Consider the following 52,455-nt stretch of genomic DNA (forward strand, 5'->3'; position numbering starts at 1 on the left):
CGCGTAAGCGTCGAGCTGATAAGGCCGCGAGCGCCACTTCGTCGTAGCGGCGGAGGATGATATAACTAGCACCCTGATCAAGCAGGCCACCCATGGGTGCCCTGTTACGCGTAAGTACTGCAAGTGCGAGTACTGACTAATCAGTGATCAGCGTTCATCAGGCAGGTCAGCTGCGCCTGCCTTGCTCTCGGCACGATTAGGCTGTGCAGCACGTGGGTCAATGTCCAGGTCCGGCACAATGACGGTCTCTTGGCCAATCTCGCCACTCGGGGTGATGGTAGACAGTGCATCGCCATCGAACGTCAGCGTCACACGCTTGTTGATGATGTCGCCGTCAGCTTTCTTGAGCCGATAGACGTAGTCCCAGCTACTCTCATTGAAGGGAGCGGTAAGCAACGGCGAGCCCATCACATAGATGACCTGCTCACGGCTCATGCCCGGCTTCAATTGTTCAACCATTTCCGGCTTTATCAGGTTGCCCTGAGGAAGATCGCGTTTGTAGACACTGAAGTAGCTGCACCCGGTGAGCAGCGACAGGGCGCTGCAAAAGGCGACTGTTTTGATCAAGTTTTGCATTTGCCCTGAAGATTCCCTATCGTTTTGCCTTGGCCGATCATACCTGATACATCAAGCGACTGCGAAGAGTACCCCAGCATGGCCGATCAGAACCATGAACTGCGCAAGGCGGGGCTCAAGGTAACCTTACCGCGAGTCAAGATCCTGCAGATCCTCGAGAAATCGATGGATCGACATTTGAGTGCCGAGGACGTGTATAAAGCGTTGCTGGAGGCTGGCGAAGATGTCGGCCTGGCGACGGTATATCGTGTGCTCACCCAGTTCGAAACTGCTGGACTGGTGATGCGCCACAACTTCGATGGCGGCCATGCTGTCTTCGAGTTGTCCCAGGAAGAACACCATGACCACATGGTATGTCTGGACAGCGGTGAGATCATAGAGTTCTGTGACCCTGAAATTGAGCGCCGTCAGCGTGAGATTGTCGAGGAGCACGGTTACGAATTGGTCGAGCATGCGTTGGTTCTCTATGTGCGCCCCAAGGGCACAAAGAGCGACAGCTAACGCGTATCGTGTCAGGGATGACGAGCGGTAGGTGTTTGACACGCCAGGCAGACACACAAACGGCCGCCCCAAAAGGGTGGCCGTTTGTGTGTCTGAAGGATAAGTGTCTGTGCGACGAATGGACTGCGCCGCTTGGCTCAATAGGTACCGATTGGCCGGGTTAATGGCGACTGTCGGTGGCACCTAGCATTTCGCGGGCATGAGCCAGGGTCTGCTCGGATAGGTGAATGCCCCCTAGCATGCGTGCCAGCTCACGCACTCGACCGCTCTCGTCCAGCAACTCCATGTGAGTACGAGTGTTGTTGTTCTCGGCCTGCTTCTCGATATGCAGATGCTGATGTGCCTGTGCAGCGACCTGCGGCAGGTGAGTAACGGTTAACACTTGCCCTTTGTCACCCAGGCGGCGTAGTAACTGGCCAACAATCTCCGCCGTGGCACCAGAGATACCGACATCCACCTCATCGAACACCAAGCTGGGAATCGTTGAGCGACTCGCCGCGACGACCTGAATCGCCAGGGAGACGCGTGACAGCTCGCCGCCAGAGGCCACTTTGGCCAGTGCGCGGGGTGGTTGCCCCGGATTGGCGCTAATGCGGAAGTGGATGCGCTCCATACCTTCTGGCTGCGGGCGCTCACGCGCCTCAATGGCGACTTCGAAGGTCGCCTTGGCCATGCCAAGAAAGGCCAGCTGACCTTGAATGTCACTGGCAAGGCTGGGAGCGGCGGCGGTACGTCGGGATCCTACCTCGGTGGCTAATGTCTTCCAGCTATCGCGGCGACTGGCGACTTCTTCGCGTAGTACTTCGATGGCGTCTTCGTCTCCACCGAGCCCTTCCAGTTCTTCGCTCAGGCGTTGATGCAGGCCATGCAGTTCGTCCGGCATGACATGATGCTTGCGGGCGATCTGGTGAATGCGCCCCAGGCGTTCATCGACAAAGGCGAGACGCTCGGGGTCGAGCTCAGTGACTTCGATGAAGCGATGCAATTCGCGTGCGGCTTCCTCAATCTGGATACGTGCTTCATCCAGCATGCCAAGGGCGCTGGCCAGTGCGCCTCGTTCGTTGCCCGGCAAGTGCGTCAGGCGAGTCACGGCCTGATTGATCCGCACCAGCGCGCCCTCGTCATCGTGATCACAGCAATCGACAGCGGCTTGTGCTTCTTCGAGAGTCTGCTCGGCATTGGCCAGAGTTTCCTGCTCCTGCTCCAGCGCCTCAAGCTCCCCCTCGCTCAGTGCGAGTTCGTCGAGTTCTTCTACCTGATATCTCAGCAGTTGCCGGCGCGCACGTATTTCGTCGCCGTCATTGCTCATGCGTTTGAGCCGCCGATGTGCGTCTTGCCATTGCCGGAATTCTTCGCGTAGCTGAGCTGTCTGAGGCTCGAGGCCGGCATACTCATCCAGCTGGCGCAGATGCGTCTCTTCCTTGAGTAGCGAGTGGTGGGCGTGCTGTGAGTGGATGTCGATCAGACACTCTCCCAGCTCGCGTAAGTCACTGATGGTGCAGGGCGTGCCGTTGATCCAGGCTTTGGAGCGGCCACTGGCCGTGATGACACGGCGCAGCAAGCAGTCGTCGCTGCCAAGCTCGCGCTCATCCAGCCATTGGCGAGCTTCGGCCAGTCCACTGATGTCAAAGCGTGCAATGATGTCGGCCCGCTCGGCGCCGTGGCGTACGCTACCGGCGTCGGCGCGCTCGCCCAGGCACAGGCCGAGCGCGCCGAGCAGGATGGACTTGCCGGCACCGGTCTCACCGGTGATGGCGGTCATGCCACGTCGGAAATCGAGTTCCAATGTCTCGACAATGGCAAAGTCGTGAATGGCGAGCTGGAGCAGCATGACTACCTCCGGGGGAAGCTGGGGCGCACCGTGCAAGGCAGGACCCGTGATTTAAATCGCGAGTAAGCGATGCCGTCGCTATACAGTATGTTTATACAGTGCGTATGGCTTTTTATACAGCAGACCTCGGTGTCCTTCAATCCACGCACGGCACCTGAAAGAGAAAAGCGGCCGTCAAGACTTGAGAAGCAAGGTGCTGTCCCCATATAGAAGCCCAGACAGCTTTTGGTTGGCAGCAATGGCTTTGCCTTGCTGCTCTTTCAGGCAACTCATGGCCTGCCTGTATGTCATTCGCCGCAGCATGTTTACGCGGCAGTATCAGCAGGCCGCGAACGAGGGCAATGGCGCACAGACGTCGGCCCGCAGGAGATCAGCATGGCTCAGGACCCGCAGACCCCGATGGATGAAGAGCTTCAGCGCGCCGATCGTGAAGCCGAGCCGCAGCCGGAAACACCGGCAGGTGAAGTGATCGACAATGTGCTGGATGCCGATGATGTCGCCTCCGAAAGTGAAGGTGCATTGGTCGACAACCCGGAAGCCGAAATGTTGGCCGCTCAGGTTGAAGAGCTGGAGCAGGCTGTACAGGAAGCGAAAGACCAGGCATTGCGTGCCGCAGCTGACGCCCAGAATTCGCGTCGCCGTGCGGAGCAGGAAGCCGAGAAGGCGCGCAAGTTCGCGCTGGAGAAGTTCATCAAGGAAATGCTGCCGGTGATCGACTCGCTTGAAAAGGCGCTCGAATCCATGAGCAGCGATGAGGCAGCCCAGACGCATATCGAGGGCATTGAGATGACCTTGAAAATGCAGCTGGATGCTCTGGTCAAGTCCGGCGTCGAGCAGCTTGACCCGCATGGCGAGCCCTTCGATCCGGAATACCATCAGGCGGTTGCAATGGTGCCGTCCCCGGATGCCGAGCCGAATAGCGTCATCGATGTGATGCAGAAGGGCTACACCCTGAACGGTCGTCTTGTTCGTCCGGCCATGGTGGCGGTCAGCAAGGCGCCTTAGAGCGCGGTGTGGGGAGGTGGGTCTATTTGGTTGAAGAAGGACCATATGCCCGCCCTACGGGGGCTGAGGGGTGATTATGCAGATAAAAAATGCAATCACGGCCCTTGAAACCCCAGCACGTGACCCCACCTATTGAAGCAAGTTCAGGTACCGAAACAAGGTACCGACATCCAGATTTATCTTTCAGGCTAGCAACAGATTCGAGGTATATGATTATGGGACGCATCATCGGTATTGACTTGGGTACTACCAACTCTTGTGTGGCAGTGCTCGACGGCGACAAGACCAAGGTCATCGAGAACGCTGAAGGCGGCCGTACAACGCCGTCCATCGTTGCCTACACCGACGACAACGAGATCCTCGTGGGTCAGTCGGCCAAGCGCCAGGCAGTGACCAATCCGGAGAACACTCTCTATGCGGTCAAGCGTCTGATCGGTCGCAAGTTCAAGGATGATGTGGTTCAGAAAGACATCAAGATGGTGCCGTACAAGATTGTCGAAGCTGACAATGGCGATGCTTGGGTCCAGGTAAAAGACAAGCGCATGGCACCGCCGCAGATCAGTGCGGAAATCCTCAAGAAGATGAAAAAGACCGCCGAAGACTACCTGGGCGAAGAAGTGACCGAAGCCGTCATCACCGTGCCGGCATACTTCAACGACTCCCAGCGTCAGGCGACCAAGGACGCCGGTCGTATCGCGGGCCTTGAAGTCAAGCGCATCATCAACGAGCCGACGGCAGCCGCACTCGCCTATGGCATGGACAAGTCTCGTGGTGACAAGACCATCGCTGTCTATGACTTGGGTGGCGGTACCTTCGATATCTCCATCATCGAAGTTGCTGATGTTGACGGCGAAACCCAATTTGAAGTGTTGGCCACCAATGGCGATACCTTCCTGGGTGGCGAAGATTTCGACATGTATCTGATCAACTTCCTCGTGGATCAGTTCAAAGCTGATAGTGGCATCGATCTGTCTGGCGACAACCTTGCCATGCAGCGCCTGAAGGAAGCTTCCGAGAAGGCCAAGATTGAGCTGTCCAGCGCCCAGCAGACTGACGTCAACCTGCCGTACATCACTGCAGACAACACCGGCCCGAAGCACCTGAACGTCAAGGTGACTCGTTCCAAGCTTGAGTCTCTGGTTGATGAGCTGGTCGCACGCTCGCTGAAGCCGTGCAAGACCGCTTTGGCTGATGCTGGCCTGACAGCTGCTGAAATCGACGACGTGATTCTGGTCGGTGGTCAGACGCGCATGCCGCTGGTCCAGTCCAAGGTGGCTGAGTTCTTCGGTAAAGAAGCTCGCAAGGACGTCAACCCGGATGAAGCGGTCGCTGTTGGCGCCGGCATCCAGGGCGGCGTGCTGGGTGGCGACGTCAAGGACGTGCTGCTGCTCGACGTGACTCCGCTGACGCTGGGCATCGAGACCATGGGTGGCGTGCTGACCCCGCTGATCGAGAAGAACACCACCATCCCGACCAAGAAGTCTCAGGTGTTCTCCACCGCTGACGACAATCAGGCGCGGTGACCATCCATGTCCTGCAGGGTGAGCGCAAGCAAGCCGCACAGAACAAGTCTCTGGGTCGCTTCGATCTGGCTGACATTCCGCCGGCACCGCGTGGCGTTCCGCAGATCGAAGTTGCCTTTGATCTGGATGCCAACGGTATCTTGAACGTGTCCGCCAAGGACAAGGCCACCGGTAAAGAGCAGTCCATCGTCATCAAATCTTCTAGCGGCTTGTCCGACGAAGAGATCGAACAGATGGTGCGCGACGCTGAGGCCAACGCGGACGAAGACAAGAAGTTCGAGGAAATGGTCCAGCTGCGCAATCAGGCCGACGGCATGATCCATGCGACCAAGAAGACACTGACCGAAGCCGGTGACAAGGCAGAAGCCAGCGAGAAGGAAGCTATCGAGACGGCCATCTCTGAGCTTGAAGAAGCGCTGAAGGGCGATGACAAGGATGCTATCCAGTCCAAGCTGGACGCGCTGACCGAAGCTTCCGGCAACCTGGCGCAGAAGCTTTACGCCGAGCAGAGTGCTCAGGGCGAGCAGGCAGCCGAAGGCGAGTCTGCTCAGAAGCAGGACGATGACGTGGTTGACGCCGAGTACGAGGAAGTCAACGACGACAAGAAGTCCTGAGTGATTTCTTGATAGACGTCTGACGACAGCGCGGGAGCCTTGCGAAGGTGTCCCGCGTTGTTGTTTGTATCGGTTGCGCATGGCGCCAGCCGCGAGTCACCGGTGCAAACCGGAATTCCAGAACAGATCGGCAGCCTGAGGCTGCCAGCAATCCAGGCGGACCTGATCCATGTCCAAGCGTGATTATTACGAAGTGCTTGGTGTCGAGCGTGGCGCCGACACCAAGGACATCAAAAAGGCGTACCGGCGCCTGGCTCAGAAGCATCATCCTGACCGTAACCCGGACGACGAAACCTCCTCGGACAAGTTCCGCGAGGTGTCAGAAGCCTATGAAGTTCTGTCCGATGCTGACAAGCGCGCTGCGTATGACCAGTTCGGTCATGCCGGTGTCGATGGTCAAGCGGGCGGTGGTGGCGGCGGCTTTGGCGGCGGTGCCGGTGGTTTCGGTGATGTGTTCGGCGATGTCTTTGGTGACATCTTCGGTGGCGGCGGTGGTCGTCGTAATCCGAATGCACCGCAGCGTGGTAGCGATCTGCGCTACAACCTCGATATCGATCTGGAGTCGGCTGTTGCTGGCACGACGGTCGATATCCGCGTGCCGCGTCTTGCAGCGTGTGGCCACTGTGACGGCGATGGTGCCGAGCCGGGTTCCAGCAAGGAAACCTGCCCGACCTGTCACGGCATGGGTAAGGTACGCATGCAGCAGGGCTTCTTTGCAGTTGAGCAGGCGTGTCCGACCTGTCACGGCCGTGGCGAGAAGATCAGCGTGCCATGCCGCAAGTGTCACGGTGAAGGCCGCGTGCAGGAATCCAAGACGCTATCCGTCAAGATTCCGCCGGGTGTCGATACCGGTGACCGCATTCGTCTGAATGGCGAAGGCGAAGGCGGTATCAATGGTGGCCCCGCGGGCGATCTCTACGTGCAGGTCAATCTGCGCGAACATGAGATCTTCAAGCGCGATGGCCGTCACTTGCAGTGCGAAGTGCCGATCAGCTTCGTCGATGCTGCGCTGGGTGGTGAGCTCAAGGTGCCGACCCTCGATGGGCGCGTTGTGCTCAAGATCCCGGCTGAGACCCAGACAGGCAAGTTGTTCCGCTTGCGTGGCAAGGGCGTCAAGCCAGTGCGTGGCGGTCCGGCAGGTGATCTGCTGTGCAAGGTGGTCATTGAGACTCCTGTTAGCCTCAACGAGGAACAGAAGGAGCTGCTACGTCAGTTCCAGCAGAGCCTCGGTGATACCGGCAAGAGCCACTCGCCGAAAGAGAATAGCTTCTTCGATGGCGTGAAGAAGTTCTTCGAAGACATGAAGCCGTAGGCCGCTGCCTTCAGGCTGCATGTAAAAGCCCCGCCTCTCGATTGCTCGGGAGGCGGGGCTTTTTTGTGTCTGCTCGATAGGATGTTGGTGAGCGATAAAAGCTGAGTGCTTACTTCTCGTCAGGGTGCGTAAAGGCCTCGGGTTCGATCACCGCGAAACAACTCAGCAGTGTGGTCTGGAAGGAGCTGAAGTTGTCGTCCGAGATCATCAGGAAGCGATTGCCATTGATGCGTGTCAATCCCTCGAAGTTATCCAGTGACCAGCCTTCACCAGTCGACAGGCGGGCGAGAGTGCGCACCTCGACCTGAGTGCCGGGGTCACCAAGATGCGCGCGGCGTAGACTGATAATGAGTGGGAAGGGCGGCGAGAAAGCCCGCTCCAGCATTAGCATGTCGCCATCCGGCAGCATTTCCATGGCCGTCAGGCTGGAGTTGCTATCGCTTGCTAGTGGATAGGTCCACTCGTATTTTCCATCAACGGTGAAGAGTCGCGTAGTGCCTTCACTCATATTTTCAGGCGTGGACTCCAGACCCGCTATCAGCCCGTACTGTGGATGAAGTGCCAATGCCTCCATTCCATGATTCGGGGCTGCTCCGCGTGCACCATTAGGCGAGATAGGTTCGTGGACTGCCAGGCCGCTGGGCAAGAACTGCTCGACGCGAGGCTGTTGCTCAAAGCTGATGGCCAGTCGTGTATCACCGCGGCGATCATTATCGCTATGTAGCAGCTGCATGCCTTCAGCGTCGCTCAGCGTACCTTGCAGAGAGATATCAGTTTCATCGCGTAGTGTGTAAGTCTTGAGCGCCTTGGCACCGATCAACTCACCATGACGGAAGGCGAGCCGCAGGCGGTGAAGCCAGCCACGGTCCGAGACGGCGTACAGCAAGGACTCATCCTGGTCCCACCCGATATCAGAGAGCCCGCCCACTGGAGTGCCGTCCAGCCACTTGCCGGGCAGCTTGAGGGTGCCGCACCACTGAATTTCGGGAATGTCGGCCATTTTTTCTGGTGCGGCCAGTGTATAAGGGCGCGGATGTACGCCGCAGGCACCAAGTAGGCTGGCGAGCGCAACGAGAATGCTGACGGCGATAATCTGGCGGCAGGAGACACGTGCAGTGCGATGAAGTGCAGGCATGCTGACTCCGAAGGCTGAGCGATGATAAAGAGAATGTCACAACACGATAATGAACCCCAGCATGGTGATACTCCAGCGCGTAATCGTCACCTATACATGACGTCAGCCAAGGAAGCAGGCGGCTGATATACTCGGTGCCAGAACATGCGACGCATCCAGCAGGTGCGTCCGTCATCATTGGCAATAATGTGCAGGAGTCAGCATGACCCGTATCGCAATCATGGGCGTCGCCGGACGCATGGGACGCACGCTGGTCGAGGCCGTTGGGGCTGTCGACGAGCTGACGTTGGCCGCGGGTGTGGTCGAAGCGGGCAGCTCGCTGACCGGTGTCGATATCGGTGAACTGGCTGGTCAAGGGCGCCTGGGTGTACTCGCCAGTGAGGGTCTCGCGACTGTCATCGACGAGTTCGATGTCGTGATCGATTTCACTGCACCGCAGGTGACGCTTGAGAATCTCGCACTGTGCGCTGAGCATGGTAAGCGCATGGTGATCGGCACGACAGGTTTCTCTCCTGAGCAACTGGTTCAGCTCGATAGCTATCGCGAGAGCGTGCCGTTCGTGTTTGCGGCCAATATGAGCTCTGGCGTGAACCTGACACTCAAGCTGCTGGAAACCGCCGCGCGTGCGCTGGGTGATGCCGGTTATGACATTGAGATCATCGAAGCGCATCACCGGCACAAGGTCGATGCGCCATCCGGCACGGCGTTGGCGATGGGGGAAGTCGTGGCGCATGCTATTGGGCGCGATCTCGAAACTCACGGTGTCTTTGCGCGTGAAGGCCAGTGTGGACCGCGTACTGACAAGGAGATCGGCTTTGCCACTGTGCGTGCTGGCGATATCGTGGGTGAGCATACCGTGATGTTCGCGACGGAAGGCGAGCGTATCGAAATTACTCACAAGGCGTCTAGTCGTATGACCTTTGCCAAGGGGGCCGTACGGGCGGCAGGCTGGCTAGCAGGTCGCGAGGTCGGCCGCTATGACATGCAGGACGTGCTGGGCCTGAAGTGAGATGTGTGGCCGTGCTTGTGAAGTGAGTTGCCGGGAGTCACAGGCGCCTCCGATAACGACGGCTATCCCTTCATGGCATTAACAAGCGCGGCTGACGACTTTTTGAAAGCTGTCGACTCCGTCAAGATGTGATCAGAAGGCATGCTTCTCATGGCCAGAGTCATCATCAAATGGCGTTATCAATGAGTCGTGTGGGCAGGTGAATGGAAATTCGTGATCCCGATAACCTGACTACAGTGACGAAACGTCCGTATAGTGGGCGCTGTCGCTTGTTTTCACTCCGTGCTCGGGGTGGCTAGAACCGCCAAATTCCGGTAATCTCTACCCAATTTGGCCGCATACGGGCCAGAGGCATTCCGAAGAATGATAATAAGCGGGATGAAACCTGATTTTTCGGTTTCGTCCCGCTTTTTTGCAACCTGAATTTGCCGCATCTGTCAGGTGTGTGACACATGACAGATGAGTGGCTGCGAGACACAGGCTCGGCGTAAGCCAGGCACGATAAACAAGCAGCATGTCCGGTGTTCGACCGCGGATTCCGGGCAGGAAAGTGGACACTATGGGGAGGACGTTGCGTTGATCAAACCCGCGATACTAGCCTTGGAAGACGGCAGTGTATTTCACGGCAGCGCCATCGGTGCTGATGGGCAGACCAGTGGCGAAGTGGTATTCAATACCGCCATGACGGGATATCAGGAAATCCTGACAGATCCCTCCTATACCCGACAGATCGTCACCCTGACCTACCCCCATATCGGTAATACCGGCATCAATGATGAGGACAATGAGTCCGATCACGTTGCTGTTGCTGGCCTGGTTATCCGCGACCTCCCGCTGATGGCTAGCAACTTCCGCTCTACTCGCTCTCTCGATCAATATCTGCGTGATGAGAACGTGATCGGGATCGCTGATATCGATACGCGTCGCCTGACGCGCATTCTGCGTGCAAAGGGTTCGCTGAATGGCGCCATTCTGGCGGGGGAGGCTGCTCAGGGCGAAGGTGCTGTTGAGCGCGCGCTGGAAGCGGCACGCGCCTTCCCGGGTCTGAAAGGTATGGATCTGGCCAAGGAAGTGTCATGCAGCGAGTCGTTTGAATGGCACGAAGGCGAGTGGACGCTGGGAGCCGGCTATGCTGATACCCGCGAGTCCGAGCGCCCCTTCCACGTAGTCGCTTATGACTACGGCGTGAAGCACAACATCCTGCGCATGCTGGCCTCACTTGGCTGTCGCCTGACGGTCGTGCCGGCCCAGACACCGGCCGCCGATGTGCTGGCACTCAACCCGGATGGTGTCTTCCTGTCCAATGGCCCGGGTGATCCGGAGCCTTGCGACTACGCCATCGAAGCTATCAGCGCGCTGCTTGAGACTGACACTCCGGTGTTCGGCATCTGTCTCGGCCATCAGCTGCTGGCACTGGCTTCTGGCGCGACGACCGTCAAGATGGGGCACGGCCACCACGGTGCCAACCATCCGGTGCAGGATCTCGACAGCGGCATCGTTATGATCACCAGCCAGAACCACGGCTTTGCGGTCGATGAAGCCAGTCTTCCAGCTAGTCTGCGTGCGACGCACAAGTCGCTGTTTGACGGTAGTCTGCAAGGTATCGAGCGTACGGATCGCCCGGCCTTCAGCTTCCAGGGTCACCCGGAAGCCAGCCCCGGCCCGCAAGACGTCGCCCCCTTGTTCGATCGCTTCATCGACATGATGCGTGCGCGACGCTGAGCCGATCACAGGCCCACATGGCCTGATTTACCGTTGAGTTCAGTCACCAGATCATTGCGGGAAGAGACATGCCGAAACGTACAGACTTGAAAAGCATTCTGATCATCGGCGCCGGCCCTATCGTCATCGGCCAGGCGTGCGAATTCGACTATTCCGGCGCTCAGGCCTGCAAGGCCCTGCGCGAAGAGGGTTACCGGGTCATTCTGGTCAACTCCAATCCGGCGACCATCATGACTGACCCAGCGATGGCCGATGCGACCTACATCGAGCCGATTACCTGGGAAACCGTGGCGCGCATCATCGAGAAAGAGCGTCCAGATGCCATTCTGCCGACCATGGGCGGCCAGACTGCACTGAACTGTGCGCTGGCGCTGGAAAGCGAGGGTGTGCTCGAGAAGTTTGGCGTCGAGATGATCGGTGCCAATGCCGACACCATCGACAAGGCCGAAGATCGTGATCGCTTCGACAAGGCGATGAAGAAAATCGGTCTGGCGTGCCCGAAAGCCAAGGTCGCTCACTCCATGGAAGAAGCCTGGGAAATTCAGGCTGAGCTAGGCTTCCCGTCCATCATTCGTCCCAGCTTCACCATGGGCGGTTCCGGTGGCGGCATTGCTTACAACCGTGAGGAGTTCGAGGAGATCTGTCACCGCGGCTTCGAGCTGTCGCCGACGCGCGAGTTGTTGATCGACGAATCGTTGCTGGGCTGGAAGGAATACGAGATGGAGGTCGTTCGTGACAAGAACGACAACTGCATCATCGTGTGTGCCATCGAGAACTTCGATCCGATGGGCGTGCACACCGGCGACTCCATCACCGTGGCACCCGCGCAGACGCTGACGGACAAGGAATACCAGTTGATGCGTGATGCATCGCTGGCTGTCCTGCGTGAGATCGGTGTCGAGACTGGTGGCTCCAACGTCCAGTTCGGCATCTGCCCGGATACTGGCCGTATGGTCGTCATCGAGATGAACCCGCGAGTGTCGCGCTCTTCTGCACTGGCGTCGAAAGCGACGGGCTTCCCGATCGCCAAGATTGCGGCCAAGCTGGCGGTCGGCTACACCCTGGACGAGCTGCAGAACGACATCACCGGTGGCAAGACGCCGGCGTCCTTCGAGCCGTCCATCGATTATGTCGTCACCAAGATTCCGCGTTTCACCTTCGAGAAATTCCCGCAGGCCAACGATCGTTTGACTACTCAGATGAAGTCGGTCGGCGAAGTCATGGCCATCGGTCGTACCTTCCAGGAGTCTCTGCAGAAGGCGCTGCGTGGCATGGAGACCGGCGTCGATGGCCTCGATCCGATTGTCGAAGACTTCAGCGACGAGAGCATGGCGCGTATCAAGGGTGAGCTACAGGCCGCCGGTGCTGAGCGTATCTTCTATATCGCCGACGCCATGCGTGCCGGGTTGGATATCGAAGAGATATTCCGCCTGACCAATATCGATCGCTGGTTCCTCGTGCAGCTGGCCGACCTGGTCGCACTGGAAGGCGACATCGCCAGCCTGTCGCTGGGTGATATCGATGCTGATCGCATCTATCGCCTCAAGCGCAAGGGCTTCAGTGACGCGCGTATGGCACGCCTGATGGGGGTGTCCGAGAAGGCTCTGCGTCGTCATCGTCAGAATCTGGGTGTCCGTCCGGTCTACAAGCGTGTTGACACCTGTGCTGCCGAGTTCGCTTCTGATACTGCCTACATGTACTCCACCTACGAGGAGGAGTGTGAGGCAGAGGTCAGCGACAAGAAGAAGATCATGGTGCTGGGAGGCGGCCCGAACCGTATCGGTCAGGGCATCGAGTTCGACTACTGCTGTGTCCACGCCTCTCTCGCTATGCGCGAAGACGGCTACGAGACCATCATGGTCAACTGCAACCCGGAAACCGTCTCCACCGATTATGACACCTCTGATCGCCTCTACTTCGAGCCGGTGACGCTTGAGGATGTGCTGGAAATCGCCGACAAGGAAAAGCCGGTCGGTGTCATCGTTCAGTTCGGTGGCCAGACGCCGCTGAAGCTGGCGCGTGAGCTGGAAGCCGCGGGTGTGCCGATCATCGGTACCACGCCGGACGCCATTGACCGTGCGGAAGACCGTGAGCGGTTCCAGAAGATGATCGAGAAGCTCGGTCTGATCCAGCCGGAAAACGCCACTGCGCGCAGCTTCGAGGAAGCCTTCGTCAAGGCAGAGGTTATCGGCTATCCGCTGGTGGTGCGTCCTAGCTACGTGCTGGGCGGTCGTGCGATGGAAATTGTCTACTCGGCGTCTGAGCTCGAGAACTACATGACGCACGCGGTCAAGGTGTCCAATGATTCGCCGGTACTGTTGGACCACTTCCTGAATGCTGCCATCGAGGTCGATATCGATGCCGTCTCCGACGGCAAGCAGGTCGTGATCGGTGCCATCATGCAGCACATCGAACAGGCGGGTATTCACTCCGGTGACTCGGCATGCGCATTGCCGCCGTATTCGCTGCCGGCTGATGTGCAGGAAGAGATGCGCGAGCAGGTCAAGCGCATGGCGCTGGAGCTGAACGTCGTTGGCTTGATGAATGTCCAGCTGGCTTGGCAGGATGGCGTGATCTACGTCATCGAGGTCAACCCGCGTGCCTCGCGTACCGTACCGTTTGTTTCCAAGTGCATCGGCAAGTCACTGGCGCAGATCGCCGCGCGCTGCATGGCCGGTCAGACGCTGGAAGACATCGGCTTCACTCAGGAAATCGTGCCGACCTTCTATAGTGTCAAGGAAGCGGTGCTGCCGTTTGCCAAGTTCCCGGGCGTCGACCCGATCCTGTCGCCGGAAATGAAGTCGACCGGTGAAGTGATGGGTTCTGGTGATACCTTCGCCGAGGCCTTCTACAAGGCACAGTTGGGGGCTGGTGAAGCCATCCCGGCACTATCTGGCGATCGCAAGGCATTTCTGTCAGTACGCGAGTTCGATAAAGCGGGCGTTATCGAGGTAGCCCGCTCTCTGGTAACATTAGGCTTTACGCTTTGTGCTACCCGCGGCACGGCAGAGGTTATCGCCGCTGCCGGGCTCGAGGTTGAACCCGTCAATAAGGTGTTCGAGGGGCGGCCGCATATCGTCGATATGATCAAGAACGGCGAGATCGCTTACATCGTCAACACCACTGAGGGGCGTCAGGCCATCAATGACTCGTCCGTGATCCGCCGCACTGCGCTGGGGCATAAGGTGCCTTATGCCACAACGCTGGCAGGCGCCAATGCCGTGTGCATGGCGCTTGCATACGGTAATGATGTCAAGGTTCGTCGTCTCCAGGATATGCATGCAGGAGTCATGATATGAGCAGAAGTCCGATGACCGTTGAGGGCGAAGATCGCCTACGCAAGGAGCTTGAGCGCCTCAAGGGCACGGATCGCCCGCGGGTCATCGCTGACATCGCAGTCGCGCGTGAACATGGTGATCTCAAGGAGAATGCCGAGTACCACGCGGCACGCGAGCAGCAAGGTTTTATTGAAGGGCGTATTCAGGAGATCGAAGGCAAGTTGTCGATTTGCCAGGTCATCGATGTCACCAAGTTGCCGAAGACGGGCAAGGTGATCTTCGGTACTACCGTGGACCTGATGAACCTCGATGATGACAGTGAAGTGCGCTATCGCATCGTTGGCGAAGATGAAGCCAGCATCAAGGATGGCAAGATCTCCGTCACTTCACCGATTGCGCGTGCGTTGATCGGCAAGGAAGAAGGTGATGTGGTGGTCGTACGTACACCGGGTGGCGATGTGGAGTATGAGATCTCCGAAGTGCATTACATCTAAAGTGCATCGCCTCTGATTCGTCAGATTTCGATGTCATTACAGCCCTGCCGGTAGCCCCGGCAGGGCTGTTTTTTTGGCCTGCGGGCACGAAATCCTTCGGGCAGACGACACTCAAGCGTCATCAGGTCACCCAGCGGGCGCTGGATGACATCACCTTTGAACTGAATCAGCGCGTCAGGTAGTGGTTGTCGGCAACAGAAAACAAGAACGCCGCCCTCGATGAGGGCGGCGTTCTTGTTTCTCACGGCATGTCCTGGCGTGTCTTGCCCGAACTGCGTGAGGCAGGCTTACTTCTCGCTGAAGCGCTGTACGTTGGACAGCTTCGGCTTGGCCTGCGGATTGCGACGATAGAGCAGAGCAATCTTGCCGATGCTCTGGATCAGCGTGGCGTTGGCTTCGCTGCACAGGTGGCGGGCCACCTCGGCGCGGGCTTCACGATCGTTGATCGCCAGCTTGAGTTTGATCAGCTCGTGATCGTGCAGCGCGCGTTCCAGTTCATTCATCACGCCCTCTGAGAGGCCGTTCTCTGAAACGGTAACGACCGGGTCGAGATGGTGGCCGATGCTGCGAAATGCTTTCTTTTGTGACTGTGACAAGCTCATGGTATCGTAAAGTTTCCCTGTTGGCGTCCGATGGGAGCGGGGAGCGTAGCGAAAGACAGGGTCGACTCCAGGGCTTGAAATCCGGGGGTGTGAACCCGTCTGTTGCGCAGGCAATGTCTGTGCCCGCGGGCGGAACCGCGCGCAGGACCCGCCATTCTACTCCATGACGGCGCTCATGACACGACCCGTGAGCTTACATGTGTCACGCCTTTCGTGTTGTCGCTTTCCCCGCTCTATCTCCCGCCAGTTTTCGATATTCTTCCGACTTACCAGGTGACAACGTGGCTCTCCCCAGCAAGAGCAGTGCTGGCTGGATGAAGGAACACTTTGATGATGCTTATGTCCAGCGTAGCTGGGCCGACGGCTATCGTTCCCGTGCCAGCTATAAATTGATTGAAATTGATGACAAGGACCGCCTGCTCAAGCCGGGTGCGACTGTTATCGACCTAGGTGCCGCCCCCGGTGGCTGGAGCCAGATTGCCGCAGAGCGTGTCGGCATGGAAGGTGTGGTCATTGCCTCCGATATCCTTGAGATGGATGCCCTTGCTGGCGTCGACTTCATTCAGGGCGACTTCACGGAAGACACTGTGTTGGAGTCCATTCTGGCGACGCTGGGTAAGCGTCCGGTGGATCTGGTGATCTCCGACATGGCGCCCAACATGAGCGGCATGAATGCCATTGATCAGCCAGCCGGCATGTATCTGGTCGAGCTGGCACTGGATCTGGCGCGCCAGACGCTAAAGCCGGGTGGCAATTTTCTGGTCAAGATATTTCAGGGCGAGGGTTTTGATGCCTACCTGAAAGACATGCGTACCAGCTTCAATAAGGTGGTGACTCGCAAGCCGGAGGCCTCGCGTGCACGTTCGCGAGAAGTCTATCTGCTTGGCCAGGGTTATAAGGCTGATGTTGATATTGCTCGCTGTGTAGACTTCATCGCCGGTTAAGGCAGGTGATGGCATCCTTGGTCAGACTGGCATCATTGCGAATGGATCAAGCCAAATCGTTTTCTGATGCAGGCTGACTATCGATTGAATAGTCCGTGGTCGGCCTTTAAGCAATGGTTGCCAGCCCCCATCTGGTGTAGTGTCGATAGCATATGATCTTCAGCAGTATGGCCGATGACGGGTTGGTAGCATGTGAAGACATGGCCGATGCTGGCAGGCAAGCACGGCAACGCAGGCAAGCTTTGAGTGGCTCGGTAGGCAGAGCGGCGCGTTGCGTCGGTTGGTACCCCGTAGGCACGATCAGATAGCATGGCAGGCCACCACAAGACGGCATTCCGATTTTCGCGGCTTGCCAAGACAGATTCATGCAATGAGGGTGTCCCCTTGAACGACATGGCGAAGAACCTGATTCTCTGGTTGATCATCGCGGCAGTACTGCTGACGGTGTTCAACAACTTCAGCGTCGATAACTCGCCGCAGGCGATGAACTATTCACAGTTCGTCCAGCAGGTGCAGAACGACCGGATCAAGAGTGTGACCATTGATGGTTACACTATCGAGGGTGAGCGAGCCGACGGCTCAAGCTTCACCACGGTCCGGCCGGCGGCGTCCGATCCCAAGCTGATGGATGACCTGCTGTCCAACAAGGTTGAGGTCATTGGCAAGAAGCCGGAACAACAGTCGCTATGGACGCGTCTGCTGATCGCTAGCTTCCCGATCCTGATCATCCTGGCCATTTTCATGTTCTTCATGCGCCAGATGCAGGGTGGTGGTGCGGGCAAGGGCGGGCCGATGAGTTTCGGGAAGTCCAAGGCCAAGCTGCTGAGCCAAGATCAGATCAAGACTACCTTCGGGGATGTTGCGGGCTGTGATGAGGCGAAGGAGGATGTCGAGGAGTTGGTCGACTTCCTCAAGGATCCCAGCAAGTTCCAGCGTCTTGGGGGGCAGATTCCGCGCGGCGTACTACTCATAGGTCCGCCAGGCACGGGTAAGACTCTGCTTGCCAAGGCTATTGCCGGTGAAGCCAAGGTGCCGTTCTTTAGCATCTCGGGTTCCGATTTTGTCGAGATGTTTGTCGGTGTGGGTGCTTCCCGTGTCCGTGACATGTTCGAGCAGGCCAAGAAACAGGCGCCGTGCATCATCTTCATCGATGAGATCGACGCTGTCGGTCGTCAGCGCGGCTCTGGCATGGGTGGTGGAAACGATGAGCGCGAGCAGACGTTGAACCAGCTGCTGGTCGAGATGGATGGCTTTGAGGCTAACGATGGCATTATCGTGATTGCCGCGACCAACCGTCCTGATGTGCTGGATCCGGCACTGCTGCGCCCGGGGCGCTTCGATCGCCAGGTCATGGTGGGTTTGCCGGACATTCGCGGCCGTGAGCACATTCTTGGTGTTCACCTGCGCAAGGTCCCGATGGGGGATGACGTCGTGCCAGTTAATATTGCACGGGGTACGCCGGGCTTCTCGGGTGCTGATCTGGCCAACCTGGTCAATGAAGCGGCCTTGTTCGCCGCACGTCGTAACAAGCGCCTGGTGAGCATGGAAGAGCTGGAGTTGGCCAAAGACAAGATCATGATGGGCTCCGAGCGCAAATCGATGGTCATGTCCGAGAAAGAGAAGCGCAACACCGCATACCACGAGTCTGGCCATGCCATCATCGGCTTGGTGATGCCCGAGCATGATCCGGTCTACAAGGTATCGATCATCCCGCGCGGTCGTGCACTGGGTGTGACGATGTTCCTGCCGGAAGAGGATCGCTACAGCTTCTCGCGCCAGCAGATCATTAGTCAGATCTGTTCATTGTTCGGCGGTCGTATCGCGGAAGAGATGACGCTGGGGCCGAATGGTGTCACTACCGGGGCTTCCAACGATATCAAACGTGCTACCGAGCTTGCCCACAACATGGTCGCCAAATGGGGTCTCTCCAGCGAGATGGGCCCGATCATGTACGACGAGGACGAGTCTCATCAGTTCCTCGGTGGTCCGGGTCAGGGTGGTGGTAAGCTGAAGTCAGGTGACACCACGTCGCGCCTCGACAAGGAAGTGCGTCGTATCATCGACGAGTGCTATGCCAAGGCGCAGCAGATCCTTGAAGAAAATCGCGACAAGCTTGATGCCATGACAGAAGCGCTGATGACCTACGAAACCATTGATGCAAGCCAATTGGCTGACATCATGAAAGGACTTACGCCGAAGCCGCCCAAGGATTGGGAAGACCCGACCAATGGCAGTGGTGGTGGTTTGACTACGCCAGTGGCTCTCGAGAAGCCGGTTGCTGAAGCGCCACAGGATGACAGCGAGGATGAGGATGATGACACACGTCGCCGTCCGTCTGATCCGCTAGGTGGTCCGAGCGGGCACTAAGCTGAACAGTGCCGCGGATCACGGCAGTCCATGACTGACTCGTGCTGCTGAAACACGACAATGCCCGATCGGGCATTGTCGTATCTGGCGTGTCGGGATGATGTATGGCTGCTGAGCTGAGGCTTTGCTCAGGACGGATTGGCAGTATGAGAGAAGAGATCTGACGAATGGCTCACATCCATCATCGACTATTCTCAGGTAAATGAGCTGCTAACGATGAAATGTCTGAGCGGATAGCGTTGCCATCTGCTGACGCCCCATGTGGCGGGCATTCCACGCCTTGCGCGTGCTGGGCTGGCTCTTTAAAGTGGGTGCCCGCTTCTCTCTTGGCAGGGCTGTCGTATCGCGGGCAGGCCCTGCTAGCCAGCATGGATAGTCATGACCAATTCATCCGCTTCGCCGACACACGAGCCTTTGGTGCGCCACCTGACGCTGCTGGATTGCGGTGGTCGGTCGCTCGATCTTTCACGTCCGCGTGTGATGGGCATTCTCAATGTGACCCCGGACTCCTTCTCGGATGGTGGGCGCAGCGCGACTCTAGATGCCGCGCTGCGCAATGCTGAGCAGATGCTGATTGATGGTGCGGCAATGATAGATGTCGGGGGCGAGTCCACCCGCCCAGGCGCGACACCAGTCAGCGTCGATGAAGAGCTGGCTCGCGTGTGTCCCGTCGTCGAACGGCTGGTGAGCGAGCTGGGAGCCCTGGTGAGTGTCGATACCAGTAGTCCCGGCGTCATGCATGAAGCGGCTCGCCTCGGTGCTGGCATGATCAATGACGTGCGTGCGCTGCGGCGTGAAGGTGCGCTCGAAGCGGCGGCGGCGAGTGGTCTGCCTGTCTGCCTGATGCACATGCGTGGTGAGCCGGACAGCATGCAGCAGCACACTGATTATGCGCAGTCCATTGAAGATGAGGTGAACGAGTTTCTCGCCACTCGGATTACCGCCTGTACGGCTGCTGGCATCCCGCGCGAGCGCCTATTGCTCGACCCTGGCTTCGGTTTCGGAAAATCGCTGGAAGATAATCTGCGTCTGTATCACCGCATGGCGCAGCTACACGAATTCAACCTCCCGCTGCTGATTGGCACATCGCGCAAGAGCATGATTGGCAACGCCCTTGGGCGAGCGGTAGAGGATAGGCTGGCTGGCAATCTGGCACTGACGGCACTCGCCGTTCGTGAGGGAGCCCGGCTGTTACGCGTTCACGATGTGGCCCCGACTGTCGACGCTGTCGATATGGCTTGGGCCGTGCTACAGGAAGGCACGATAAAATGAGTCGACGTTATTTTGGTACAGATGGTATTCGCGGCACGGTCGGGGAGTTCCCCATTACGCCTGATTTCATGCTCAAGCTGGGCTGGGCGGCAGGGCGCGTTTTTGCGCGTCATGGGCGTGGTAAAGTATTGATTGGCAAGGATACGCGTATCTCGGGCTACATGTTCGAGTCGGCGCTGGAATCTGGTCTCTCTGCTGCTGGTGTCGATGTCTCACTGCTTGGCCCTATGCCGACGCCGGGTATTGCTTATCTGACGCGCACCTTTCGTGCTGATGCAGGCATCGTGATCTCGGCATCGCATAACGCCTATCCCGATAACGGCATCAAATTCTTCTCGGCGGCGGGTACCAAGCTGGATGATGCGCTAGAGGCTGAGATTGAGGCCGAATTGGAGCGTGATATCGAGATTGTCGGCCCTGATCGCCTCGGTAAGGCATCGCGTATCCAGGATGCTGCTGGTCGCTATATTGAGTTCTGCAAATCCACCCTGCCGGGCCGCCTGGGTCTGCACGGTATGAAAGTGGTGCTGGATTGCGCGCATGGTGCTACCTATCATATCGCGCCGAATGTTTTCCGCGAGCTGGGCGCCAGCGTCAGCGTGATCGGTGGTGAGCCGAACGGCCTCAATATCAACCAAGGGGTTGGCTCAACTCATCCGCAGGCACTGCGTGCAGCGGTGATCGAGCAGGGCGCTGATCTTGGCGTGGCCTTCGATGGTGATGGTGATCGCCTGATTCTTGTCGATGCTGATGGGCGTGTCATCGATGGTGACGACATTCTGTTCATGATTGCGCGTGATCGTCATGAGCGTGGCGTTCTGGGCGGCGGTGTCGTCGGCACGTTGATGTCCAACTTCGGTCTGGCGGCAGCATTGGAGGGCCTTGGTATTCCCTTTGAGCGCGCTAAGGTCGGTGATCGCTATGTGATCGAGCGCCTCGAAGCCAATGGTTGGCAGCTGGGTGGTGAGTCGTCCGGTCATATCGTCTGTAGTCATATTCAGAGCACAGGAGACGGCATCGTCTCCGCGCTGCAAGTGCTGGCGATCATGGCGCGCGAAGAGTGCTCTCTCAGCGAGCTGCTGGTAGGTCTCGAGAAGGCCCCGCAGGCACTGATCAATGTGCGCCTTGCACCGGGCTGCGACAACAAGGCACTGATGGCGGCAGACGCCGTGCAAGCATCCGTTGCCGAGGTTGAAGCGATTCTTGGCGATGAAGGGCGTGTGCTATTGCGCCCCAGTGGCACCGAGCCGCTGATTCGTGTCATGGTCGAAGGGCGCCCGCACTTTGATGTCGAGGCATTGGCTGGGCAGATTGCGGCAACGGTCGAATCCAGCATGTGATTTTACTGGGTGTTGGTCTTCTCGCTGGGGTTATTGGCCGGGTCACCAAAGGGAGTGAAAACGACAGGCGCCATGTGCGCCTGTCGTCGTCTTTGACTCTCCGCAAAGGTGCGCTAGCAGGGGCGGGCAGGGCTTGACAAGGTTGTCAGTGAGTGGCGCCTCCATTACCATCCTCGCACTGCTCATAAGGGGGAAGCGCATGCGTACACCGCTGATTGCCGGTAACTGGAAGATGAATGGCGATCTTGCCTTGATTGACGAGTTTGCTGGTGCACTGAAAAATACGGCTCTCCCGCAGGGGGTTCAGATCGCCTTGGCGCTGCCTTTCCCTTATCTGAGTGCTGCGCATGAGCGTTTGCCGGACACCGTGTTGTTGGGTGCCCAGACGCTGAATCCTGCTGATTCCGGTGCTTTTACTGGTGAAGTCAGTGGGCGGATGCTCAAGGATGTAGGTGCGTCGCTGGTGTTGGTGGGGCACTCTGAGCGCCGTAGTCTTTACGGTGAAGATGACGCAGCTGTACTTGCGCGTGTCGAGGCTGTGCTTGAGATCGGCCTTACACCAGTGCTGTGCATTGGCGAAACGCTGGAAGAGCGTGAAGCGGGTGATACAGAGCGTGTCGTGCTGGGACAGCTTGAAGCGGTGCTCTCCGCGCTTTCCGAGGAAGCACGCCAGCGTCTGGTCATTGCCTATGAGCCTGTCTGGGCCATTGGTACCGGGCGCACAGCATCACCGGAGCAGGCGCAGGCCGTGCATGCGGCCATTCGTGCGCGCTTGGCGCTGTGGTCCGCGTCGCTCGCTGATGCGATGCAATTGCTGTACGGCGGCAGCATGAAAGCTGCCAATGCCGCCGAGCTGCTTGCGCAGCCGGATATCGACGGCGGTCTGGTGGGCGGTGCTTCGCTCCAGACCGACGAATTCCTAGCCATTTGTCAGTCTGCAGGTTGAATCTCATGCAAGTAGCCGTTCTGATGGTCCATGTGGTACTCGCGGTCGCGTTGATCGTGCTCGTCCTTCTTCAGCAGGGCAAGGGAGCCGAAGCTGGTGCTTCCTTCGGTGGAGGAGGTGCTTCCCAGACCGTATTCGGGTCCAGTGGTAGCGGTAATTTCCTCGCGCGTTTTACGGGTGTTCTGGCCGTGTGCTTCTTCGCGACCTCTCTGACGCTGGCCTGGTTCGCGTCTGGCGCCAATCAACCGTCAGTGGAAGCCGGTATTCCGGATGCCACCGTCATCGAGCAACAGAAAAATTCACTGCCTTCGCTTGACGACGCGGATGAAAGTGTGGAGAATACGTCGCCAGTGCTCGAGGAAAGCGGAGACGCAGACCAACCAGCACTCTAAAGAATTCAAAGCGTTATCGATTGAATTCTTCCGGGTAGCGTCTCAGGCGATACCCGCCCCCGTGCCGAAGTGGTGGAATTGGTAGACACGCTATCTTGAGGGGGTAGTGGCCTTATGGTCGTGGGGGTTCAAGTCCCCCCTTCGGCACCATCTGTTAGATCGATTGGCAGTCAGAACGTAGCATTGCCACCTTGGAAAGACGTCATTCCTTGACCTCATTTTATGGTGACAGTAAAATCGTTCGACTATTGTTGCGGGGTGGAGCAGTCTGGTAGCTCGTCGGGCTCATAACCCGAAGGTCATCGGTTCAAATCCGGTCCCCGCTACCAAGTTTCTTGAAAGGCCCCTTCCTATGAAGGGGCTTTTTGTTAGCACCAGTGCCAATCAGCCACCTAGCTCTCTTCTCTACTCCCGGTCAGGTGCCTGATGCAACTGCTGTAGGAGCCTCGTCTGTGTCAACCAAGGACGCTGCGCTTAATGCGCTTATCGATCCAGTAGTCTCTGCCCTGGGCTTCGAGCTTTGGGGTATCGACTATCTCTCCCAAGGCAAGCAGTCCCGTCTGGTGATCTATATCGACCATGCCGATGGCATTACCGTGGACAACTGTGCAAATGTCAGTCGTCAGGTAGGTGCTGTGCTGGATGTCGAAGATCCGATCACCGGTCAGTTCCAGCTTGAAGTGTCTTCTCCAGGTTTGGATCGTCCGCTGTTCACGCTTGATCAGTATGAGCGCTACATCGGTCACGTAGTGGCACTGCGACTTCGCCAGGCCTTTGATGGCCAGCGCAAGTTCCAAGGACTGGTGACAGGCACCGAAGAAGGTGATGTCGTGATCCGGGTCGATGAAGAAGAATACTGCTTTCCTATCGAAAGCATCGACCAGGCACGCGTCGTGCCACAGTTCAAATAACTGACGTTGTCGGCACACCGCTCGCTATGCGAGCCCGGGTCGATGCGCAAGGACAGGTTTCTGGCGAGGCAAAGTCATGAGCAAAGAGATTCTGCTGGTCGTAGACGCCATCTCCAATGAGAAGGGCGTGCCGCGGGATGTGATTTTCGAAGCCGTCGAGGCGGCATTGGCTTCGGCTTCACGTAAGCGATTTGATCAGGAAGAGGCGGATATCCGCGTCAAGATCGATCGTGTCACCGGTGACTATGCGACTTTCCGTCGCTGGACTGTCGTCGAGGATGATGAATTCGAGACGCCTGATTACGAGATCAAGGCCAGCATCGCGGAACAACGCGAAGAACCGTTGGCATTGGGTGTTGTAGTCGAAAAGCAGATCGAATCCGAAGCCTTCGGTCGTATCGCTGCACAGACTGCCAAACAGGTGATCGTGCAGAAGGTACGTGAGGCAGAGCGCGCGGAAGTCGTGCGTCTTTACGCTGAGCGTGAAGGTGAATTGGTCGCGGGTATTGTCAAGAAAACGACACGCGACGGCCTGATCATCGACTTGGGTGATAACGCAGAAGGCTTCTTGCCGCGTGGCGAGATGATCCATGGCGAGCGCTATCGCTTGAATGAGCGTGTTCGTGCACTGCTGTGGAAGGTTGATGCTGAAGCCCGTGGCTCTCAGTTGATCCTGTCGCGTACGCGGCCCGAGCTGATCATCGAATTGTTCAAGATCGAAGTCCCGGAAATTGCCGAGCAGCTGATCGAGATCAAGGGCGCTGCCCGTGATCCGGGCTCGCGTGCCAAGATTGCGGTCAAGAGCAACGACAAGCGCATCGATCCGATTGGTGCCTGTGTTGGCATGCGTGGTTCGCGCGTGCAGGCAGTCTCCAATGAACTACGCAATGAACGCGTGGATATCATCCTGTGGGATGATAATCCTGCCCAATTGGTCATCAACGCCATGGCACCGGCTGATGTCGGCTCCATTCTGGTCGACGAGGACACCCATTCCATGGATGTCGCTGTCGCCGCGGACAATCTGGCTCAGGCCATTGGTCGCAGCGGTCAGAACGTACGTCTGGCCAGTGAGCTGACCGGCTGGTCGCTCAACGTCATGACCGAGGCGGAAGCCGAAGGCAAGCGCGAGCAGGAAATCGACAGCTTTGTCGAATATTTCATCACTCATCTCGAGATTGAAGAGGATCTAGCCCGTGTCCTGGTGGACGAGGCTTCACCTCTCTCGAGGAAATCGCCTATGTCCCGCTCGAGGAAATGCTCGAGGTTGAGGGCTTTGACCAGAATCTGGTCGAAGAGCTGCGCGCTCGGGCCAAGGATGAAATGCTGAATCTCGCCATCGCCACCGAAGAGCAGCTGGACGGCGCTCAGCCGGCCGAAGATCTGCTCAGCATGGAAGGCATGGAGAGTCATCTGGCATACATTCTGGCTAGCAAGGGTATTGTCACTATGGAAGACCTTGCCGAGCAGGCCGTCGATGATCTAAAAGACATCGATGGCGTCGACGAAGAGCGAGCAGCGGCGTTGATCATGACCGCCCGCGCGCCCTGGTTCGCAAGCGAACAGTAACTAGGTCACGGGCTCAGGAGGGTCGTAATGTCAGAAATGACAGTCAAAGAATTCGCCAAGAAGGTGGGCCGCGAGTCAGCCCGTCTACTAGAGCAGATGCACGAAGCCGGTCTGGCGCACAAGTCAGAAAATGACGGCGTGTCTGAGGTCGACAAGAAGAAGCTGCTTGATCACCTCACCAAAAGTCACGGCGGTGGCGCTGCACCGGCAGCACCGAAAAACCGTATCACCCTGACCCGCAAGACCAAGTCGCGCATCAATACGGCTGGCGGTCGTGGCAAGTCCATCGAGGTGCAGGTACGCAAGAAGCGTACCTACGTCAAAGATGGCGAAGAGCAGGTAGCTGAGGCTCCGGCCGCTGCTGCTGAAGCGCCGGCCGCTCCTGTGGCTGACAAGCCTGCAGTAGCACCAGCGCGCGAAGAGCGTCGTGACGAGCGTCCGCGTCAAAGCGCGCCAGCACCTGCTGCTGCGCCTGTCGCTGCGGCACCGGAAGTCAACGCTCCGCCGAAAGAGCCACGTGGTGATGCACCGCGCCGTGCCAAGCTGCGCCGCGTGATGAGTCGCGTGATCGTCGTGAAGCCCGTGAAGATCGTAGCGAGCGCAAGCGTGGCGGGACCAAGAAGGTCAAGCGCGCTGAGCGTCGTGGTGGTCGTCGTGGCGGTCGCGATAGCAACCGTCAGCCGCCGAAGCCGGTCCAGACCTTTGTGCGTGAAGTCTCCATTCCTGAGTCCATCTCAGTGGCAGACCTTGCGGACAAGATGGCCGTCAAAGCTGCTGAAGTGATCAAGACCATGTTCAACATGGGCGCTGCGGTCACTATCAACCAGACGATTGATCAGGAAACCGCGTCCTTTGTGGTCGAGGAAATGGGGCACACGCCCAAGCTGATCAAGGATGACGCGCTCGAGACAGCTGTTCTCGAAGGCATCTCCTACGAGGGTGAGAAGATCACTCGCGCACCCGTCGTCACCGTCATGGGTCACGTTGACCATGGTAAGACCTCGTTGCTGGATTATATCCGTCGCACCAAGGTTGCTACCGGCGAGGCTGGGGGTATCACCCAGCACATCGGTGCTTACCATGTCGAACACGACAATGGCGACGTCACCTTCCTGGATACTCCGGGCCACGCGGCGTTTACCGCCATGCGTGCTCGCGGTGCCAAGGCGACTGACGTAGTCATCCTCGTGGTGGCTGCTGATGATGGCGTGATGCCGCAGACTATCGAGGCGGTTGAGCATGCCAAGGCGCGGGTGTTCCGCTGGTCGTGGCTGTCAACAAGATCGATAAGGCTGGTGCTGATCCGGATCGCGTCAAGAATGAGCTGTCCCAGCACGGCGTCATCTCTGAAGAGTGGGGCGGTGACACGCAGTTCATCCACGTGTCTGCCAAGACCGGTGAGAACATCGATGCTCTGCTTGAAGCAGTGCTGTTGGTCTCCGAAGTACTTGAGCTCCAGGCTGTCCCGTCTGCGCCGGGTAAAGGCGTCGTTGTCGAGTCACGTCTCGACAAGGGCCGTGGTCCGGTGGCGACCGTTCTGGTCCAGAACGGAACTCTGAAGAAAGGCGATATCGTTCTCGCTGGCCTGCATTACGGCCGCGTACGTGCGCTGATCAACGAGCTTGGCCAGCAGGTCGATTCTGTTGGTCCGGCTATGCCGGTCGAGATTCAGGGCCTGGGTGGCACTCCGGATGCCGGTGAAGAATTCACCGTGGTCCCGGACGAGAAGAAGGCACGCGAAGTCGCCAACTTCCGCCAAGGCAAGTACCGTGAAGTGCGTCTGGCACGTCAGCAGAAGGCCAAGCTGGAGAACATGTTCTCCCAGATGGGCCAAGACGAAGTGGCCAAGGTCAACATCGTCCTCAAGGCAGACGTGCAAGGGTCTCTGGAAGCCATTCGTGGCGCGCTGGAAGAACTCTCCACCGACGAAGTCAAGGTCGCAGTGGTTTCTTCCGGTGTCGGCGGTATCGCCGGTACTGACGCCAACCTGGCACTGGCTTCTGAAGCCATCCTGGTCGGTTTCAACGTTCGTGCCGATGCCTCCGCTCGTGAGATCGTTGAGCGTGAAGGTCTGGATCTGCGCTACTACAGCGTGATCTACCAGCTGATCGATGAGGTCAAGCTGGCCATGACTGGTATGCTGGCTCCGGAATTCCGCGAGCAGATCGTCGGTATTGCAGAAGTTCGCGATGTCTTCAAGGCACCGAAAATCGGCGCTATCGCCGGTTGTATGGTTGTCGAAGGCAACATGTATCGCTCCAAGCGCATCCGTGTACTGCGTGACAACGTGGTCATCTATGAAGGCGAGCTGGAATCTCTGCGTCGCTTCAAGGATGACGTCAACGAAGTCCGCAATGGCATGGAATGTGGTATCGGCGTCAAGAACTACAACGACGTGCAAGTGGGCGACAAGATTGAGGTGTTCGACCAGATCCAGGTCGAGCGTACTCTCTGATAGTGTCCCTGCGAGGAGATATCACGGATGCGTGAATACAGCCGTACTGACCGCGTCGCGGACCAGATCCAGCAAGAACTCGCGCTGTTGATTCAGCGCGAGGTCAAGGACCCGCGCCTTGGCATGCTGACGGTCAGCGCCGCCAAGGTCAGCCGCGACCTGTCTTATTCCGATGTCTATGTGACCCTGCTGGGTGACGACAGTCCGGAACGTATCAAGGAAAACCTCGCCGTGCTCAAGCGCGCGGCAGGTTTCCTGCGTTCCCAGCTGGCGCGTACCATTGAGCTGCGTCACGTGCCCGAGCTGCGCTTCCATTACGATGAAAGCGTCGTTCGTGGTCATCACCTGTCTTCACTGATCAACGATGCGGTCGCAGATGACCGCAGACGCAGTGTCGAGCGCGGTGATGAAGACAACGAAGATGGTGCCCCGGGCACCACGCCGGACGCCTGATGGCGCGTCGTCGTCGCGGCTTGCCGATTGATGGCGTTTTATTGCTGGACAAGCCCAAGGGCATGTCCAGCAATTACGCGCTTCAAAAGGCACGTCGCCTCTACCAGGCGCAGAAGGCCGGTCATACCGGTACGCTCGATCCCATGGCGACTGGCTTGCTGCCAGTCTGCTTTGGGGAGGCAACCAAGTTCTCCTCGCATTTACTCGAGGCGGATAAGGTCTACCGAGCACGAATCAAATTCGGTCAGGACACGGATACCGGAGACGCCGAAGGCACGGTGATTCGCGAGCGGGAAATTCCCGACGTCACGGATGCTGAGCTCGAGACCGTTCTGGACCGTTTTCGTGGTGAGATCGATCAGGTACCGCCGATGTACTCCGCGCTCAAACACCAAGGCCGTCCACTCTATGAGCTGGCGCGTCAGGGCATTGAAATCGAGCGTGCAGTCCGTCGCGTTACCATCTACAATATGGCGCTTCTTGCACGGCACTCCGATGGCATCGAGATCGAAGTGGCGGTCAGCAAGGGCACCTATATACGCAGTCTTGCCGAGGATATCGGCGAGACGCTGGGCTGTGGAGCCCACCTCACGGCGTTGCGTCGTCTGAAAACAGGTCCCTTCACGGGAGATGCCATGCTGGACTTCGAGCGCCTTGAGGCACTTGCGGATCAGCAGGCACGTGAGGGTGTTCTGTTGCCTGTAGACATTTTGCTCGATCATCTCCCGCGCCTCGACATCAGTGCCGAGGTGGCGTGGCAGATATTGCGTGGTCAGCAAGCAGAGATGGCAACAGGAGCGCTTGAGGTGGATTCTGTGACCCGTGTGTATCAGGACCAGCAGTTGCTCGGGCTGGTTCGGATTGTGGCGGAGGGCATTATTGCTCCTCGCCGACTGCTCAGCACTGCCGTGGAAGCGGCGGCTGGGTGAGCATTCATTGCGGCCCGTCCGCAAGCCGCATGAAGACTGCAAATATGCGTGGTCTTCGACATTTCTTATCTATCAAGCATATTGCTTACTGGAGAGACAGATGGCACTTACCGCTGAGAAGAAGGCTGAGATCGTTACCGAATTCGGCCGTGGCGAGAACGACACCGGTTCCCCGGAAGTTCAGGTTGCACTGCTGAGCGCCAACATTGATGGCCTGCAGGGTCACTTCAAGGCCAACAAGCAGGATCACCACTCCCGTCGTGGCCTGATCCGCATGGTCAACCAGCGTCGTAAGCTGCTTGACTACCTCAAGCGCAAGGACTTCGAGCGTTACACCGCTCTGATCCAGCGCCTGGGTCTGCGTCGCTAACAAGCGATGTTGCCGCCATACATCTCGGTGTATGGCGGGCCCCCGGTGGGCACAGGAAAACCGGCACTGCCTGCGGGCGTTGCCGGTTTTTTTGTGCCCGGATGTCATGTCCACTGACCGGTAACTTATATGCCGCTATCTTCGCTGCAGCCCGCATGCAGCGGGAGGTGAGTCGGCTTTCCATTGCCTGCGCCACGCTTTACCATGAGCGCCAGACATCGATGACTATCAGAAAAGGACATGCGCCGTGAATCCGGTTACTCACAGCTTCCAGTACGGTAATGACACTATCACCCTCGAAACTGGTCGTATCGCGCGTCAGGCGACGGGCAGCGTCATGGTGACCATGGGCAATACCTCAGTACTATGCACCGTGGTCGCGAAGAAGTCGCCGAAGCCCGGTCAGTCCTTCTTTCCGTTGTCGGTACATTATCAGGAAAAGGCCTATGCGGTCGGCCGTATTCCTGGTGGCTTTCTCAAGCGTGAAGGACGGCCTAGCGAGAAAGAGACGCTGACGTCGCGTTTGATCGATCGGCCAATGCGCCCCTTGTTTCCGAAGGGCTTCATGAATGAAGTTCAGGTGGTTTGCACGGTGATGTCAGCGGAGCGCAATGTTGATCCTGATATTGCTGCATTGATTGGTACCTCGGCAGCGCTGAGCATTTCTGGCGTGCCGTTTGCCGGTCCGGTCGGGGCAGCACGTGTTGGTTTCAGTGAGGAGCGCGGCTATTTCTTGAATCCCGGACATTCCGAGCTGACTCACTCCGAGCTGGATATGGTCGTTGCCGGTACAGAGAAAGCGGTGTTGATGGTGGAGTCTTCGGCACATGAGTTGCTGGAAGATGAAATGCTGGGCGCAGTGCTATTCGGTCACCACGAGATGCAAAAGGCGATCACTGCCATCGAATTGTTTGCGGCCAAGGTGAATTGCCCCAAATGGTCGTGGGTGGCACAGGCGCCTGACACCGTATTGGTTGAGGCGCTGGAGCGTGATTTTGCCATGCAGATCGGAGAAGCTTATCGCTTGACCGACAAGATGGCGCGTCAGGATGCTCTAGCGGTACTCAAAGCTCGGGCTATTGAAGTGCTGGCCAATGAGCATGACGCGCGCTTTGAAGCGGCGACAATCATGGGTGCCTTTGCGACACTGGAAAAGCGTATCGTACGTCAGCGAGTCATTGCCGGTGAGCCGCGTATTGATGGGCGTGATGCGCGTACCGTGCGCCCGCTGGACATCGAGGTTGGTATGTTGCCCAAGGTACATGGCTCGGCGCTGTTCACGCGCGGCGAGACCCAGGCCATTGTGGCTGCCACGCTAGGTAATACGCGTGACTCTCAGCTGATAGAGGGGTTGTCTGGCGAGAAGCAGGATCGCTTCATGCTGCATTACAATTTCCCGCCTTACTGTGTGGGGGAGGCGGGTTTCATTGGTTCGCCCAAGCGTCGCGAAATCGGCCATGGCCGGCTGGCGCGACGTGGCATCGAGGCCATGCTGCCATCGCTGGAGGACTTTCCCTATGCCATTCGTGTCGTTTCCGAGATCACTGAATCCAATGGTTCAAGTTCGATGGCATCTGTGTGCGGCGCCTCGCTGGCATTGATGGATGCTGGTGTGCCACTCAAGGCACCTGTCGCCGGTATCGCCATGGGGTTGGTCAAGGATGCGGGAGGTGTCGCCGTCCTGACCGATATCCTGGGCGATGAAGACCACCTCGGCGACATGGACTTCAAGGTTGCAGGCACCGCGCATGGCGTGACGGCATTGCAGATGGATATCAAGATCGAAGGGATTGATGAAGAGATCATGGAGCAGGCGCTGGAGCAGGCGCTTGAGGCGCGCCTGACCATTCTCGAGCAGATGAACGCTGTCTTGAAGGGTAGTCGCGAAGAGGTGTCTGACAATGCCCCGGCGATGCTGTCGCTGAAGATCGCGCCGAACAAGGTGCGCGATGTGATCGGCAAAGGGGGGTCTACCATCCGCAAGATCTGTGAAGAGACCGGCGCCAACGTCGATCTTGATGATGACGGTAGTGTGCGTATCTACGCTGAGCATAAGGCACAGGCCCGTGCGGCGGCAGATTTCGTGGAAGGCATCATTGCCGAGGCTGAGATTGGCAAGCTCTATGCTGGCAAGGTGGTGCGTATCGCTGACTTCGGTGCATTCATTACCTTCATGCCGGGTACTGATGGCCTGCTGCATATCTCGCAGATCGTCGACGAGCGCGTCAATGATGTGCGCGATTACCTCAATGAAGGTGACGAGGTCGTGGTCAAGGTGCTTGATATTGATAACCGTAATCGCGTCAAGCTGTCGCTGAAAGAGGTCAGTGAAGACGAGAAGGCAGCGTTTGCTGCCGAGCAGGCAGCAGCCAGACTCGCTGAGCAGGCAGATAGCCAGTAGAGTTTGTGCAAGACTCCTCGTGTCGTAACACCTTTGTAATTGAGTGCCCACAAAAAACCCCGCCAGTGTGACTGGCGGGGTTTTGCGTATCTCCACCTAAATCCTGTGAAGGTAGGAGGGAGCGGCTCACTGACTGACGATCAGCTGCGCTCGATGGCCAGCGCGATACCTTGGCCGCCACCGATGCACAACGTGGCCAAGCCTTTCTTGGCATCGCGCGCAATCATCTCGTGTACGAGAGATACCAGGATACGGCAGCCAGAGGCGCCAATGGGATGGCCAAGAGCAATTGCACCGCCATTGACGTTGACCTTGTCAGTATCCCAGCCTAGCTCCTTGTTGACGGATAATGCTTGAGCTGCGAAAGCCTCATTGGCTTCAACCAGGTCCAGGTCTTCAAGACTCCAGCCAGCTTTTTCGAGGCAGCGACGTGTGGCCGGTGCCGGCCCAATGCCCATGATCTTCGGGTCAACACCAGAGCTTGCATAGGCTTTGATGGTCGCCAGTGGTGTCAGGCCGAGCTCACGTGCCTTGTCGGCAGAGCATAGCATGACCACAGCCGCGCCATCGTTCAGTGAGGATGCATTACCCGCGGTGACACTGCCATCCTTCTTGAAGGCGGGGCGCATGCCCGCGAGCTTCTCGGCAGTCGTCCCCGCACGCGGATTCTCGTCGGTATCGAAGACCACCGGATCACCTTTGCGCTGGGGTATCTCTACCGGCACTATCTGGCCTTTGAAGCGACCGGCCTCAATAGCGGCACAGGCTTTTTGCTGAGAAGCCGCGGCGAAGGCATCTTGTGCTTCACGGCTGATATCGTATTTCTCGGCGAGGTTCTCGGCAGTAACGCCCATGTGGATATCATTGAAGGCATCCCACAGACCGTCGTGGACCATGGAGTCAATTGCCTTCCAGTCCCCCATGCGCTGGCCATTACGCGAGTTGGGCAGCAGATGTGGAGACATGGACATGTTTTCCTGGCCGCCGGCTAGAACCAGATCTGCATCTCCGCAACGAATGGCCTGAGTCGCCAAATGCAGTGCCTTGAGGCCGGAGCCACAGACCTTGTTGATCGTCATCGCCGGCACGCCTTCCGGTAGACCTGCCTTGATGACCGCCTGGCGTGCCGGGTTCTGGCCACAACCGGCAGTCAGTACCTGGCCGAGCAGGACTTCATCGACCTGGTCACCGCTGACACCCGTGCTGGCGAGGATATCCTTGATGACATGGGCGCCGAGGTCTGCGGCGGAAATGCCGGCCAAGCTACCGCTGAAAGCACCAACGGCGGTACGGCGGGCTGCTACGATCACCACATCTTGCATCTGAATGCTCCTCTACTCTGCCGAGACTATCGGGGTCAAAGAACTGCAATGAGTGCGGACAGATAGCGCACGCGTCATACAGCCCTGCTGATATGAGAATCCAGCATAAGGCAGTGTTGTGCAATGCGGCAATCGTCAAAGTGCTTCCGAGATGTCAGTCATTTGCCACAGTGAAAGCCTTCCGTTTTCACTCTGTCAGGCTGAGGGGATAAGTGAAGTAAAGATAGAGAATAAGCATAATGCAAAACGCCAGCCCTGCTGGTGAGCAGAGCTGGCGTTAGAGAAGAACTAGCAAAGATGTCGAGCTTTAGGCCATTTGAACAGGGATGGCATTGGCTGTGTGGCTGATCTCGTTGCCTTCCATCAGATAGACCATGGCAGGTTTGTGGGCTTCCAGCTCACTCTCGGCGTAATTGGCAAAGGCGCAGATGATCACGCGATCACCAACATCTGCCTGGTGCGCCGCTGCGCCATTCACGGAGATCATCTTCGACCCTTCTTCACCACGGATGGCATAGGTGGTGAAGCGCTTGCCGTTATCCACGTTGTAGATCTGGATTTGTTCGTACTCACGGACGCCAGCCATATCGAGAAGATCGCCATCAATCGCACAGGATCCTTCATAGTTGAGTACGGCATGAGTCACGCGGGCCATGTGCAGCTTGGCCTTGAGCATGATGGCTTGCATCGGTATTCCTCCAGGAAAAGCGCCGCCGGCCCATGAAAAGGGGATGGCTGACCGGCAGATAGCGCAGTCTATACAGATATCAGGTCGTCGGTAGAACGACCTTCAGGTTGTCGAGTAAGCGTGTGCGACCTAGATGAGCGGCTGCCAAAATAATGGCTTCACGTGTGTCATCAGCGATAGGACTGAGATCTGATGTGCGACGTAACTCGAGATAATCCGGCTTGAAACCACTCTCGCTGATCGCCGCTAGTGTTACACGCAAGGATTCAGCAGGCTCGATGCCTTTCTCAAGCCGTGTCTTCAGGGCATCCAGGCACTGCTTGAGCTTGGGAGCAATCTCGCGCTCATCAGTGCTCAGGTAACCATTACGTGACGAGAGCGCCAATCCATCTTCGGCGCGCACGATAGGTACGCCCACAATATCGATGTTGAAGTGAAGGTCGCGATTGAGCTTGCGGATCACTGCGAGCTGCTGAAAGTCCTTCTCACCGAAGCAGGCGATATCGGGACGTACCAGATTGAATAGAATGCTGACGACCGTCGCCACGCCATCGAAGTGGCCCGGACGCCTACCTCCGCACAGGCCCTCGGAGACACCGTGGACCTGAACATTGCACAGTCCATCGCGGCCTTCGGGATAGAGCTCTGTCGTCGAGGGTGCAAAAAGTAGATCGCAGCCTTCGGTCATCAATGCATGCTGATCTGCCGCGAGTGTACGAGGATAGTTGTCGAGGTCTTCACTGGGCCCAAACTGCAACGGATTGACGAATATGCTTGCCACGACCAGGTCGGCGTGGCGGCGCGCTTCGCGCACCAGCGATAGATGGCCGGCATGCAGATTGCCCATGGTCGGCACCAGTGCGATGTGCTGTCCGGCCTGCCGTGCTGTGGTGAGACGTTCGCGCAGTGTACTGGCGTGGAAAACGGTATCCATCAGAAGCCATGCTCCGGCGCGGGAAAACTGCGCGCTTTAACAGCCTGGTGATAGGCCGCGAAAGCTGCTTGCACGCTGCCGGCCTCGGCCATGAAGTTCTTGACGAAGCGGGGCTTGCGGCCAGTGGTCAGGTCGAGCATGTCGTGCATGACAAGAATCTGACCATCCACGTCTACGCCAGCACCAATGCCAATGACGGGCACGCTGACGGCGTCACGCACTTGGCGTGCCAGTTCAGAAGGGACGCATTCCAGCAGAATGATTGCCGCGCCTGCGGTTTCCAGTGTGCGGGCATCTGCGATGATCTGCTCGGCGCGCGCCTCTTCACGGCCCTGTACCTTATAGCCACCGAAGGCATGGACATGCTGCGGTGTCAGTCCCATGTGGACGCAGACTGGCACACCGCGCTGGACGAGCGCAGTGACGGCACCTGCTAGCCAGGCTTCGCCTTCGACCTTGACCATCTCGGCGCCAGCGCGCATCAAGCGAGCGGCGTGGTCGAGCAGAATGTCGGTGCTGGCGTTGCTCATGAAGGGAAGATCGGCCATCAGCAGACTACCTTGCTTGCCGCGCGCGACAGCAGTCGTGTGATAGCAGATATCATCGATGGTGACAGGCAGAGTACTGGCATGGCCCTGCAGGACCATGCCGAGAGAATCGCCGACCAATAGCACTTCGATACCGGCATCACCGGCAAGATGGGCAAAGGTGGCATCATAGGCGGTGAGGCAACTGAACGTCTCACCATCAGCCTTGAGACGGCGCAGGGTGCTCAGGGTGACGTTTTTCATCAGGAAGCGTACTCGTTGCGGCGCGTATAACGCGCCTGCCCGTGGCGTCGAGCAGGCACTATCACCAAGCAGGCCTGAGGAGCAGGCGTGTGGCGGAACGGCCGGTGTTACCAGAAAGTGTTACCGGGAAGCCTGAAATGGGCATAACGGTAACAGAGTAGCGAAACTCTACTCCTGAGGCCCGAGCGGGAGCAAGTCGTCACCCTCAACCTGTTGCGCTAGCGTCTCGAGATCTTCATTACTCAATGACATGAATGTCCGGGAGCCCAGCAGGTCAGCAAGAGGGCGCATCACGAAGCCGCGGTTAAGCATTTCGGGATGTGGTACGACGAGGCGGGGCATGATGATGGCGCGATCATCAAACAGGAGCAGATCAAGATCCAGTGTACGCGGTCCCCAATGGCGCAGGCGCACACGACGATGCTGCTGCTCAAGTGCCTGCAGCTGATCCAGTAGCGCGAGGGGAGACAGGCGGGTATGCAGCTCGGCGACGGCATTGACGTAGTCGGGCTGATCCTGAGGGCCGACCGGCTTGCTGGCATACAGCCGTGAATGGCGCGTGCAATGTGTCAGCGGAAGCTGATCGAGAGCCTCAATCGCGCGCTCGAGTTGAGCGCGCGGATTGTCGAGGTTGGCCCCCAGGCCGATCAGGGCAGTCGAGGTCATGCGGGTTTCCTGCTCAACTGCTTAGCCCTGTCCACGACCGTTACGCCGACGCTTGCCACGACGTTTGACACCCACCGGCTTACTGCCAGCGGGCCCTTCATCGGCGACCAGTTCGATCATCGATACCTGAGTGCGTGCATCGACTTCCTGGAAGTCGGTCCACCATTTGCCCAGGCCGTGTTCGATCTCGCCAGCAAATTCCCGCAGCAGCAGGAAGTCGTAGGCGGCGCGGAAGCGCGGGTGCTCGCGGGTCTGGAAGGCGCGTTTGCCACGGCGACGCGGTAGCTTGGCCTGCATATCCCAAATTTCGCGCATCGGAATACTGAAGCGCTTCGGGATAGAGGTATGGTTAAGCTGGCGCGCGATAGCCTGTTGAGACGCTTGATGGGCAGCCGGAATATCAGGCATGCCACTTTCCATTAGCTGGTCAGTACGCGCCTTGACGCCAGGCCAAAGCAGGGCGGCATACAGGAAGGCAGGCGTGACCGGCTTGTCTTCGCGAATACGATCATCAGTGCTGGCCAGCGCTTTCTCGATGAGCGGCATGGACCACGGATAATGTGCGAAGCTCTCTTCTGTCTCTGGGAAGAGCATCTGGAACAGGCCAAACTCACGCAGCAGATGGAAGGTTTCCAGTGCGTAGCCAGACATGAACAGTTTGAGCACTTCCTCGAACATGCGCGCTGGTGGAATCTGTAGCAGCAGCGGGGCCTGTTCGTACATGGGCTCGGCAGTCGCCTCTTCGATATCGAAGTCCAGCTTGCCGGCAAAGCGCACCGCACGCAGCATCCGTACCGGATCCTCGCGATAGCGAGTCTCAGGATCACCGATCAAGCGAATCATGCGTGCTTCAATATCACGTACACCATGCGCCCAGTCGTGGATCGTGAAGTCCGAGACGTCGTAGTACAGGGCATTGATCGTGAAGTCGCGGCGTAGCGCATCCTCCTCGATGGAGCCCCAGACATTATCGCGCAGCAGCATGCCGTCTTCCGACTGCTGAGTGTGCTGGCTCGGCGTGCTATCGGCTGGCTTGCCGCGGAAGGTGGTGACCTCGATCACCTCGCGTCCGAAGCGTACGTGCACGATACGGAAGCGGCGTCCGATGATGCGGGCATTGCGGAACAGCTCGCGGACCTGTTCTGGCGTGGCGTTGGTCGCTACGTCGAAGTCCTTTGGGCGTTCCCCGAGCAAGGCATCACGGATGCAGCCACCGACCAGATAGGCCTGATAGCCACCACTCTGCAGACGATAGAGCACCTTCAGCGCATTTTCGCTGAGTTGGCGGCGGGACACGGGATGCTCATCCCGCGGAATCACACGCAGGCTGGGCAATGAGGCCGCGGGCGCGTCAGTTGCATTGAAAAGCGTCTTCAAGCGGTCACCGGGGCGTTGTAGAAAGCGGGTAAATCCTTTAAGCATGCAGCGATTCGACTCGTGCGTGGCAGGCCGCCCAGTGTAGCTGAGGGCAGATACCTTGGCAAAGCGCCGGTCTGCCGTATATGGGCCGACTCTGCACTTTAGGGTGCCAGTGGGGTAAAAAATTACCTCCCTAGCAAGGAAAAAGGGAGACCGATTACTCGGTCTCCCTTGCAGGTAGAGTACACGCATCCTTGAGCGGATGTTCTTTTTCGTGATGGCGCATCGCCCTGAATACGGACCACAGTCACTAATCAATTCAGACAGATCATGTTGTTGTTATCTGGCTGTCTGTTCGGTGACCATCTCGTATTCAAAACAATCTTCCATTCACCGACGGCTGAATAGCCTACCCCCGAGAGTTATTGTTGTTTCGGGGGTGATCCGAGGTCGAGCATATTATTCTTGTTGGCGCTCGAGGCCGGATTCGTCGCGTCCTGGTCAATAGATTCCGGACTGCCGATATATTGTTGTTATTGGATCGGCGGATGATGCCCTGCGGCCGCTTGTTCTTGTTGTGGCTCTTGCCATCGCCCAACGTTGTGGGTCGAGACATGCTGGTCATCATCAATGTCACTCGCTCGACGAGTATTGTTCTTGTTGGTGTCGAGGGTTTTCGAAGCATTGCGCAATTTTGTTGTTGTTAGGCGCGCTTCGTATTTCCGGTTGTTCTTTTTCTTGACCGTGATGTTGCATCGGATGTGCCACAGCTTAAAAAAAAACACGCAATTCAGTCATTTAGACATAGGTCGCTGAGACGTGAGGTGTATAGGGGGTCAAGGTGTTACCTGACGTGGCCATTGCTGCGCCGGATGGGGTCATAGTTTGGGGTCGATGGTAACAATTGGTGCGAAGGTCTAAAGAAATGGCTTGCAAGCTAATGATTGAACACGGTTTTTTGTCTGTGATTCGGCACTAAAGTCTAGCGAGGCGTAGGCGAATTGCTGTGCTGGGAAAGAAAATCAGCGATGTTTGATAGCCATCGGTGCGTGGTGAGGCACCCAGATGGTGCGCCGAGTCTGCCGATACAGGATCTGCGGGGCATACGAATGCGATTTCAGCTATGCGCGACGTGCTTGAAAAGAGAGAGCATATTTAGGCTGAAGGAGTGCCGCGACGCCCTTTTCTTCGTGGGATGCCCAAGCGCTGGCGTCGTTCCCACAGGTTTTTGCGGCTGATGCCGAGGCGCCGTGCCAGTTCTGTCTCACTCATGTGGTCTTGATGCTCGAGTACGAAATGCTGGAAGTAGTCTTCCAATGACAAGTCTTCCTCTTCGCTATCATCGCTGATGACGGACACGCTGCCGCGTGAGGCTTCTGAGGATGTCGAAGTGGCCAGTTTTGCAGCAGGGGCGGGCATGCCTGTGGTTGAGGAGGCTGTCGACGCATTGCTTCCCTGTCGAGCGTTATCACTATTTGCCCCCACCATGGGAGAAGCGTGAGAAGCCTCGGGTGGCAAGCCTGACGGGCCACGCAGACCAAGGTCCTCAGGGGCAATGATGCGACGGTCTGCGAGAATCACGCCACGTTCAAGGGCATTTTCCAGCTCACGAACATTGCCAGGCCATGCGTAGTGGTGAATTTCCTGCCGTGCACGTTGAGAGAGGCGCATGCCGTCGCGACCATGCTTGCGAGCAATGCCATCAAGTAGATGTTCAGCCAGTACCAATACGTCATCGCCGCGCTCACGTAGGGGAGGTAGATCAATCTCCATCACATTGAGGCGGTAGTAGAGGTCGAGGCGAAAACCTCCGGTGCTGGATAGCTGGTGCAGGTTGCGATGCGTGGCTGCGATCAGGCGTATATCCACGTAGCGGGTCTCGATAGCCCCCACGCGGCGAATCTCGCCCTCCTGCAGTACACGCAGCAAGCGTGCCTGGGCATCCAGTGGCAGTTCACCGATTTCATCAAGGAATAGTGTGCCGCCATCGGCCGCTTCGATTAGGCCAGTACGCGAGCTGGTGGCGCCGGTGAAGGCGCCTTTCTCATGCCCGAATAGCTCTGACTCAATCAGCGTCTCGGGGATGGCAGCACAGTTGACGCAAATGAGTGGCGCTTGATGGCGGTCGCTCTGGCGATGAATCGCGCGTGCGACCAGCTCCTTGCCGGTGCCGGACTCACCGAGCACCAGAACGGTGACATCGGCGGGCGCGACCTTGCGTATACGGGTGTAGACCTGCTGCATGGCACGACAATGGCCGATCATCTCTACTGGCTGGCCAGTGCCCCCTGGGTGGCTGGCCAGCCGCTGTGAGGGTGGTACTGGGGAGGACAGCAGCGGTGCAGCATCTCGCGGCAGTGACAGCGCCTCGCGAACGCTGCGTGCAAAGACATCTTGATCGAAGGGCTTGGGGAGATAGTCGATGGCGCCGGCCTTCAGGCTGGCAATGGCAGCATGCATGCTCGGTGTGTCTGCTAGCAGGATGACCGGTGTCGGGCGGCTTGCCTGAATGATGGGCTCGGCATGCTCACCGGCCAGTGCGATATCGCAGATTACGAGTGCAAAGTCGGCTGGCGCCTGGGTGTAGGCGTCCTCCAGCCCATTGGCCTGAACGACACCATGCCCTTCGCGCTCCAGCAGGTGTTGCAACGTATTGCGTGTGGCACCTTCCTTTTCGACGATCAGAATCCGGGCCATTGAGTGAGGTCGCTCGCCTGATGAGATGTATGCGGGAGTGAATATTGCCTGGTGAGTCTGTCCTGTTCACTCAGAGGAGGCAATCCGACAATCGTGGCTGTCAGGGCACGGTTGTCAGGAGGGAGCTGACGCGCTCAACGCGGTCGCTTTTCCCACGGCAGCGAGTGACCAGCGCGGGATGGCATGGGCTAGTTGCTCTGCGGGGCTAGCATCCACTAGCTCGTTTGGTGGGTGCTGACCCAACAGCTTCAAGGTGTGATGCAGTCGCTGGCGGATAGCATCTGGTGCCTCTGGTAGCGCGGGTGCCAGGTTCTGTTTGGAAAGCTTCTGGCCGTTGTCTGCAGTGATCAGGGGTAGGTGGGTCAGACTCGGCATGGGAAGCCCTAGCGCTGCTTGAAGCAGGCGCTGCCATGGGCTGTTATCAAGCAGATCAAGACCGCGCACCACGTCGGTAATGCCCTGATCAGCATCGTCCACGACGACTGCTAACTGATAGGCCCAGAGGCTGTCCCTGCGCTTGAGTACCACGTCACCAAGGGTGGCGAGATCGAGTTGCACGTGGCCTTGCAGGCGGTCCTCCCAGCCCGCGACCGCGGCATTCCCGCCCCACTGTTCTGCCGCGCGAATATCGAGTCGCCAGGCATGCGCGCCACAAGGGGGTGTACTACGCGTACGACACCAGCCGGGATAAAGCGAAAAGCCACGCCATTGCTTACGCGAACAGTCACAAGGATAGACAACGCAGCTGGCTTTTAGCTGCTCCAGCGCTGTCGCGTAAGCGTCATTTCTGTGGCTTTGATAGCGCACGTCGTGAGTCATGTCTGGTGTGTCGGTATCCCACTCAAGGCCGAAGGCCTCTAGTTGGCGCAGAATGGTATCGGCGGCACCAGAAGGACAGCGCGGCAGATCGATATCTTCGACACGCACCAGCCATTCGCCATCGTGATGACGGGCATCGAGATAGCTGGCGACGGCGGTTAGCAGGGATCCGGCATGTAGGGGGCCAGAAGGGGTGGGGGCGAAACGGCCACGGTAGGCGGTAGGCATTGGGAAGGCTCCGGCATCCGTCATGATCGGCAGTTTAAAAGTGATAAACGCATACGGGCACCGCTCCGAGGAGGGTGCCGTATGGGAAGTCATATCGACGAAGAGCCGTCGATATACCGACAGCTGGGCTTAGCGGCCCAGCTGCTTTTCCTTCAGCTCGGCCAAGGTCTTGCAGTCGACGCACTGAGTGGCGGTCGGACGTGCTTCCAGGCGACGGATGCCGATTTCGACGCCACAGGCGTCACAGAAGCCATAGTCGTCCTCATCGATATTATCGATGGTCTCGTTGATCTTCTTGAGCAGCTTGCGCTCACGGTCACGTGTTCTCAGTTCGAGGCTGAAGCCTTCTTCCTGAGTTGCGCGGTCTGCAGGGTCAGCATAGTTGTTCGCATCTTCCTGCAGATGGCGTACGGTCCGATCGACCTCTTCCATCAGCTCTTGTTTCCAGTCCAGCAGGATCTGGCGGAAGTGCCCCAGCTGCTTTTCATTCATATATTCTTCACCCGCTGCCGGCTCATATGGGGTGAATTTCTTAAGCGCTTCCGGCTTTGTTTCAGCTACTGACATGGGACCGCCTCATTCCGCAGGTGACTTGGGCCATCGACAGCTAGATGCACTGCCTCCTTGGCCACGGCGAGGGGGCTGTCCTGACTGCTGCCCTCGCGAGAAGATCAGCTTATTTAGCGTAAAAGTGACAAGTTTGCAACAGATCTCCGACGATAGTTGGTAGCGATTGATGTGTGTGGGCCTGGGAAACGAGGATGATTTTCATGCGAATAAGGGGTGGGAATGGTAGCGGGACGGCGCCTAGAATGGGGCTCAAGCCCTGAGGAGTGTTGTCATGCCGTTTGCTCGCCGTCTCGAATCTGTCGCCGCCTTTCGTGTGATGACATTGTTGGAAGCTGCGCAGGCGCGCGAAGCTTGCGGGCACGATGTTATCCATCTTGAAGTTGGTGAGCCGGACTTCCCTACACCTGCACCGGTTATCGCTGCTGGACAGGCTGCGTTGGCCGCGGGGCACACACGCTATACGCCAGCCTGTGGTCTACCAGCATTGCGTGAAGCCATCGCCGCCGACTACGCGCGGCGCCACGGTGTGATGGTATCGCCGTCGCGCATCATCGTGACACCGGGAGCTTCCGGTGCGCTGTTGCTGGCGACGCTGCTATGTGCCGAGCGCGGTGACAGTGTATTGATGGCAGACCCGACCTATCCATGCAATCGCCACTTCATGGGGCTGGTCGAAGCTGAGTTGCATACGGTACCGGTGGATGCCGAGAGTGGCTGGCAGCTGACCGCTGAACTTGCCGAAGCACATTGGCGCAAAAATACTCGCGCAGTGATGGTGGCGTCGCCCTCTAACCCCACTGGCCACGTGTTGTCGCCCACACAATTGGGTGAGCTTGGCGAATTATGCCGCACACGTGGCGCGTACCTGCTGGTGGATGAAATCTATCAGGGGCTGACCTACGGTGTGGCATCACATACTGCGCTGGCGGACTGCCTGAGGCCTTCGTGATCAACAGCTTCTCCAAATACTTCGGCATGACGGGTTGGCGGCTGGGATGGCTGGTGGCGCCCGAAGCTGCGGTCGAGCCGCTCTCGCGTCTTGCGCAGAATGTCTTCCTGGCGGCCTCCACGCCCGCGCAACACGCTGCGCTCGCTGCATTCACGCCGGAATGTGAGGCGGAGTTGGAACGTCGTCGTCAGGTGCTTGAAGGGCGGCGTAGCGTGCTGCTCGAAGGCCTTGAGCGTCTTGGGCTGGCACCCTCGGTGCCGCCACAAGGGGCATTTTATGTCTGGCTGGATATCAGGCGCCTGAGTGATGACAGTGAAGCCTTCTGCCGTGCATTGCTCGAAGAGGAAAATGTTGCCATCACGCCGGGAACTGACTTTGCCTTGGCTGAAGGACATCGCCATGTGCGTATCGCCTTCACGGCGGATGAAGCACGGCTTGTCGAGGCGTTGGCACGATTTGAGCGCTTTCTGTCGCGTCGCGCTGTTCAGTGTGGCGAGGTGTCGGTCTAATGGTGTTGGAGGGTTTGTATCGCGGGCGCCTATTGCGTCGCTACAAGCGCTTCTTTGCCGAGGTGGAACTGCTTGAAGGTCCGCGCGGCGGTGAGGTGGTGACGGCACACTGCCCGAATACCGGCTCGATGCGTGCAGTGTGCGTGGAGGGTTGCGAGGTGTGGTTATCGCCCTCTGATAATCCCAAGCGCAAGCTTGCCTGGACCTGGGAATTGATTCGCCTGCCGCTCGTGCCATCAGGCGTCGCAGGCCAGCAAGATGCGCTGGTCAGCGTGCACACTGGACGCGCCAATGCACATGTCGAGGCAGTATTGCGGGCGGGTGAGCTGGCAGTGCTCAAGACAATGGGTCTTGCATCGTTCGTACGGCTTGAGCGTGAAGCGCGGGTTGAGGTGACGCCTGCGGGCAGCGAGGCGCCGGAGCGTTCGCGACTCGATTTCTTGATGTGGCCGGTAGAGGAGCAAGCTGCCTCCACCTATCTGGAGGTCAAGCAGGTCACGCTGCGTGAAGTCGATGGGCATGGCTACTTTCCGGACTCGGTCAGCGTGCGTGCGCGTCGTCACCTCGCCAGTCTGGCAGCGCTGGTCGCAGCGGGACATCGCTGTGTGCTGGTCTTCTGTGTTGCGCATGACGGCATTGAGAATGTTGCACCTGCAGCGCATCTTGATCCACGTTATGCACAGGCCTTTGTTGAAGCGCAGGCGGCTGGTGTCGAGGTATTGGCGCTGAGCATGCAGATTCAGATAGCGTCCTATGAGGATGCCCTCGGACAACCGCTGTGGCGGGCGCAGATGGCGTTGACGCGTGCATTGCCACTGCATCTGCACAGTTTTGATATCTGACCGGCGGCTGACGATGACTCGGCTTTCTTACGCTTCGGTACCCGTCTCGCCATCCCACAGCACAAGCCAGTGCTGGTTAAGCTGTCTGTCGTCGCTTTGCCGTATCTCCACGCGCAGCGCGATCAGACGCTCACCCAGGCAAGGGCCGCTCACACAAACGCCGTGCTGAGGCTCGAAGCAGGCCTGATGGCGATGACACAGGATCAGCCCGCCAGTGGCATCCATGTACGGGTCCTGTTGCTCGTGGTTTGCATCAGCCTCTGCCATCAGCCGACTGCCGCGATGTGGGCAGCGGTCCAGATATGCGCGCGGCCCCGCTTCCAGCATGACCAGCAACGCAGCGCGGCCATCTTCAAGTTGCACGGCACAGCTGTGGCCGACAGGCAGCTCAGGATACGGCAGAATCAATTGCGGCATCTGCTGCACGGACTCCAGCGCCCGGCATTCCTGTGTCGAGCCAAGCAACGTTGAGCGGCGTGATGGTGGGCTTTCGGACATGGGGTGGCTCGCATCGGTTATCATTGCTGGGACAGTATGTTTTCTTGTGCGTTTTACCGTTTCCTTCACGTCTGGTCATTTTCATGTCGCTATTTCATCGTTCGACTTCTTACCGCTCTACTCGCGATACCGCTGCTGGCATCAGTCGTCGTCAATTGCTGGCGGGAATGGCGGTCTCTGCTGGTGGATTTTCGCTGCTAGGCAGCTCGCTTGCCCGTGCATCTGGTCAGACTGCCATGGGGCCGCTGCCGCCACTACCTGCCTGGCATGATCCCAAGGCGTCGCATCCCTTGCTAGGCAGCATTCTTGTTGCCGAGGGTAATCGCCGCCTGTCGCCGAGTGCGCTGGTCGACTGGAGTCAGACGCATCCACTGGTACTGCTGGGGGAGCACCATGACAACCCGGATCATCATCAGCTGGAGCGTTGGCTGATTGAGGCGCTGGCCACGCGTAAGCGGCTAGGCGGGGTGGCGTTGGAGATGCTCGATACGACTCAGGATGCAGCGTTGTCGCTGGCTAATCGGACCTCGCTTGCCGTGGCAGGCCTGCCGGATGAAGAGCTGAAGCAATTGCTGGCATGGGATGCGCGTTGGGCATTTACTGATTACGCTCCGCTGGTGCGCAGTACGCTGGATAGCGGTGTGCCGCTGTCAGCAGCGAGTCTGTCAGTGACACAGGTACAGGATGTTATGGCGCCGGGGCAGGCTGCGCTAGCTTTGCCAGAAGCGGTACTGCGTCTGCAGCGAGAAGCGCTGGATGAGGGGCACTGTGGTCTGTTGCCGCCAGAACGCCTGGATGCGATGTTGCGTGGCCAGTTGGCACGCGACAAGCAAATGGCGGAGCGGCTGGATGCACTGGCGGCCAATGATTCGACGGCACTGCTCGTTTGTGGCAACGGTCATGCGCGTCGTGACATCGGTGTGCCGCGCTGGCTGGAGGGCAAGGCACTGTCCGTTGCCTTGATGCCGGTTGCCTGGGATGATAATGGTCAGCCGCTGACGCGATTGAAAGATTACTTGCCCGAGAGTGCCGGTGCAGCACCGGCCTATGATCTAGTGTGGTTCACACCGGCGCGGACACCGCTGAAAGAGGCATGTGCAGGTCTACGCGAAGCGAGTGAGATATCTGCCAGCTGAGAATCCGGTATTGATCTGGTCGATAATGCTCGGCCACAAAAAAGGCACCTCCCGTTGGGGGTGCCTTTTGCGTTCCATGCTTTACGTTCCGCTCTTTGATGCCCTATTGCCTGAAATTTATTTCAGACGGCGGGGCGAAAGCTCCGTCACGAGGCTCTAGGTGTCAGTGCCGGTTGCAGATGTGCCTTCCGCGCGACGACGCGTGGCTTTTTGCGGGATTGGCTCGTCCTGGCTGTCATTGTTAGCGGACTGTTCACGAAAGCGGTCTTCGATATAGGTAATGCGCGTGCGGTCATGCGGGACCGGCTTGAAGTCGGCGTCGACACTGACCAGCACAATTCGGTCGATAGTCAGAATACGTTCGCGGGTGATCTTGTTGCGGATCTCGACGCACAGCGAGATGGAGGTGCGACCGAAGGCGCTGGCAGTAATACCTAGCTCGATGATATCGCCTTGGCGTGCACTGGAAACGAAGTTGATCTCCGACATGAACTTGGTGACCACGCGGGAAGTTCCCAGCTGAACAATGGCGTAGATGGCGGCTTCTTCATCGATCCAGGCCAGCAGGCGTCCACCGAACAGGGTGCCATTGGGGTTGAGATCTTCGGGCTTGACCCACTTGCGGGTATGGAAGTTCATGCGCTCTCTCCTAGGGATGGCGATGCATCTTCACCGGAAGTGCAGGTCGCGATCCTCTGCTGCGTTTACCCCGAAAGTATATAGACTTTAGTTGCGACTGTCTGTCATCGCCAAGATAGTGCACGACTATCGATCGAGAGAGAGGGAAGTACAGCGTTGGCGCACAGAAGCCCGCAGGATTCCCCCGCGGGCCTCTGTATTGTTGCGTTTGAGACTTGGGGGAGGTTAACGCTCTAGCGATGCGCAGTTATCGCGACAGACGCGAAAAATGGCGACTTCACCAAATAGATTTGGCCACCAGGTCGCTGCCGGATGTGGTTCGTGATCACCGTTGCCCACCGCACGATCGATGATCTTGAGACCCTGGTCACGGCACAGGCGCTCGAAGTCGGCAAAGGTCGACAGGTGGATATTGGGCGTATCGTACCAAGCGTGCGGTAACGATTTGGAGACCGGCATGCGCCCCTTGAGTCCGAGGTGCAGGCGATGGCGCCAGTAAGCGAAGTTAGGGAAGGTGATGATGGCCTCTCGCGAGACACGCATCATCTCCTCAAGGGCGCGGTCTGGCCGCTTCAAGACTTGCAAGGCCTGTGACATCACCACGCGATCGAAGGTGTCGTCGGCGAAATTGGCCAGGCCGTCATCGACGTTCTGTTCGATGACGTTGACGCCGCGTGCGACACAGGCGTTGATGTTGTGCGGGTCGATTTCGAGCCCATAACCGAACACTTGCTTCTGCTCGGCTAGCGAGGCCAGCAGCGTGCCATCACCACAGGCGAGGTCGAGCACGCGCGCGCCGTTTGGGATCCAGTCATGAATCTGGGCGAGGTCATTACGCATGGGATGTCTCCTGCGCGGTAGCGCATCGTGCCGCTGATTCACGGCTGGCTTGATCATGCGCACGGGTCAGGAAGTTACCCAGTACTGCCTCATAGCGCTCCCCCGGTAACAGGAAGGCGTCGTGACCATGAGGCGAATCAATATTCGCGTAGCTGACCGACTTGCCAGCATGAATCATGGCGTTGACCAGTTCACGAGAGCGTGAGGGAGTGAAGCGCCAATCGGTAGTGAAGCTGACGACGAGTATCGGGCAGCTGATCGGTTTCATGGCGGCAGCGAGGTCATCGCCGGCCTCGGCGGCCGGATCGAAGTAATCCAATGCCTTGGTCATCAGTAGGTAGGTATTGGCGTCGAAAGCAGTGGAGAAAGTATCCCCTTGGTGACGCAGGTAGCTCTCGACCTGGAAATCGACGTCATACCCGAAATTGAGGCGGTCCTGGCGCAGATCACGTCCGAATTTGGTGCCCATCGAATGTTCAGAAAGATAGGTGATGTGGCCAACCATACGCGCTAGCTTCAGGCCGCGCTTGGGCATTGCATCCACTCGCGCGTACCAGCCGTCATGGAATTCCGGATCAGAGCGGATGGCCTGGCGCGCGACCTCATTGAAGGCGATGTTCTGCGCAGAGAGTTTCGGCGTACAGGCAACAATGGCGACATGACCGACGCGCTCAGGGTGATCCAGTGTCCACTGCAGGGCTTGCATGCCCCCCAGTGATCCGCCGACCACGGCTGCGAAACGAGTGATGCCGAGGCGTTCCGCGAGGCGCTTCTGGCTTTCGACCCAATCGGGCACAGTCACCAGCGGGAAGTCGGGCCCCCACTGTTCGTCAGTATCGGGGTTGATCGAGGTGGGGCCAGTGCTGCCATGGCAGCCACCGATGTTATTCAGCGAGATGACAAAGAAGCGCGCGGTGTCGATGGGTTTGCCTGGGCCGATATAGTCGTCCCACCAGCCGGGTTTGCGATCACCCATGGTGTGGTAGCCGGCAGCGTGATGGTGGCCGGTCAGGGCGTGGCAGATCAGAATAGCGTTGCTGGCGTCAGCGTTCAGCTCGCCGTAGGTCTCGTAGACCAGCGAATACTGCTCAAGGCGTCTGCCGCAAGCTAGCGCCAGGGGGATGTCGAAGTGAGCGGTCTGAGGCGTGACCAGACCGACCGAATCCGGGGGCAGGGAATCAGGCATCGTAGTGAAGGTTTCCAGCATCATGTCCAGCAGAGTGTTCGGGCGTTACCCGTGTCCTGGGCGCGGAGTGCGGTGATGCGCCTTGTGGGCGTCTCGTGCACCGTAATGACCGCTCCGGCCGAGGGCTAACTCTAGCACAGCGCTGTTCGTGCGTGAGCCAGTGGAATGGTGCAGACGCACAAGCGCCCGCGACGAAAATTCGCAACGGGCGCAAGAGAACTGGCGTTAAGAACCTGGCGGGCAGGCCTTGCGTGCTGTTATCAACCGAAGGCGCTGCGCAGCATGCCTAGTGACGGTAGCGTCTGGCTGACCAGACTGCCGAGCAAGTTGAGGGCGATGAACACGAAGATCGGTGACAGATCGAGCATGCCGATGGAGGGGATTACCTTGCGCACCGGCTTCATGATCGGGTCGACCAGCTGGTGGACGAGAATGGCACCGGGATGGTTGGCCTTGGGAGAGACCCACGACAGGATGATCATCGCGATTAGCGCGAAGAAGTAGATATTGATGATGCTGTCGAGGATGGTGCCTAGTGCCGTCAGTGCTATGAAGCTCACCGGTAGCATTCCACCACCGAATAGCGCACCAATGGCGACCAGTACCAGGCAGACGACGATAAAGGCTGCGGCGAGCGTGGCGATATCAAAGCGGCCCATCGGGCGCAAGATACCTTGCAGCGGCGCCACTAACGGGTTGGTCGCCTTGACCACCGATTGGGTGACCGGATTGTAGAAATCTGCGCGTGACAGCTGCAGCAAGAAGCGCAGCATCAGTATGTAGACAAACAGCTGCAGCAGGATGGTAGTCAGCTGGAGTCCGATGTTACCCATAGCACCCATGGGGTTTTCCTTAAGACGGTGAGAGTTGAGGGGCACGAACGATAAATACGCACGTCATGCCGATAGCATGCCAACAAGAGATGAACAGCGCATGATGGCGTGTTCATCTCCGTGCTGCCAGTCATAGGCGTCAGGTTATTGATCCAGTTCGCGGGCCATCTCTGCTGCGCGGACGCTGGAGGCCTTGGCGGCACGCGCGACGATATCGCGTAGGTCGTCATTCTCGAAGCTGTTGACCGCCCGTTCGGTGGTGCCATTCGGCGAGCAGACACGGCGTCGTAGCTCTGCTGGTTCATGCTCACTGGTAAAGGCCATCTCGGCGGCACCGCGTGCGGTCTGAATCGCCAAGCGACGGGCAGTCTCGGCGCTCAGGCCAAGCTCGATACCTGCCGCTTCCAGCGATTCGATGAACAGGAAGAAGTAGGCAGGGCCGGAGCCTGACACACCGGTCACGGCTTCCAGCAAGCCTTCTTCCTCGACCCATTCGACGATGCCGACGGCTGTCAGCATGTCATCCATCAGTGCGCGTTGTTCGTCAGTTACCTGTGGTGTGGCAAACAGGCCACTGGCACCCACTCCGACCAGTGACGGGGTATTCGGCATGCAGCGAATGACGGCGAGATCTCCGCCCAGCCAACGCTCGAGACTCTCGCAGGTGATGCCGGCTGCCACGGAGACGATCAGAGGTTTTTTCGCCTGTACCGCAGGCGTGAGTGCCTGGCAGACGTCGTGCATCATCTGTGGCTTGACGCCTAATACGACGACATCAGCACGTGACACGGCATCAGCATTATCGTGTGTAGTGTTCACGCCGTAGCGCTGTTCAAGGGCGTCGAGCGTCTCGCGGGAGCGGGCGGTCGCGATGATATGACTGGCCGGATAGCCGGCCTCGATCATGCCGCCAAAGATGGCGCTGGCCATGTTGCCTGCGCCGATGAAGGCGATAGTGCGAGGTGCTGAGGAGGTCTGGCAAGTCATGCAGTGCTCCTGTTGCTAGGTGCTTTGAAAGGCGCCTGTCATAGCGGGATGAAGCTAGCGTCGAGGCTGCGAGAATGCTGGCAGCGATCGAGACGAATAGGGTGGAAGGTCAGGATATCGTTGAGTAGTCGCGGGCACCAAAGATCGCAGTACCAAGACGCACTAGAGTAGCGCCTTCGGCGACAGCAGCTTCCAGATCAGCACTCATGCCCATCGAGAGCGTATCGAGAGCGGCCTGCGGATAGCGTGCTTGCAGCTGATCCAGCATCTCGCGCAGCTGACGGAAGGGCGCGCGTTGCTCCTCCTCGCTGGAATCGAGGGGGCAAGGTGCAGGAATAGCCATCAGGCCGCGCAGGTTCAGGCTGGGCAGCGCCATGACAGTCTCGGCCAGCGCCATGAGCTCCCCGGGCGCGACACCCGCCTTCGAGGCCTCTCCAGATACATTGACCTGTAAACACACATTCAGTGGCTCAAGCGCTGTGGGGCGTTGTTCGCTCAGACGGCGAGCGATCTTGTCGCGCTCCACGGTATGCACCCACGCGAAGTGCTCGGCAATGGCGCGCGTCTTGTTGGACTGAACTGGACCGATGAAATGCCATTCGATGTCTGCGAGATCTGATAATGCTTGCTGCTTGTCCAGTGCCTCCTGAAGATAGTTCTCGCCAAAGGCGCGTTGACCAGAATTCCAGGCGGCACGCAACAAGGAGGCCGGCTTGGTCTTGCTTACGGCCAATAGCTGGGCGGAATGAGCATTGCGTTTACTTGTCTGTAATGCCTTTTCCAGTCGTGCACGTGCCTCTAGGATACACTGAGTAACACAGGCTTCATCATCAGGGACTGTGGTCATGCGGCTCGGCTCCGAAGTTTACGGAATATCTTTACGATCAATGGCTCGATGCTGCGCGCTTTGGCTGTAGCATCGGGCGATGGGCGTTCCAGCTCTACGGTGTTCGCGCCATCTACCGAATGGTCACGTTTCACATACACAAGACTCGTTTATACAAGAGCATCGGTCTTCGCGAGGGATATGCATGGATATTACCGAACTGCTGGCTTTTTCGGCAAAGCAGAACGCTTCGGATCTGCACCTGTCTGCAGGTTTGCCTCCGATGATACGTGTCGATGGTGATGTACGGCGTATCAATGTCCCGTCAATGGATGACAAGCAGGTGCGGGCGCTGATCTACGAGATCATGAATGACAAACAGCGGCGTGATTTTGAAGAATTCCTCGAAACCGATTTCTCCTTCGAGGTGCCGGGTGTGTCGCGCTTCCGTGTCAACGCCTTTCATCAAGGACGTGGTGCCGGCGCTGTTTTCCGTACCATTCCCTCGGAAGTGCTATCGATGGAAGATCTGGGGTTGGGGGAGTCATTCCGCAAGATGTGCATGCTGCCGCGCGGGCTGATTCTGGTCACGGGGCCGACGGGTTCCGGTAAGTCGACCACGCTGGCGGCCATGATCGATTATATCAATGAGAATAAGTACGACCATATCTTGACCATCGAGGATCCGGTCGAGTTCGTGCATCAATCCAAGCGCTGCCTGATCAATCAGCGTGAAGTACACCGTGATACTCACGGCTTTGCTCCAGCATTGCGTTCGGCATTGCGTGAGGATCCCGACGTCATTCTGGTTGGTGAGCTGCGGGATCTGGAAACCATCCGTTTGGCGCTGACAGCTGCCGAGACCGGGCATCTGGTATTCGGCACGCTGCACACAACCTCCGCGACCAAGACGGTCGACCGTATCATTGACGTCTTCCCGGGGGATGAAAAGTCGATGGTGCGCTCGATGCTCTCCGAGTCATTGCAGGGCGTTATCGCTCAGACACTGCTCAAGAAGGTGGGTGGCGGCCGTGTGGCGGCACACGAGATACTGCTGGCGACGCCTGCCATCCGTAACCTGATTCGTGAGGATAAGGTGGCGCAGATGTACTCCTCCATCCAGACCGGTGGTGCGCTGGGTATGCAAACGCTGGACTCCGCACTGAATCGTTTGTTAGCCGAAGG

The 52,455-nt window shown here is 58.2% G+C and carries 41 protein-coding genes, 2 tRNA genes and 4 pseudogenes; 27 read left to right on the top strand and 20 right to left on the bottom strand.

What is annotated here, in order from left to right; translation table 11 throughout:
- Positions 1 to 147: 147 nt before the first annotated feature.
- The gene (locus BF12_RS19540) at positions 148 to 576 is read right to left on the bottom strand and encodes an outer membrane protein assembly factor BamE (RefSeq protein WP_024952134.1); all 429 of its coding nucleotides are present in this window, start codon (positions 574 to 576) and stop codon (positions 148 to 150) included.
- Between the two features lie 78 nt (positions 577 to 654).
- Between BF12_RS19540 and fur the strand changes: the two genes are divergently transcribed.
- A complete protein-coding gene (fur, locus tag BF12_RS19545) occupies positions 655 to 1,077 on the top strand; it encodes a ferric iron uptake transcriptional regulator (RefSeq protein ID WP_035159798.1) in 423 nt (140 codons plus the stop codon).
- A gap of 160 nt (positions 1,078 to 1,237) precedes the next feature.
- Here the strand turns inward: fur and recN are convergent, their stop codons facing one another.
- The gene (gene recN / locus BF12_RS0109870; RefSeq protein ID WP_024952135.1) at positions 1,238 to 2,908 is read right to left on the bottom strand and encodes a DNA repair protein RecN; all 1,671 of its coding nucleotides are present in this window, start codon (positions 2,906 to 2,908) and stop codon (positions 1,238 to 1,240) included.
- 375 nt (positions 2,909 to 3,283) lie between these two features.
- On the opposite strand from recN, the gene grpE reads away from it, so the two are divergent.
- From grpE to dnaJ, 3 genes and pseudogenes are all read left to right on the top strand, one after another.
- Positions 3,284 to 3,913 (top strand): nucleotide exchange factor GrpE, encoded by a 630-nt coding sequence (gene grpE / locus BF12_RS0109875; RefSeq protein ID WP_024952136.1) that lies wholly within the window; start codon positions 3,284 to 3,286, stop codon positions 3,911 to 3,913.
- Between the two features lie 215 nt (positions 3,914 to 4,128).
- Positions 4,129 to 6,050, top strand: a pseudogene (gene dnaK, locus BF12_RS19550) (molecular chaperone DnaK).
- A 169-nt stretch (positions 6,051 to 6,219) separates the two neighbouring features.
- The gene (gene dnaJ, locus BF12_RS0109885) at positions 6,220 to 7,362 is read left to right on the top strand and encodes a molecular chaperone DnaJ (RefSeq protein WP_024952137.1); all 1,143 of its coding nucleotides are present in this window, start codon (positions 6,220 to 6,222) and stop codon (positions 7,360 to 7,362) included.
- Positions 7,363 to 7,471: 109 nt separating this feature from the next.
- Here dnaJ and BF12_RS0109890 read toward each other — a convergent pair whose 3' ends face one another.
- Complete coding sequence (locus BF12_RS0109890) at positions 7,472 to 8,497, bottom strand: esterase-like activity of phytase family protein (protein ID WP_024952138.1); 1,026 nt, start codon at positions 8,495 to 8,497, stop codon at positions 7,472 to 7,474.
- Between the two features lie 202 nt (positions 8,498 to 8,699).
- Here BF12_RS0109890 and dapB point away from each other — a divergent pair, with 202 nt between their 5' ends.
- The 4 genes from dapB to greA all read left to right on the top strand — a co-directional run bounded on the left by dapB (position 8,700) and on the right by greA (position 15,000).
- Complete coding sequence (gene dapB, locus BF12_RS0109895) at positions 8,700 to 9,506, top strand: 4-hydroxy-tetrahydrodipicolinate reductase (protein WP_024952139.1); 807 nt, start codon at positions 8,700 to 8,702, stop codon at positions 9,504 to 9,506.
- A gap of 576 nt (positions 9,507 to 10,082) precedes the next feature.
- Positions 10,083 to 11,228 (top strand): glutamine-hydrolyzing carbamoyl-phosphate synthase small subunit, encoded by a 1,146-nt coding sequence (gene carA, locus BF12_RS0109900; RefSeq protein WP_024952140.1) that lies wholly within the window; start codon positions 10,083 to 10,085, stop codon positions 11,226 to 11,228.
- A gap of 68 nt (positions 11,229 to 11,296) precedes the next feature.
- A complete protein-coding gene (gene carB / locus BF12_RS0109905; protein WP_024952141.1) occupies positions 11,297 to 14,527 on the top strand; it encodes a carbamoyl-phosphate synthase large subunit in 3,231 nt (1,076 codons plus the stop codon).
- Positions 14,524 to 15,000 (top strand): transcription elongation factor GreA, encoded by a 477-nt coding sequence (gene greA / locus BF12_RS0109910; protein WP_024952142.1) that lies wholly within the window; start codon positions 14,524 to 14,526, stop codon positions 14,998 to 15,000. The genes carB and greA overlap by 4 nt, the downstream gene beginning before the upstream one ends.
- A 287-nt stretch (positions 15,001 to 15,287) precedes the next feature.
- Here greA and yhbY read toward each other — a convergent pair whose 3' ends face one another.
- Positions 15,288 to 15,602, bottom strand: a complete 315-nt coding sequence (gene yhbY, locus BF12_RS0109920; protein WP_024952144.1) for a ribosome assembly RNA-binding protein YhbY — start codon at positions 15,600 to 15,602, stop codon at positions 15,288 to 15,290.
- A 281-nt stretch (positions 15,603 to 15,883) separates the two neighbouring features.
- On the opposite strand from yhbY, the gene rlmE reads away from it, so the two are divergent.
- The 15 genes and pseudogenes from rlmE (at position 15,884) to pnp (ending at position 31,951) form a co-directional block, all read left to right on the top strand.
- Positions 15,884 to 16,546: a 23S rRNA (uridine(2552)-2'-O)-methyltransferase RlmE gene (gene rlmE / locus BF12_RS0109925; RefSeq protein WP_282705492.1), complete on the top strand. Its 663-nt coding sequence runs from the start codon at positions 15,884 to 15,886 to the stop codon at positions 16,544 to 16,546.
- Between the two features lie 384 nt (positions 16,547 to 16,930).
- Positions 16,931 to 18,913, top strand: coding sequence for an ATP-dependent zinc metalloprotease FtsH (gene ftsH / locus BF12_RS0109930; protein ID WP_024952146.1), 1,983 nt, complete (start codon positions 16,931 to 16,933; stop codon positions 18,911 to 18,913).
- A gap of 378 nt (positions 18,914 to 19,291) precedes the next feature.
- Positions 19,292 to 20,185 carry a dihydropteroate synthase gene (gene folP / locus BF12_RS0109935; protein ID WP_024952147.1) on the top strand — a complete coding sequence of 298 codons (894 nt, stop codon included), beginning with the start codon at positions 19,292 to 19,294 and terminating at the stop codon, positions 20,183 to 20,185.
- Complete coding sequence (gene glmM, locus BF12_RS0109940) at positions 20,182 to 21,525, top strand: phosphoglucosamine mutase (RefSeq protein ID WP_024952148.1); 1,344 nt, start codon at positions 20,182 to 20,184, stop codon at positions 21,523 to 21,525. The genes folP and glmM overlap by 4 nt, the downstream gene beginning before the upstream one ends.
- A gap of 199 nt (positions 21,526 to 21,724) precedes the next feature.
- A complete protein-coding gene (gene tpiA, locus BF12_RS0109945) occupies positions 21,725 to 22,471 on the top strand; it encodes a triose-phosphate isomerase (protein ID WP_024952149.1) in 747 nt (248 codons plus the stop codon).
- Positions 22,472 to 22,476: 5 nt separating this feature from the next.
- Positions 22,477 to 22,863 (top strand): preprotein translocase subunit SecG, encoded by a 387-nt coding sequence (secG, locus tag BF12_RS0109950; protein ID WP_024952150.1) that lies wholly within the window; start codon positions 22,477 to 22,479, stop codon positions 22,861 to 22,863.
- A 63-nt stretch (positions 22,864 to 22,926) separates the two neighbouring features.
- Positions 22,927 to 23,013: transfer RNA gene (locus BF12_RS0109955), tRNA-Leu, on the top strand.
- A 102-nt stretch (positions 23,014 to 23,115) separates the two neighbouring features.
- Positions 23,116 to 23,192 (top strand) — tRNA-Met (locus BF12_RS0109960).
- 123 nt (positions 23,193 to 23,315) lie between these two features.
- Positions 23,316 to 23,774: a ribosome maturation factor RimP gene (gene rimP, locus BF12_RS0109965; protein ID WP_024952151.1), complete on the top strand. Its 459-nt coding sequence runs from the start codon at positions 23,316 to 23,318 to the stop codon at positions 23,772 to 23,774.
- 76 nt (positions 23,775 to 23,850) lie between these two features.
- Positions 23,851 to 25,343: pseudogene (nusA, locus tag BF12_RS19555) on the top strand (transcription termination factor NusA).
- Positions 25,344 to 25,370: 27 nt separating this feature from the next.
- Positions 25,371 to 27,798: pseudogene (infB, locus tag BF12_RS19560) on the top strand (translation initiation factor IF-2).
- A gap of 27 nt (positions 27,799 to 27,825) precedes the next feature.
- Positions 27,826 to 28,251, top strand: coding sequence for a 30S ribosome-binding factor RbfA (gene rbfA / locus BF12_RS0109980; RefSeq protein WP_024952152.1), 426 nt, complete (start codon positions 27,826 to 27,828; stop codon positions 28,249 to 28,251).
- Positions 28,251 to 29,180, top strand: coding sequence for a tRNA pseudouridine(55) synthase TruB (gene truB / locus BF12_RS0109985; protein ID WP_024952153.1), 930 nt, complete (start codon positions 28,251 to 28,253; stop codon positions 29,178 to 29,180). Before rbfA ends, truB begins: the two co-directional genes overlap by 1 nt.
- A gap of 100 nt (positions 29,181 to 29,280) precedes the next feature.
- Complete coding sequence (gene rpsO, locus BF12_RS0109990) at positions 29,281 to 29,550, top strand: 30S ribosomal protein S15 (protein WP_024952154.1); 270 nt, start codon at positions 29,281 to 29,283, stop codon at positions 29,548 to 29,550.
- Positions 29,551 to 29,797: 247 nt separating this feature from the next.
- On the top strand, positions 29,798 to 31,951 hold the full coding sequence (gene pnp / locus BF12_RS0109995; RefSeq protein WP_024952155.1) for a polyribonucleotide nucleotidyltransferase: 2,154 nt from the start codon (positions 29,798 to 29,800) through the stop codon (positions 31,949 to 31,951).
- A gap of 140 nt (positions 31,952 to 32,091) precedes the next feature.
- On the opposite strand, the gene BF12_RS0110000 is transcribed toward pnp, so the two are convergent.
- The 9 genes from BF12_RS0110000 to dksA form a co-directional block, all read right to left on the bottom strand.
- Positions 32,092 to 33,273, bottom strand: coding sequence for an acetyl-CoA C-acetyltransferase (locus BF12_RS0110000; RefSeq protein WP_024952156.1), 1,182 nt, complete (start codon positions 33,271 to 33,273; stop codon positions 32,092 to 32,094).
- Between the two features lie 307 nt (positions 33,274 to 33,580).
- Positions 33,581 to 33,961 (bottom strand): aspartate 1-decarboxylase, encoded by a 381-nt coding sequence (panD, locus tag BF12_RS0110005; protein ID WP_024952157.1) that lies wholly within the window; start codon positions 33,959 to 33,961, stop codon positions 33,581 to 33,583.
- Between the two features lie 79 nt (positions 33,962 to 34,040).
- Positions 34,041 to 34,895, bottom strand: a complete 855-nt coding sequence (gene panC, locus BF12_RS0110010) for a pantoate--beta-alanine ligase (RefSeq protein ID WP_024952158.1) — start codon at positions 34,893 to 34,895, stop codon at positions 34,041 to 34,043.
- Positions 34,895 to 35,686 carry a 3-methyl-2-oxobutanoate hydroxymethyltransferase gene (gene panB, locus BF12_RS0110015; protein ID WP_024952159.1) on the bottom strand — a complete coding sequence of 264 codons (792 nt, stop codon included), beginning with the start codon at positions 35,684 to 35,686 and terminating at the stop codon, positions 34,895 to 34,897. The genes panC and panB overlap by 1 nt, the downstream gene beginning before the upstream one ends.
- 168 nt (positions 35,687 to 35,854) lie before the next feature.
- A complete protein-coding gene (gene folK, locus BF12_RS0110020) occupies positions 35,855 to 36,352 on the bottom strand; it encodes a 2-amino-4-hydroxy-6-hydroxymethyldihydropteridine diphosphokinase (RefSeq protein ID WP_024952160.1) in 498 nt (165 codons plus the stop codon).
- A gap of 21 nt (positions 36,353 to 36,373) precedes the next feature.
- On the bottom strand, positions 36,374 to 37,774 hold the full coding sequence (gene pcnB, locus BF12_RS0110025) for a polynucleotide adenylyltransferase PcnB (protein WP_024952161.1): 1,401 nt from the start codon (positions 37,772 to 37,774) through the stop codon (positions 36,374 to 36,376).
- Between the two features lie 1,092 nt (positions 37,775 to 38,866).
- Positions 38,867 to 40,408 (bottom strand): sigma-54-dependent transcriptional regulator, encoded by a 1,542-nt coding sequence (locus BF12_RS0110030; RefSeq protein WP_024952162.1) that lies wholly within the window; start codon positions 40,406 to 40,408, stop codon positions 38,867 to 38,869.
- A 114-nt stretch (positions 40,409 to 40,522) separates the two neighbouring features.
- Positions 40,523 to 41,455: a tRNA glutamyl-Q(34) synthetase GluQRS gene (gluQRS, locus tag BF12_RS0110035; RefSeq protein WP_024952163.1), complete on the bottom strand. Its 933-nt coding sequence runs from the start codon at positions 41,453 to 41,455 to the stop codon at positions 40,523 to 40,525.
- 129 nt (positions 41,456 to 41,584) lie between these two features.
- Entirely contained in the window at positions 41,585 to 42,022 is a 438-nt protein-coding gene (gene dksA / locus BF12_RS0110040; protein WP_024952164.1) for an RNA polymerase-binding protein DksA, read from the bottom strand.
- 274 nt (positions 42,023 to 42,296) lie between these two features.
- Between dksA and BF12_RS19565 the strand changes: the two are divergent.
- A pseudogene (locus BF12_RS19565) lies at positions 42,297 to 43,483 on the top strand (aminotransferase class I/II-fold pyridoxal phosphate-dependent enzyme).
- The gene (gene sfsA / locus BF12_RS0110050) at positions 43,483 to 44,325 is read left to right on the top strand and encodes a DNA/RNA nuclease SfsA (RefSeq protein WP_024952165.1); all 843 of its coding nucleotides are present in this window, start codon (positions 43,483 to 43,485) and stop codon (positions 44,323 to 44,325) included. Before BF12_RS19565 ends, sfsA begins: the two are co-directional and overlap by 1 nt.
- 27 nt (positions 44,326 to 44,352) lie before the next feature.
- Here the strand turns inward: sfsA and BF12_RS19570 are convergent, their stop codons facing one another.
- Positions 44,353 to 44,823 (bottom strand): Rieske (2Fe-2S) protein, encoded by a 471-nt coding sequence (locus tag BF12_RS19570; protein WP_169734521.1) that lies wholly within the window; start codon positions 44,821 to 44,823, stop codon positions 44,353 to 44,355.
- A gap of 83 nt (positions 44,824 to 44,906) precedes the next feature.
- Between BF12_RS19570 and BF12_RS0110060 the strand changes: the two genes are divergently transcribed.
- Positions 44,907 to 45,959 (top strand): ChaN family lipoprotein, encoded by a 1,053-nt coding sequence (locus BF12_RS0110060; RefSeq protein ID WP_024952167.1) that lies wholly within the window; start codon positions 44,907 to 44,909, stop codon positions 45,957 to 45,959.
- Positions 45,960 to 46,115: 156 nt separating this feature from the next.
- Here BF12_RS0110060 and BF12_RS19575 read toward each other — a convergent pair whose 3' ends face one another.
- The 6 genes from BF12_RS19575 to BF12_RS0110090 all read right to left on the bottom strand — a co-directional run bounded on the left by BF12_RS19575 (position 46,116) and on the right by BF12_RS0110090 (position 51,291).
- The gene (locus BF12_RS19575; protein WP_024952168.1) at positions 46,116 to 46,598 is read right to left on the bottom strand and encodes an acyl-CoA thioesterase; all 483 of its coding nucleotides are present in this window, start codon (positions 46,596 to 46,598) and stop codon (positions 46,116 to 46,118) included.
- A gap of 225 nt (positions 46,599 to 46,823) precedes the next feature.
- Complete coding sequence (gene metW / locus BF12_RS0110070; RefSeq protein WP_024952169.1) at positions 46,824 to 47,438, bottom strand: methionine biosynthesis protein MetW; 615 nt, start codon at positions 47,436 to 47,438, stop codon at positions 46,824 to 46,826.
- The gene (gene metX, locus BF12_RS0110075; protein WP_024952170.1) at positions 47,431 to 48,624 is read right to left on the bottom strand and encodes a homoserine O-succinyltransferase MetX; all 1,194 of its coding nucleotides are present in this window, start codon (positions 48,622 to 48,624) and stop codon (positions 47,431 to 47,433) included. Before metX ends, metW begins: the two co-directional genes overlap by 8 nt.
- A gap of 260 nt (positions 48,625 to 48,884) precedes the next feature.
- Positions 48,885 to 49,466, bottom strand: a complete 582-nt coding sequence (locus BF12_RS0110080) for a YggT family protein (RefSeq protein ID WP_024952171.1) — start codon at positions 49,464 to 49,466, stop codon at positions 48,885 to 48,887.
- Positions 49,467 to 49,601: 135 nt separating this feature from the next.
- Positions 49,602 to 50,444, bottom strand: a complete 843-nt coding sequence (proC, locus tag BF12_RS0110085; RefSeq protein WP_024952172.1) for a pyrroline-5-carboxylate reductase — start codon at positions 50,442 to 50,444, stop codon at positions 49,602 to 49,604.
- Positions 50,445 to 50,553: 109 nt separating this feature from the next.
- Positions 50,554 to 51,291, bottom strand: a complete 738-nt coding sequence (locus BF12_RS0110090) for a YggS family pyridoxal phosphate-dependent enzyme (RefSeq protein ID WP_024952173.1) — start codon at positions 51,289 to 51,291, stop codon at positions 50,554 to 50,556.
- 184 nt (positions 51,292 to 51,475) lie between these two features.
- Here BF12_RS0110090 and BF12_RS0110095 point away from each other — a divergent pair.
- Positions 51,476 to 52,455, top strand: a 980-nt coding sequence (locus BF12_RS0110095) for a type IV pilus twitching motility protein PilT (RefSeq protein ID WP_024952174.1), incomplete at its 3' end; no start/stop codon positions are given.

The organism is Cobetia crustatorum (assembly GCF_000591415.1).
Classification (GTDB): domain Bacteria; phylum Pseudomonadota; class Gammaproteobacteria; order Pseudomonadales; family Halomonadaceae; genus Cobetia; species Cobetia crustatorum.

Bases quoted from the DNA above. Each gene is read 5' to 3' on its own strand.
- dnaJ (WP_024952137.1), top strand. From the start codon at position 6,220: ATGTCCAAGCGTGATTATTACGAAGTGCTTGGTGTCGAGCGTGGCGCC.
- BF12_RS0110090 (WP_024952173.1), bottom strand. From the start codon at position 51,291: ATGACCACAGTCCCTGATGATGAAGCCTGTGTTACTCAGTGTATCCTA.
- yhbY (WP_024952144.1), bottom strand. From the start codon at position 15,602: ATGAGCTTGTCACAGTCACAAAAGAAAGCATTTCGCAGCATCGGCCAC.
- truB (WP_024952153.1), top strand. From the start codon at position 28,251: ATGGCGCGTCGTCGTCGCGGCTTGCCGATTGATGGCGTTTTATTGCTG.
- BF12_RS0110000 (WP_024952156.1), bottom strand. From the start codon at position 33,273: ATGCAAGATGTGGTGATCGTAGCAGCCCGCCGTACCGCCGTTGGTGCT.
- fur (WP_035159798.1), top strand. From the start codon at position 655: ATGGCCGATCAGAACCATGAACTGCGCAAGGCGGGGCTCAAGGTAACC.
- panD (WP_024952157.1), bottom strand. From the start codon at position 33,961: ATGCAAGCCATCATGCTCAAGGCCAAGCTGCACATGGCCCGCGTGACT.
- rpsO (WP_024952154.1), top strand. From the start codon at position 29,281: ATGGCACTTACCGCTGAGAAGAAGGCTGAGATCGTTACCGAATTCGGC.
- pcnB (WP_024952161.1), bottom strand. From the start codon at position 37,774: ATGCTTAAAGGATTTACCCGCTTTCTACAACGCCCCGGTGACCGCTTG.
- recN (WP_024952135.1), bottom strand. From the start codon at position 2,908: ATGCTGCTCCAGCTCGCCATTCACGACTTTGCCATTGTCGAGACATTG.
- BF12_RS19570 (WP_169734521.1), bottom strand. From the start codon at position 44,823: ATGTCCGAAAGCCCACCATCACGCCGCTCAACGTTGCTTGGCTCGACA.
- tpiA (WP_024952149.1), top strand. From the start codon at position 21,725: ATGCGTACACCGCTGATTGCCGGTAACTGGAAGATGAATGGCGATCTT.
- glmM (WP_024952148.1), top strand. From the start codon at position 20,182: ATGAGTCGACGTTATTTTGGTACAGATGGTATTCGCGGCACGGTCGGG.
- BF12_RS0110030 (WP_024952162.1), bottom strand. From the start codon at position 40,408: ATGGCCCGGATTCTGATCGTCGAAAAGGAAGGTGCCACACGCAATACG.
- folP (WP_024952147.1), top strand. From the start codon at position 19,292: ATGACCAATTCATCCGCTTCGCCGACACACGAGCCTTTGGTGCGCCAC.
- BF12_RS0110080 (WP_024952171.1), bottom strand. From the start codon at position 49,466: ATGGGTGCTATGGGTAACATCGGACTCCAGCTGACTACCATCCTGCTG.
- BF12_RS0109890 (WP_024952138.1), bottom strand. From the start codon at position 8,497: ATGCCTGCACTTCATCGCACTGCACGTGTCTCCTGCCGCCAGATTATC.
- rbfA (WP_024952152.1), top strand. From the start codon at position 27,826: ATGCGTGAATACAGCCGTACTGACCGCGTCGCGGACCAGATCCAGCAA.
- panC (WP_024952158.1), bottom strand. From the start codon at position 34,895: ATGGATACCGTTTTCCACGCCAGTACACTGCGCGAACGTCTCACCACA.
- BF12_RS19575 (WP_024952168.1), bottom strand. From the start codon at position 46,598: ATGAACTTCCATACCCGCAAGTGGGTCAAGCCCGAAGATCTCAACCCC.
- folK (WP_024952160.1), bottom strand. From the start codon at position 36,352: ATGACCTCGACTGCCCTGATCGGCCTGGGGGCCAACCTCGACAATCCG.
- gluQRS (WP_024952163.1), bottom strand. From the start codon at position 41,455: ATGCCTACCGCCTACCGTGGCCGTTTCGCCCCCACCCCTTCTGGCCCC.
- BF12_RS0110060 (WP_024952167.1), top strand. From the start codon at position 44,907: ATGTCGCTATTTCATCGTTCGACTTCTTACCGCTCTACTCGCGATACC.
- secG (WP_024952150.1), top strand. From the start codon at position 22,477: ATGCAAGTAGCCGTTCTGATGGTCCATGTGGTACTCGCGGTCGCGTTG.
- proC (WP_024952172.1), bottom strand. From the start codon at position 50,444: ATGACTTGCCAGACCTCCTCAGCACCTCGCACTATCGCCTTCATCGGC.
- grpE (WP_024952136.1), top strand. From the start codon at position 3,284: ATGGCTCAGGACCCGCAGACCCCGATGGATGAAGAGCTTCAGCGCGCC.
- sfsA (WP_024952165.1), top strand. From the start codon at position 43,483: ATGGTGTTGGAGGGTTTGTATCGCGGGCGCCTATTGCGTCGCTACAAG.
- BF12_RS19540 (WP_024952134.1), bottom strand. From the start codon at position 576: ATGCAAAACTTGATCAAAACAGTCGCCTTTTGCAGCGCCCTGTCGCTG.
- metX (WP_024952170.1), bottom strand. From the start codon at position 48,624: ATGCCTGATTCCCTGCCCCCGGATTCGGTCGGTCTGGTCACGCCTCAG.
- dapB (WP_024952139.1), top strand. From the start codon at position 8,700: ATGACCCGTATCGCAATCATGGGCGTCGCCGGACGCATGGGACGCACG.
- carB (WP_024952141.1), top strand. From the start codon at position 11,297: ATGCCGAAACGTACAGACTTGAAAAGCATTCTGATCATCGGCGCCGGC.
- dksA (WP_024952164.1), bottom strand. From the start codon at position 42,022: ATGTCAGTAGCTGAAACAAAGCCGGAAGCGCTTAAGAAATTCACCCCA.
- panB (WP_024952159.1), bottom strand. From the start codon at position 35,686: ATGAAAAACGTCACCCTGAGCACCCTGCGCCGTCTCAAGGCTGATGGT.
- metW (WP_024952169.1), bottom strand. From the start codon at position 47,438: ATGCGTAATGACCTCGCCCAGATTCATGACTGGATCCCAAACGGCGCG.
- greA (WP_024952142.1), top strand. From the start codon at position 14,524: ATGAGCAGAAGTCCGATGACCGTTGAGGGCGAAGATCGCCTACGCAAG.